The 57,671-nt window shown below is 64.5% G+C and carries 27 protein-coding genes (2 of these 27 only partly in view); 10 read left to right on the top strand and 17 right to left on the bottom strand.

From position 1 onward, the window contains the following. The 4 genes in view from AC6CIA_RS01280 to AC6CIA_RS01265 are tightly spaced (at most 11 nt apart) and all read left to right on the top strand, a layout consistent with a single transcriptional unit that may run on beyond the window. On the top strand, positions 1-4,517 hold the 3' portion of the coding sequence (locus AC6CIA_RS01280) for an amino acid adenylation domain-containing protein (RefSeq protein WP_498310270.1). It extends 4,948 nt beyond the left edge of the window; only the last 4,517 of its 9,465 coding nucleotides appear in the window; the start codon falls outside the window, past its left edge; it ends in the stop codon at positions 4,515-4,517. Between the two features lie 11 nt (positions 4,518-4,528). Then, on the top strand, positions 4,529-13,543 hold the full coding sequence (locus AC6CIA_RS01275) for a non-ribosomal peptide synthetase (protein WP_498310269.1): 9,015 nt from the start codon (positions 4,529-4,531) through the stop codon (positions 13,541-13,543). Continuing rightward, on the top strand, positions 13,540-17,328 hold the full coding sequence (locus AC6CIA_RS01270; protein WP_498310268.1) for a non-ribosomal peptide synthetase: 3,789 nt from the start codon (positions 13,540-13,542) through the stop codon (positions 17,326-17,328). The genes AC6CIA_RS01275 and AC6CIA_RS01270 overlap by 4 nt, the downstream gene beginning before the upstream one ends. After that, positions 17,325-18,968: a cyclic peptide export ABC transporter gene (locus AC6CIA_RS01265; protein WP_498310267.1), complete on the top strand. Its 1,644-nt coding sequence runs from the start codon at positions 17,325-17,327 to the stop codon at positions 18,966-18,968. The genes AC6CIA_RS01270 and AC6CIA_RS01265 overlap by 4 nt, the downstream gene beginning before the upstream one ends. Before the next feature lie 8 nt (positions 18,969-18,976). On the opposite strand, the gene fhuF is transcribed toward AC6CIA_RS01265, so the two are convergent. Beyond that, the gene (gene fhuF / locus AC6CIA_RS01260) at positions 18,977-19,714 is read right to left on the bottom strand and encodes a siderophore-iron reductase FhuF (RefSeq protein ID WP_498310266.1); all 738 of its coding nucleotides are present in this window, start codon (positions 19,712-19,714) and stop codon (positions 18,977-18,979) included. Positions 19,715-19,917: 203 nt separating this feature from the next. On the opposite strand from fhuF, the gene AC6CIA_RS01255 reads away from it, so the two are divergent. Continuing rightward, positions 19,918-20,133, top strand: a complete 216-nt coding sequence (locus tag AC6CIA_RS01255; protein ID WP_498310265.1) for an MbtH family protein — start codon at positions 19,918-19,920, stop codon at positions 20,131-20,133. 36 nt (positions 20,134-20,169) lie between these two features. Then, positions 20,170-21,600: a diaminobutyrate--2-oxoglutarate transaminase gene (locus AC6CIA_RS01250; protein WP_498310264.1), complete on the top strand. Its 1,431-nt coding sequence runs from the start codon at positions 20,170-20,172 to the stop codon at positions 21,598-21,600. 113 nt (positions 21,601-21,713) lie between these two features. Here AC6CIA_RS01250 and AC6CIA_RS01245 read toward each other — a convergent pair whose 3' ends face one another. Beyond that, positions 21,714-22,754 (bottom strand): zinc-dependent alcohol dehydrogenase family protein, encoded by a 1,041-nt coding sequence (locus AC6CIA_RS01245; RefSeq protein WP_498310263.1) that lies wholly within the window; start codon positions 22,752-22,754, stop codon positions 21,714-21,716. A gap of 244 nt (positions 22,755-22,998) precedes the next feature. On the opposite strand from AC6CIA_RS01245, the gene AC6CIA_RS01240 reads away from it, so the two are divergent. Continuing rightward, positions 22,999-23,481: an Lrp/AsnC family transcriptional regulator gene (locus tag AC6CIA_RS01240; protein WP_498310262.1), complete on the top strand. Its 483-nt coding sequence runs from the start codon at positions 22,999-23,001 to the stop codon at positions 23,479-23,481. A gap of 381 nt (positions 23,482-23,862) precedes the next feature. On the opposite strand, the gene AC6CIA_RS01235 is transcribed toward AC6CIA_RS01240, so the two are convergent. The 14 genes from AC6CIA_RS01235 to AC6CIA_RS01170 are packed head-to-tail and all read right to left on the bottom strand — an operon-like array spanning position 23,863 to position 50,113. Continuing rightward, positions 23,863-25,236 carry an isochorismate synthase gene (locus AC6CIA_RS01235; protein ID WP_498310261.1) on the bottom strand — a complete coding sequence of 458 codons (1,374 nt, stop codon included), beginning with the start codon at positions 25,234-25,236 and terminating at the stop codon, positions 23,863-23,865. Then, the gene (locus tag AC6CIA_RS01230) at positions 25,233-25,541 is read right to left on the bottom strand and encodes an isochorismate lyase (RefSeq protein ID WP_498310260.1); all 309 of its coding nucleotides are present in this window, start codon (positions 25,539-25,541) and stop codon (positions 25,233-25,235) included. Before AC6CIA_RS01230 ends, AC6CIA_RS01235 begins: the two co-directional genes overlap by 4 nt. After that, positions 25,538-26,296, bottom strand: a complete 759-nt coding sequence (locus AC6CIA_RS01225; protein WP_498310259.1) for a thioesterase II family protein — start codon at positions 26,294-26,296, stop codon at positions 25,538-25,540. Before AC6CIA_RS01225 ends, AC6CIA_RS01230 begins: the two co-directional genes overlap by 4 nt. Further along, the gene (locus AC6CIA_RS01220; protein WP_498310258.1) at positions 26,293-27,891 is read right to left on the bottom strand and encodes a (2,3-dihydroxybenzoyl)adenylate synthase; all 1,599 of its coding nucleotides are present in this window, start codon (positions 27,889-27,891) and stop codon (positions 26,293-26,295) included. Before AC6CIA_RS01220 ends, AC6CIA_RS01225 begins: the two co-directional genes overlap by 4 nt. Next, entirely contained in the window at positions 27,884-28,603 is a 720-nt protein-coding gene (locus tag AC6CIA_RS01215) for a VOC family protein (protein ID WP_498310257.1), read from the bottom strand. The genes AC6CIA_RS01220 and AC6CIA_RS01215 overlap by 8 nt, the downstream gene beginning before the upstream one ends. Then, the gene (locus AC6CIA_RS01210; RefSeq protein ID WP_498310256.1) at positions 28,600-29,745 is read right to left on the bottom strand and encodes a Gfo/Idh/MocA family oxidoreductase; all 1,146 of its coding nucleotides are present in this window, start codon (positions 29,743-29,745) and stop codon (positions 28,600-28,602) included. Before AC6CIA_RS01210 ends, AC6CIA_RS01215 begins: the two co-directional genes overlap by 4 nt. Next, positions 29,742-30,920 (bottom strand): cytochrome P450, encoded by a 1,179-nt coding sequence (locus AC6CIA_RS01205; protein WP_498310255.1) that lies wholly within the window; start codon positions 30,918-30,920, stop codon positions 29,742-29,744. The genes AC6CIA_RS01210 and AC6CIA_RS01205 overlap by 4 nt, the downstream gene beginning before the upstream one ends. Beyond that, positions 30,917-32,602, bottom strand: a complete 1,686-nt coding sequence (locus AC6CIA_RS01200) for a class I SAM-dependent methyltransferase (protein ID WP_498310254.1) — start codon at positions 32,600-32,602, stop codon at positions 30,917-30,919. Before AC6CIA_RS01200 ends, AC6CIA_RS01205 begins: the two co-directional genes overlap by 4 nt. Then, entirely contained in the window at positions 32,599-33,633 is a 1,035-nt protein-coding gene (locus tag AC6CIA_RS01195; protein WP_498310253.1) for a class I SAM-dependent methyltransferase, read from the bottom strand. The genes AC6CIA_RS01200 and AC6CIA_RS01195 overlap by 4 nt, the downstream gene beginning before the upstream one ends. Continuing rightward, positions 33,630-34,733 carry a saccharopine dehydrogenase NADP-binding domain-containing protein gene (locus AC6CIA_RS01190; RefSeq protein ID WP_498310252.1) on the bottom strand — a complete coding sequence of 368 codons (1,104 nt, stop codon included), beginning with the start codon at positions 34,731-34,733 and terminating at the stop codon, positions 33,630-33,632. Before AC6CIA_RS01190 ends, AC6CIA_RS01195 begins: the two co-directional genes overlap by 4 nt. After that, positions 34,727-36,472, bottom strand: a complete 1,746-nt coding sequence (locus tag AC6CIA_RS01185) for an ABC transporter ATP-binding protein (RefSeq protein WP_498310251.1) — start codon at positions 36,470-36,472, stop codon at positions 34,727-34,729. Before AC6CIA_RS01185 ends, AC6CIA_RS01190 begins: the two co-directional genes overlap by 7 nt. After that, positions 36,469-38,202 carry an ABC transporter ATP-binding protein gene (locus AC6CIA_RS01180; RefSeq protein WP_498310250.1) on the bottom strand — a complete coding sequence of 578 codons (1,734 nt, stop codon included), beginning with the start codon at positions 38,200-38,202 and terminating at the stop codon, positions 36,469-36,471. The genes AC6CIA_RS01185 and AC6CIA_RS01180 overlap by 4 nt, the downstream gene beginning before the upstream one ends. After that, a complete protein-coding gene (locus tag AC6CIA_RS01175) occupies positions 38,199-43,655 on the bottom strand; it encodes a non-ribosomal peptide synthetase (RefSeq protein WP_498310249.1) in 5,457 nt (1,818 codons plus the stop codon). Before AC6CIA_RS01175 ends, AC6CIA_RS01180 begins: the two co-directional genes overlap by 4 nt. A 38-nt stretch (positions 43,656-43,693) precedes the next feature. Then, entirely contained in the window at positions 43,694-50,113 is a 6,420-nt protein-coding gene (locus AC6CIA_RS01170; protein WP_498310248.1) for an amino acid adenylation domain-containing protein, read from the bottom strand. A 295-nt stretch (positions 50,114-50,408) separates the two neighbouring features. On the opposite strand from AC6CIA_RS01170, the gene AC6CIA_RS01165 reads away from it, so the two are divergent. The 3 genes from AC6CIA_RS01165 to AC6CIA_RS01155 are packed head-to-tail and all read left to right on the top strand — an operon-like array spanning position 50,409 to position 56,524. Continuing rightward, positions 50,409-51,293, top strand: a complete 885-nt coding sequence (locus tag AC6CIA_RS01165; protein ID WP_498310247.1) for an ABC transporter ATP-binding protein — start codon at positions 50,409-50,411, stop codon at positions 51,291-51,293. Then, positions 51,290-54,343 carry a hypothetical protein gene (locus tag AC6CIA_RS01160; protein ID WP_498310246.1) on the top strand — a complete coding sequence of 1,018 codons (3,054 nt, stop codon included), beginning with the start codon at positions 51,290-51,292 and terminating at the stop codon, positions 54,341-54,343. The genes AC6CIA_RS01165 and AC6CIA_RS01160 overlap by 4 nt, the downstream gene beginning before the upstream one ends. A 33-nt stretch (positions 54,344-54,376) precedes the next feature. After that, positions 54,377-56,524 (top strand): TonB-dependent receptor, encoded by a 2,148-nt coding sequence (locus tag AC6CIA_RS01155; protein ID WP_498310245.1) that lies wholly within the window; start codon positions 54,377-54,379, stop codon positions 56,522-56,524. A 130-nt stretch (positions 56,525-56,654) separates the two neighbouring features. Here AC6CIA_RS01155 and AC6CIA_RS01150 read toward each other — a convergent pair whose 3' ends face one another. Next, positions 56,655-57,671: the end of a TonB-dependent receptor gene (locus tag AC6CIA_RS01150; protein WP_498310244.1), read on the bottom strand. The gene runs 1,032 nt beyond the window's last position; only the last 1,017 of its 2,049 coding nucleotides appear in the window; its start codon lies beyond the right edge, outside the window; the stop codon is at positions 56,655-56,657.

Raw genomic sequence — 57,671 nt, 5'->3', positions numbered from 1 at the left:
ACATCGAGGCCATGAGTGCAGCCGCCAGCTACAAGGCGGTGCCACCGACGGTGCAGCAGCTCGCCTATGTGTTGTATACCTCCGGTTCCACCGGCCAGCCCAAAGGCGTGGCCATCAGCCGTGGCAACCTGATGAACCTGATGCTGGCGGTGGAGCAGGTGTTGCCCATGACGGCCCGGGATCGGGTGCTGGCATTGACCACTGCGACCTTTGATATTGCCATTGTCGAGTTGCTGCTGCCCCTGGCGCACGGTGCCAGCATTCTTATGGCTGATCGCGAACAGGCGCGCGACCCGCAAGCGATCGATCAACTGTTGATGGCTGGGCAACCGACGATCATGCAGGCCACGCCGGCAACCTGGCGAATGCTGGTGGCGCATACCTCGCGCAGTTGGCAAGGCGTGCGCGCGATTTCCGGTGGGGAGGCCTTGCCCAGTGCACTGGCCGAAGCCATCGAGGAGCGCGGCGCCAGCGTGATCAACGGTTACGGGCCGACGGAAGCGACGGTCTACAGCACCTTTGAAGTGCGCAGCGGTGGTGAGGGTGGGGTGGAGGTGCCGATCGGGCAACCGGTGGCCAATACCGCCGCGTATATCCTCGATGCCGATTTGCAGCCCGTGGCTGCGGGGGTGCCTGGCGAACTGTACCTTGCCGGAGCCAACCTCGGGCGGGGCTACTTCGCAGCGGCGCGGCTGACGGCCGCGGCGTTCCTGCCGGATCCTTTCGTGGCGGGTGCCCGCATGTACCGCACCGGTGACCGGGTCCGGCGCAACAGCAGTGGCAGTCTCGACTACCTGGGGCGTCTGGATTTCCAGGTCAAGCTGCGCGGTTTCCGCATCGAACTCGGTGAAATCGAAGCGCTGCTGGCGCGTGTTCCCGGAGTTCGCGAAGCGGCTGTCGTGCTGTTGGGCAACGGTGAAACAGCGAGCCTGGTGGGTTACTACGCAGGTGACGCGTTGGAAGAAGCGCGCCTGCGTGAGGCGCTCGGCGCGCAATTGCCGGACTACATGCTGCCGAGCCAGTTTGTTCGCCTGGACACCCTGCCGTTGAGCCCGAGCGGTAAGGTTGACCGCAAGGCGTTGCCGGCGCCGCTGCAGCGCGACGGCCAGCGCGGCACGCTTTCGAGCGAATGGGAGCAGCAGATAGCGAAGCTTTGGGAGGAATTGCTGGGGTGCACCGACATTGGTGCACACGACAATTTCTTCGCCCTGGGTGGCCATTCGTTGTTGGCCGCGCGTCTGGTGGCGCGGATTGCCGAACAGCATGGCCGACGCCTGCCATTGCGCACGCTGTTCGAGCAGCCGGTCCTGCGCGATTTTGCGGCGCGGGTGGCGATGAACAGCGTTGAGGCCGAGGGCATTCTGCGTCCGTTCATGGAGCCCTTGGCACCGCTGCACTTCACCCAGCAGCGCTTGTGGTTCCTCGATCGCTTGCAGGGGAATACCCAGGCCTACCACTTGTCTCTCGCCTTGCGTCTGGACGGTATCCTGCAACCCGCGTTGCTGGAGCAGGCACTCACGCAAATGAGCGATCGCCAGTACAGTCTGCGCACGGTGTTCAGCGAAACGTCCGATGGCGCGCGGCAGCGGGTAGAGGCGTTCACCTCGGTACCGTTGAGCTTCGAAACGCTCGAGATAGACGAGCATTCGCCGGTTTTTGCGCAGAAACTGAGTCAAGAGGCACAGCGTGCCTTTGATCTGTCGGCGTCACCGCTGTGGCGGGTGCGGGTGTATCAGGACCGTGACGTGAGTGTGCTGCAGGTCACCTTGCACCACATCATCGCGGATGCCCGTTCGCTGGAAATTTTCTTCACTGAACTGCAGCTGATCTACCAGGCTCTGCTGCACGCGCGCAGCGCTTGTCTGCCGCCACTGCCGCTGCAGTTTTCTGACATCGCGGCCAGTTGGCAAAGCCCGGCGGGACACGCGCGAATCGAAGCGCAGCTTGAGTACTGGCGCCGGACCCTGGAAGGGGAGCCGCCGGTGCTGAACCTGCCGACCGACCTGCCACGCCCCGCGCAACAGAGTTACAACGGCCAGCGCCTGCGCTTCAGCCTGCCGGCAACGCTGGTCAAGCGGCTGCGCGAGACCGCGCAACGGCATGGGCTGACCGCGTTCGCACCGTTGTTGGCGGCCTGGAAAGTTCTCCTGGCCAGACACTCGGGCCAGCGTGACATCTGGATTGGCCTGCCGGTCGCCCATCGCCACCAGGCCCACACCGATAACCTGATCGGCTACTTCGCGACCACCCAGGTACTGCGCAGTCATATCGATGCCCTGCAACCGGTCGAACAGTTCTGGCAACAACTGCAAGCCACGCACCTGGCGGCCCAGCAGCATGGCGACGTGCCTTTCGAGCGACTGGTGGAGGCGCTGCAAGTGCGCCGCGACCTCAGCCACACACCGCTGTTCCAGGCATTGTTCAACCTGATCCAACGCGATGTCGCAGCCCAGGGTGAACAGCGTTTCGCCGACTTGCCGGCGCAGCGCCTGGATGTGGAAAGTGGCAGCGCCCTGGTGGATATCGGCCTGCACATCGAGCAATACGGTGACGATTGGCACTGTGTGCTGGAGTACAACACCGACCTGTTCCTGGCCCGGACGGCGCAACGTTATGCCGACGAATATCTGCACCTGCTCGACGCTATGCTGAAAAATACCACCGCGCGCCTCTGGGACATCGACCTGGCGAATGCCGATCACGCCCTGGCCCAGCGCCCATGGCACCAGCCTGACGAACGCGTGCACCGCGAAGCGGACCTGATTGCCCGTTTCGAGCGCCAAGTGGTGCTGACACCCCACGCGTTGGCGGTTGATTGTCAGGATCAGCAACTGAGCTATGCCCAACTCAACAGCCTCGGCAATCGCCTGGCCCATTGGTTGCGTACACGGGCCGTCGGCACGGATGACCTGATTGCCGTCTGCCTGACTCGAGGCCCGTGGTTGCTGCCAACCCTGTTGGCCATTCACAAAGCCGGCGCGGCGTACCTGCCACTGGATCCACAACAGCCGGCGGAGCGTCTGCGCTTCATCATCGAGCACGCGCGTCCGGTCCTGGTGCTCAGCGAAAGTTCATGCGCTGAGGCCTTGAGCGGTGTCGACAACATCCGGCTCGATCAATTGTCGCTGGAGGCGTGCAGTGCCGATAACCTGGGGCTGGCGATTCACCCACAGCAACGCGCCTATGTGATCTACACGTCGGGCTCGACCGGTACCCCCAAAGGCGTGCAGGTTACCCGCGAAAACCTGAGCAACCTGTTGACCGGGCTTGATCGGCAGTTGCCACTCGGTGCTGCGGATGTCTGGCTGGCCAGTACCACTTACGCGTTCGATATGTGCAAGCCGGAACTGTTTTTGCCGCTGGTCAATGGCGCGGCCATCTTGCTGGCCCGTCGTGAGCAGGTGGTCGATGGGCATCAACTGTTTGCCTTGCTACGCCGCGCCACGGTGTTCCAGGCGACACCCGCTGGCTGGCAGATCCTACTGGAAACCGGGCGGGCCGATTGGCCGCCGGTGCGCGGGCTGATCGGTGGTGAAGCGGTTCCCGGTGAACTGGTGGCTGAGCTGCGGCGCCGGGGGGTGGTCCTGATCAATGCCTATGGCCCCACCGAAACCACCGTGTGGTCGACCACTCAGGTGTTGCAAGACGTGCCGTCCGGCGTGGCCGATATTGGCTCACCGCTGCTCAATACCCGCTGCTATGTGCTCGATGAGATGCTGCGTCCGGTTCCGCTGGGCACTACCGGTGAACTCTATATTGCGGGCGCCGGGGTGACCCGTGGTTATCAGCATGCGGCCGCCACAACGGCAGCGGTCTATCTGCCCGACCCCTATGCCAGCGAACCTGGCAGCCGCATGTATCGCACCGGTGACCTGGTACGCAGGCGTGCAGACGGCCGGCTGGCGTATGTCGGGCGCAGCGACTTCCAGATCAAGGTGCGCGGTTTTCGCATCGAGCCTGGCGAGATCGAATCGTTGTTGCGGCGTTACCCGGGCGTGGAGGAGGCGGTGGTGATGATCGATCCGCGCAGCCAAAGCCTGTTCGCCTGGCTGCAGGCGCCGAGCCCGGTCGATCAAGTGGCCTTGCGGCGGTATCTGGAAGGTGTGTTGCCGGGCTACATGGTCCCGGCCGGTTTTATCGAGCAACCGCGTCTTGCCCTCAATGCCAACGGCAAGATCGACCGCAAAGCCTTGCCGGCACCGCAGCCAGTCACAGCGCAGGGGGTGGCGCCGCGCACTGAACTGGAGCAGCAACTGGCCGAAATCTGGCAGGACCTGCTCGAGTTGCCGCAGGTCGGGGTGCTCAACAGTTTCTTCGAACTGGGCGGGCATTCGTTGTTGGCAATGCGCCTGATGACCCAGGTCGAGAGCCGTTTCGGCGTCAGGATCGAACTGCGCAGCCTGTTCCATAACCCGACAATTGCCGGGCTTGCCGAGCAGATCGAGAAACCCCGGGGGCCTTCGACCGACGAAACCCTGGACGAAATGCAGCGCTTGCTATCAGAGATGGAAGAGTAAGGATGAGTGCGATGACGCAACAAGCTTTCCTGGAGATTGCGCAGCGGCTGGCTTCCTTGCCCGCGGACAAGAAAAAACTCTTTCGCCTGCGCCTGGCCGAAAAGGGCATCGACAGTTGGCGCCTGCCGATCGTCCCCGCCGTGCTCGGCGAAGGCGAGCGCGCGCCGTTGGCGCAGGCGCAGCGACGCTTTCTGTCGGCGGAAGCCCTGAGCGGTCGTGCGCTTTACAATCTGTGCTCGGTGCTGCGTTTCGACGGCCGCCTCGATGGCGAGCGTTTGCAGCAGGCCATGCAGCAATTGACTGACCGTCATCAGATCCTGCGTACCCGCTACACGAGCGATTCGCAAGGCCAGATGCAGGCCCATTGTGAGTCGCAGCAAGTGCCGCTGCCCAGCGTCGAACCGTTGACCTTGGCTGCTTCCGAATACGAACAGTGGTGCGCCGATGAATACGCCCGCCAGCTGGCCGAACCCTTCGATCTCGCTCAATCGGCGCCTTGGCGCTGGCACGCCTTCAGCGACGCGCAAGAGCAATCGACCTGGTTGTTTTTCACCATTCACCACGTGGCCTACGATGCCTGGTCGGCCCAGCAACTGACTCTTGAGTTGGCCGAGGCGTACCGGGCGCTGGCATTGAATGAACCGGCCCGCCAGCCCGAGTTGAGCATCCAGTACGCCGATTACGCCGCGTGGGAACGCGAGTGGCTGGACAGCGAAAGCTGCCGGCAGCACATCGACTTCTGGCGCGGCCAACTGGCGGATGCGCCGGCGCCATTGGCGTTGCCCCTGGATCGCCCACGCCCGGTGCCCGCTCAACGCCGCCATAGCGGCGCGGTGCTTGCGCGGGCGCTTTCACCGCAACTGACGAGCGCGGTCGAGGCGGCTATTCGCACGCATGGGGTAACGCTGTACATCTATGGCCTGACGGCTTTCAGTTGCCTGCTTTCGCGCTACAGCGGCGAACATGACCTGTGCCTGGGCACCTCGGCCGCTCAACGTGATCGTCCGGAGCTGGTGCCCCTGATCGGCCCCTTGCTCAATACCCTGGTGATCCGTCAACGGCTGCACGACAACCCGGACTTCGCCAGCGCGCTGTTGCGCACCCGTGACAGCGTCGCGGCTGCCTTCGATCATCAGTTGCTGCCTTTCGAGAATGTGCTTGAACACCTTGAACGTCCGCGTTCGAGCCCGCTGTTTCAGGTCATGTTCGTCCAGGTGGACTTGCCCGAAAGCCGCACGCTTACCTTGCCTGGCGTCGCGGTTGAAGTCCTCGACCCGCCGCAGCGCCATGCACGTTTCGACCTCACGCTGCGCCTGGTGCGCAGCGCTGACGCGCGCCTGCGCTGCGAGTTGGAATACAGCGATGAAGTGTTCGATGCGGCGACGGTCGAGCAAATGCTGGATGACTTGCTGGCGATTCTTGACCAGGCATCGAGCCATCCCCAACGACGTCTGGCCGAGTTTCAGCTGGTTTCGCCGCCGAGCGAGGTGCGTGGCCCCGCGTTGGGCGCGACGCCCTTGCCGCTGGATCAGCAGGTGCTTCACTGGGCAACGCACACGCCGGCTGCGGCGGCTTTATGCAGCGTTGGGCAAACCTTCGACTATGCCACGCTGGGTGCCGCGAGCCGCGCGCTGGCCACGCGGTTGGCCGGGCAGGGCATCGGGCCGGGCCAGGTGGTTGCGCTGTGCATGCCGCGTTGCGCGGTTCAATTGCTGGCGATGCTGGCTTGCTGGCAACGCGGTGCGGCCTGCCTGTTTCTGGACCCGGCCCAGCCGCCACAGCGACTTGCGCAATTGTTGCAGGACAGTCGCGCGAGTCTCTGGGTGACACTGGCCGAGGCGCCCGAGACGGGGGTTGAACTGGCGCGTCTGATACTCAGTGAGGCTGATTTTTCGGCAGTCGCGGGCGAGAATCAGAGCCTCAGCCAGCCGCACCTGCCTGCTTACCTCATTTACACCTCGGGTTCGACCGGCCAGCCCAAGGGCGTCCTGGTCACCCATGGCAACCTGGCGCATTACGCGAGCGCAGTCGCTCAACGCTTGCAAGCGAGGCCGGGCAGCCGCTGGGCGACGTTGGCGACCGTGGCCGCCGATCTGGGGCTGACGTGTGTGTTCGCCGCACTGAATGCCGGCGATCCGCTGATCCTGCCGTCAGCCTCGTTGGCCTTCGATCCGCCGGGCTGGGCTGACTTTCTCGACGAGCAACCCGTGGACTGCCTGAAGATCGCGCCTTCGCACTTGCGTGGCCTATTGGCGCTGGACGATGCCCGACGCGTGTTGCCCAGGGAGGTGTTGATCCTCGGTGGCGAGGGTTTCGATCACGCGTTGTTCGCACGGGTACGCGAACTGGCGCCGCAACTGCGCATCTTCAATCACTATGGCCCCTCGGAAACCACGGTCGGTGTGGTGTGCGGAGAAATCCTGGCGCGCGACTCGCTTGACTCGGATCGGTATCTGCCTTTGGGCCTGCCGTTATCGGACTGCCAATTGCGTATCGTTGACGGCCATGACGTGTCGGTACCGCTGGGCGTGGCCGGCGAGTTGTTGATCGGTGGCCCTCAGGTTGCCCAGGGTTACCTCGGTCAACCCGGGTTGACCGCCCAGGCATTTGGTTCGACTGCCCAGGGGCAACGTTTTTATCGCAGCGGTGACAGGGTTCGCCTGGATCGCAGCGGACGCCTGGTATTTCTGGGGCGGCAGGACGATCAGGTGAAGATCCGTGGTTTCCGCGTGGAACCCGGCGAAGTCAGCACCTGGCTCAACGCTCAGCCTCAGGTCCGCGAAGGGGTGGTGCTGCCCTGTGAAGTGAAGGGGCGCACGCAACTGGTGGCGTATCTCAGCCCTTCATTGCCAGCCGAAGAGTTGGCGAGCCTGCATGCTGAGGCCAAGCGTCAATTGCCGGAACACATGGTGCCCAGTCATTGGTTGGTGCTGGACGCGCTGCCACTGACGGCCAATGGCAAGCTGGATCGACGGGCATTGCCTGAACCGGCTGACAGTGAAGCGGCCGATGCATCCGTCCGGCCACCGAATGGCGCCACGGAACAGCGTCTGGCGCAGCTGTGGCGCCAGGTTCTCGGTTGCACGGACGTCGGGCGCGAGGATGATTTTTTTGCCCTCGGCGGTGATTCGATTCTGAGTCTGCAACTGATCGGCCTGGCTTCGCGCGAAGGACTCACGTTGCAACCGCGCGATATCCTGCAACATCCCACCTTGGCGGCCATGGCCTTGTGCATCGATGGCCGGCAGGACCCCGTGCTGCTGACTGTCCTCACGGCTTTTCGCGAGTTGCTTGAACAGCCTGGCCTGGGACCGGACGCCGACTTCTTTGCCGAGGGCGGGGACTCGATCCTCAGTCTGCAGCTGATCGCGCGTCTGCGTAAGGCTGAACTGCGGCTGATGCCCCGGCAATTGTTGGAAAACCCCAGCGCCCGACAATTGACCGGGATACTGAGCGCGTCGGCGTCTTCGGCCGTTGCGCCCACGCGCACCGCCGAAGCCCTGGAACAGCCACGCCCGCTGTCCCATGCCCAGCAGCGGGTGTGGTTCATGCAGCAGCTCGAGCCGGCTGCAACGGCGTACAACGTGACACAGTTGCTGGCGTTGCGCGGTGACCTGGACGTGCCTCGACTGCAACGCGCCTGTCAGGCGCTTGTTTCGCGTCATGAGGCATTGCGTTGCAGGTTTTTCGAAGAACAAGGGCAAGTCTGGCAGCGCCTGGATGAGACGGCCGCTGCGATCTTCAAGGTGCATGACCTCCATGACCTGGATCAATCACAACAGGCAGCGGCCATTGCCGGGGCGGCCAAGCGCGTTTTTGACCTTGTGCAGGGACCGTTGCTGGCAATCGATGTGTTTAGTGTGGCGCCGGGTGATTATCGGTTGCTGTTCAATGTGCACCACATTGCCGTGGACGGCTGGTCCATGGGCGTGTTGGTCGAGGATTTTGCGCAGATCTATCAGGACCGGACAACGCCTGCGACCACCGGCTTGCTGGCGTTGATCGAAGCGCAGCGGCGAGAGCTGGAAGGGGGGCAGGGCAGCCAGTTGTTGGGCTACTGGCAACAACGCTTGCAAGGGTTGAGCAACCAACCGCTGGAACTGCCCGACCACTGCGCGCGGCCGGCGCTGCAGGCGTACGCCGGTGCCCGCAGTGAGCTTGCCTTGCCCGGATCGTTGAGCACGGCTGTCGAGGCCCGGGCCAGGGCCCTGGGCGTCACGCCCTTTGTGCTGTATTTCGCCGCCTACCAACTCTTGCTCTGGCGTCATGGCGGGCGCAATGATTTCGCCATTGGCTTGCCAGTAGCAGGGCGCGAATCGGCCGAGAGCCAGGCATTCGTCGGTTTGTTCGTCAACACGCTGGCGCACCGGGTGCAGCTTGATCCCCGGCAAAGCCTGCAATCCTTTATCCAGGCCCTGAACGGGCAGTTGGCCGATGATCTGGCCCATCAGGCGCTGCCATTCGAGCAACTGCTGGACGTGCTCGATATCGAGCGCAGCCTGGAGCGCACGCCGCTGTTCCAGACGATGTTCAACTATCAGGCTGACCACCGCGGTTCGCGCAGCCTCGACCTGCCGGGCGTCAGCGTGGAATCACTGGCGTTGCCGGACGGCGTAGTGAGTGCCAAGTTCGACCTGACGTTCAATCTGTTCACCCAAGGCCGCGGGACGGATGCGCGCACCCGGTTGATTGTCGAATACGCCACGGCGCTGTTGCGTCCCGGCACCCCTGAACGGCTCATGGAGGATTTCCAGGGGTTGCTCGCCAGCCTGGTCAGTCTCGATCTTCAGCAGCGCTTGCTGGACATACCCCTGGGCTCGGTTGCAACCCTGGCCAGCGCAGGCACGTCCATGCCTGTGCATGGCGAAGCGGATTTTGTCACGCGCTTCGAGGTGCAGGCCGCAGCCCATCCTGATCGTATCGCGGTGTACTGCGCCGATCGCCGCTTGAGCTACGCCGCGCTGGATGCCCAAGCCAACCGCCTGGCCCACTGGCTGCTGGGGCAGGGCATCGGGCAGGAATCAACGGTTGCTTTCTGCCTGCCTCGAGACGAAAGACTGTTGGTGTGCCTGTTGGGGATCCAGAAGGCCGGCGCTTGCTACCTGCCACTCGATCCTGCTCATCCAGCGGCACGCCAGGCGCAGATTCTCACCCGGGCGCGCCCGCAATTGCTGCTCTGCGACATGCTGCCCGCCGACGTGCCTGAGTCCCTGCGCTGCTGTCTGTGGCGGGACCTGGCGTGGTCGCCGTTGCCTGCACAAGCCCCGGGATTGGCGACGACGCTTGAGCAGTTGGCTTACACCCTCTACACCTCGGGATCGACCGGGCAACCCAAGGGCGTGCAGATCACGCGAGGCAATTTCGCCAATTTCCTGCTGGCCATGGAACAGGCGCTGCCGCTGGAAAATGTGCAGCGTTATCTGGCCCTGACCACGGTGACCTTTGACATTTGCGGCCTGGAGCTGTGCCTGCCGCTGGTACGCGGTGCCAGCGTGGTGTTGGCCGATGATGCAGAGCGCCAGGATCCGCTGTTGCTTGCGCGACTGATCCAGCACCAGGCCGTGGATCTCATCCAGGCCACACCGGCCACCTGGGCGATGCTGTTGCAAGGTGATCGATCCGTTCTGGCCGGGCGTGTGGCGCTGGCCGGTGGCGAGGCGCTGGCGGCGGAAATGGCCAGCGAACTCAGGCAGTGCGTGGCCCACCTGGTCAATGTCTACGGCCCGACAGAAACCACGGTGTGGTCCACCCAGGCGACGATCAATGCCTTGCAATTGGCGGTTGCCCCGATTGGTCGTCCACTGCTCAACACCCGTTGCCACGTCCTCGATGAGCATTTGTGCGAAGTGCCTCCCGGCTGTGTGGGTGAGCTTTACCTCGCCGGTGACGGCCTGGCTCGCGGTTATGCCGGGCAGGCGGGGTTGACCGCCGAACGCTTCATTGCCGATCCGTTCAGCCAGGACGGTGGTCGTTTGTACCGCACCGGTGACCTGGCACGTTGGCAGCCCGATGGGCAGCTGTATTACCTCGGTCGTACCGATGACCAGATCAAACTGCGCGGTTATCGCATCGAACTGGGGGAGATCGAGGCCGTGCTGCTCAGCCATCCCGATCTGCAGCAGGCGGTCGTGGCCGTGCAAGGCGAGCACCTGGCGGCCTTCTGGGTCAGCCATTCGGATACTCCACCTGACGAGGCTTCGATCCGCAACTATTTGCAGCTGCGCTTACCGGCCTACATGGTGCCGACGCATGGGCAGGCGCTGGAACACCTGCCCCTTAATACCAACGGCAAGGTGGATCGCCAACAATTGCCACGCGTGCGGCAGGACATTTGCGCTACGGGTTTCGTTCAGCGCCCGCTGACGCCCAGCGAGAGGTTACTGGCCGAGGTCTGGAGGGCGGTTTTGAACCTGCACTCGGTACCGGCCGATGGTCATTTCTTCCAGTTGGGCGGGCATTCGCTCATGGCGGCCCAGGTGCGTGCGCGCCTGCGTGAACAGGGCTTTGACGTACCTTTGCGCTGGCTGTTCGAAACCCCGGTACTGGCCGACCTCGCGCAGCGCATCGAGGGCCTCGCGCGTTCCCTGGACCTGGCTTCGCTGCAGATCCCTCACGTCGACCGGCAGCTTGACCAGCCCTTGTCCTCGGCGCAACAACGTGTGTGGCTGATGCAGCAGTTGGATCTGGCTGACAGCAGCTTCAACATGAGCAGCAATGTACGTTTGCGCGGACCACTGGACGGCCATGCCCTGGAACGTGCATTGCATCGGCTGGTGGATCGCCATGCCATCTTGCGTACTACCTATCACCAGCGTGGCGGCGAATTGTTCCAGCGGATTCACGAGCAATTGTCGGTGGCGTTGCAAGTGATCGTGTCGAGCCCGGCGCAGTGGCTAGCCGATGCCCGCGACATTGCGCTGCGACCGTTCGACCTGGCCAGCGAAGCACCGCTACGGGCAATCCTGTACCGCCTGGATGAGCAGGACCACGTGCTGCAACTGGTCATGCACCACATTGCCTCCGACGGCTGGTCCGGCGCAGTGTTGGTCGATGAGCTGATCCAGGGCTACGAAGCCTACAGCGCGGGTATGCTACCGCCACACGGCAAGCTGGCGATCCAGTACGTCGACTATGCCGTATGGCAAGGGTCGCCGGCGGTACAGCTGCGTCAGCGAGAAGGCCTGGATTTCTGGCGGCGCACCCTGGCAGGCATTCCCGCGCAGGTGCCACTGCCGTTCGATTTTCCCCGTCCGGAGCGTGACAGCGGTACCGGAGCGGCCCTGGACTTCCAGTTGTCAGCGGACACGGTGGCGCGGTTGAAGGCGTTCGCGCAGGCCAGTGCAACGTCGCCGTTCATGTTGCTGTTGACGTGCTACGCCGCCGTGCTGCAGCGCGAGACTCAAGGCCGAGACTTGGTTATCGGTACGGATGTGGCCAACCGTGACCATCCGGCCACCGAGTCGCTGATCGGCTTCTTCGTCAACCTGCTGGCCTTGCGTATCCACGTGCAACCCGAGCTGAGTTTCCGTGAGCAAGCGCTGCAGGTCCGGGAGATTTGCCTGCAAGCGTTCGCCTGGCAGGACACGCCGTTTGAACGGGTCGTCGAATGCCTGGAGCTGCCACGGGTGGCGAATGTCCACCCGCTGTTGCAGACGTTGTTCGTGCTCGACAACACACCGCGCCAGCAACGCCAACTCGGCAACTTGCAGGTCGAACCCCTGGCGGGCGAGCAGCATCACTCCAAGTTCGACATGGCCCTGTTCGCCAGCGAAGACGGCGATGCGTTCAACCTGCGTTGGGTGTATCGCACCAGCCTGTTCCGCCCGGCCACGATTGAACGCTTGCGCGATGCCTTCGAATCGCTGCTGGACATGGCCCTCGGCGCGCCGGACAACCCGATCGATAGCCTGATTCCGACTCCAGAAGGAGCTGCTGCAATGTCCACGGACAATCCGCTGCAACGCAAAATGAGCAAATTGGGCAAGATGCGCCAGAGTGGTTCGCCTGTTACCCGCGAGCCCTTCGAAGCCCGACCGCTGCGCGAAGGTTCGAAGTTTCCCTTGTCGATTCAACTGCGTGACCGTGAGTTGGCGCCGGCCATCTGGGCTGAAGCTCACCGGGAACAGGTCGAAAGCTGGCTGCTTGAGCACGGTGGCATTGTCTTCCGTGGCTTTGATTTACCGACACCGGCGGCATTCGAGGCTTTTTGCCAGGCCTTGTGTCCCCAGTTATATGGCCAGTATGGTGACTTGCCGAAGGAGGAGGGCGGCAAGAACATCTACAAGTCCACGCCCTATCCCAAGGATCGGATGATCCTGTTTCACAACGAAAGTGCTCATCAACACCGCTGGCCACGCCGGCAATGGTTCTACTGTCAGACGCCCGCCACGTCCGGTGGCGCCACCCCGATTGTCGACAGCCGCCAGGTATTCCGTGAACTGCCGGCATGGCTGCAAGCGAATCTGCGCAACAAGCAACTGATGTACGTGCGTAATTTCAGTACCAGCCTGGACGTCAGTTGGCAGCACTTCTTCCAGACGCAGGAGCGCACCGAAGTTGAACGGATCTGTCGTGAGAGCAATATCCAATTCCAGTGGCGTGGCGCCAACGACCTGCACACCCGTCAGGTTTGCCCGGCGGTGATCCTGCACCCGCTGACGGGGGAGGAGAGTTTCTTCAATCAGATCCAGCTTTATCACCCGGCTTTTCTCGACGCCGATGTGCGCGAGCAGTTTTTACGCGACGGTGAATCCGCGATGCCCAGGCAGGTGTTCTACGGAGACGGTTCTGAGCTTGAATCGAGTGCTATCGAGGCCATCAACACCGCCTACGAGCGATGTGCCGTGCGCTTCGATTGGCAGCAGGGGGATGTGGTCATGCTCGACAATATGATGGCGGCACACGCGCGGGACCCGTTTGAGGGCGAGCGCAAAATTGTGGTGGCCATGGGCGAGATCTATGCGCGCGACCAGGTCCTGGCCGCCCCGGCGCAGACCGAAGAGAACCCTGCAGAGTTGAAACCATGATGGACCTTGGACTCACGCTTTCACCTCAACAAAAACAATTGGCCCAGGCTAATCCGCAGGCCTGGCGCTGGGCGTGGATGCAGTTGCCGGGCGTGCCCGAAGGCATTCTCGAACAACGCCTGCGCAACTGTGTGCGGCAGCATCAGGCGCTGCGCCTGCGGTACCAGCGCCCGCTCGGCGCCACGGGCTTGCGCCAACGTGTTGTCGAGCCCCACGAGGTGCGCGTGGACTGGCGCCAGGGACGTTCAAGTGACGGGCATGATCCGCAAGGGTGGCTGCGCGAGGCCCAGCAACATTGCCTCGCCGAACAACCCGATGTGTTGGCGTGGTTACTTGACGACCGGCTCCTGCTGGCGGTCCCGACGTACTCGCTGGATCAGCGCAGCCTGATCCAATTGCGGGAGCAGTTGCTCGGACCCGCCACGGCATTGGACGCCGAACCCATGCAGTACGACGAATACGTCGAATGGATCAATGGCTTGCAACTCGACGAGGATGCCGAGCAAGGCACACAGTTCTGGCGCAACCTGGCCTTGCAGGAGGTGCCGGGCATGCGCCTGATTGAGCGCTATGGCATCGCCAGCGGTAAGCATGCCGTTGTACGGCAGGTGCTTGCGCCGACACTGCCAGCGGCGTTGACGGCTGTGGCCGAGCGTGAAGGCGTGGCCATCGAACCCCTGGCCCTGGCCGCCTGGAGTTCATTGCTGGGCAGGCTCAATGGCCAACTGCAGGGACAGTTGGGCTTGCAGCACGATCCTCGCGATGACTATGAAGAGCTGTCGGGCGCCTGCGGGTTGTTCGAGCAAACCCTGCCGATGGTGGTGCGGATATCCGAACACAGCACCTGGATCAACCTGGCGCGACCATTGGCACGGCAACTGGAAAGTGCCGTGGGCTGGCAGGAATATGTGGGCCAGGCCCCACTGTTGCCGGAGTGGCGCGCCAGTTTCCAGGCCGGGATGCGTGTCGTGCATGCACCGTCGCTGTATGGCGTGCAGGCGCTGTCCTTCGACACCCCGGTCGAACTGCAATTGCAGCTGACGCTCGATGCCCAACGCAGTGGGGAGCTGCTGCTGGCCTATGATTGTGGTCTGTACCGTGAACAACAGATGCAGCTGTTGCTCAAGCGCTTTGCCCATTGGCTCGAGCTATTGGTGCAAGCGCCCAACGGCCTCATCGATGGCATCGATCCGCACTTGCCCGAGGATCTGCCGGCGGTGCCGACGCGTCCCGAGTTGGCGCCGGATCTTGATATCGTCGCCACTCTGCGTGAACACGCTCGGACACACCCGGATCGGCCCGCCTTGCGTTATGCGCAGCAAATGTTTTCTTACGCCGAACTCGATGCCCTGAGTGATCGTGTTGCCGGCAGCCTGCAACTGGCCGGCGTTGGCCGGGAGCATGTGGTGGGCCTGTATTTGCCGCGTGGGGCGCAGATGTTGATTGCGATGCTGGCCTGTTTCAAGGTCGGTGCTGCCTACCTGCCGTTGGACCCTCAACAACCACCGCTGCGCGTGGCCGGTATCATCGATGATGCGCAACCGACCTTGTTGCTGTACGTGGAAGGCCTGCAACCCGAGACCTTAGTCGACACGCTGTGCTGGTCGCAGGCGTGCAGCGGGCCGGTGTGCACGTCGCCGGTGCAGGGCGCGGCGCACGACCTGGCCTACGTGCTCTATACCTCGGGCACCAGTGGCAAGCCTAAAGGTGTGCAGATTGAACAAGGTCAATTGCGCCATTACGCCACGCAAGTGACGCGCGCGCTGCAGTTGCCCAAGGCCGGGCACTATGGCCTGGTGTCCTCGCTGCTCGCGGACCTGGGCAATACCGTGTTGTTTCCGGCCTGGTTGCAGGGCGGCTGCGTGCATGTGCTGGAGCAGTCCACCGTGACGGATGCCCTGGCGTTTGCCGACGAACTTCAGCGCTACCCGCTGGACGTGCTCAAAATCGTCCCTTCGCACCTCGAAGCATTGATGGGCGAACACACCGCCGCCAGTGTTTTGCCACGCCAGGTCCTGGTATTGGGCGGAGAGCCGGTCAGTGAGCGTTTGTTGAGTCGTATGGCCCAAGCGAAACCGGCCTGTCGGCTGTACAACCATTACGGTCCGACGGAGACCACCGTGGGGGTGTTGTGGCGGGCGATCGATATCGACCAGGGCGTGAGTGGTTGCGCGTTGAATCAAGTAGTGGGTGATAACCGCATCCTCTTGCTCGACGACCAGCAACGCCCGGTACCGCCCGGCCAGGCCGGGGAGTTGTGCATCAGTGGCGCCAGTGTCGGGCGCGGCTATGTGGGGGGTGTCGGCGCCAGTGCCTTTGGTACCGATCCGCTCAGCGGCGGTCGCCTGTACCGCAGCGGTGATCTCGCCTTGCGCCAGGCCGATGGCGCACTGCGCATTCTTGGGCGCAATGATCAACAGGTGAAAATTCGTGGATTTCGCCTGGAACTGGCGGAAGTCGAACAGGCTTTGCTGGCCCAGCCGGAGGTATTGCAGGCCGCTGTGTTGCTGGACGGTGAAGGCGACCACGGACGCTTGCTGGCTTTTGTGGTCAAGGATGACACCCGCCTGCAGACGACCGAGCACCTGCGTGCCGCCCTGGCTCGGCAGTTGCCGGACTACATGCTGCCCAGCGCGATCCTGGTACTCAAGACACTGCCACTGAACAGCAATGGCAAGCTGGATCGCAAAAACCTGCTCGAACGTGCCCGGCAGCGCTTGCAGAACACCCGTGTGGCGCCTGTCGGCGAACTGGAAATCGCCATCCTGGCGATCTGGTGCGAGGTGCTCGGTGTTGACGACCTGGGGGTGACCGATAATTTCTTCAATGTTGGCGGGCACTCGTTGGCGGCGATCAAAGTGGTGTCGCTGATTCGCGAACGCTTGTCGCTCGAGTTGCCGACCAACCTGCTGTTCGAACGGCATACGGTGCGTGATCTGGTTCATGGCCTGGATAACGGCAACAGCAGTGGTCCGTGGAAAGTCTTGAACGACGCGGATGCACAGTCGCCGGCCTTGCTGCTGGTGCACGGCGCGCAAGGGCACCTGCAGGCGTATCAGCCGCTGGTAGACAATCTGCGGGGTAAAGTCGCGGTCTTTGGCCTGGCCGCCCTGGAAAAGGGGTGGGCTGAGGGCGACGTGGACGCATTGTTACAGCACTATGTGGCGAGCATCCCGGTTCATCTGAAACCGCGCCCATTGGTGCTGTTGGGCTGGAGCCTGGCGTCGCGGCTGGCCTTTTTGCTGGTACCCCACCTGCAAGCCAGCGGCTTTACTGTCGAAGGGCTTGTGGTACTCGACCACGATGCGCAGCGTACCTTGGCGGGCGAGGGCGATGAAGCCGGTCAATTGATCGCGGATTTTGCGTTTTACTGTCGCAGCCACGCCCAGCCCATGGGCGAATCACTGCGCGAGCGTTTGACGGGCCTGTTGGCCGGTCAGGATTACGCCGAGGGGGTTGCCCGGTTGCTCAACGATGCCCAAGTGCGGGAGCATCTGCAATGGGAAGCGGCCGATGCTGATTTGCTCGGGTTATTGGCGCAATATCGCGCGATCAAGACGCGCTTGTATGAGCAATCCTTGCCCATCCTTGATGTACCGCTGTGGCTCTGGCGCGGTAATGCGCATGCCGATTTGCGAGCTCAGTGGCAAGCGCATAGCCGGCAAACCGTTCGCCAGTGGACACTGGACGTCGGGCATCATGAAATGCTCGGGGAGCCGCGACTGGTCGAAAGCCTGTTGCCCTTACTGCTGGAAACCTCTGCCAAGGTGGTGCCTGCCTCATGATGTTATTGAAAGAACTGTTGCACGACGCTCGATGGCGGATTCTGCTGGCGATTCTGAGCAGCGCCCTGAGTGCGGCAACCAGTATCGGCCTGATCGGCTATATCAACCGCAGCCTGGAGCAGGGGCTCGATGATCTCGGCCGGGGGCTGTTGCTGTTCGGCGGCCTGCTGATCCTGTTGTTCATCAGTGGTGTGACCTCGCAATGGTTGCTGGTACAGATCGGGCATCGTTTGGTTTACCAGCTGCGCCTGCGGCTGGTGGCCAAGGTGTTGGGCACGGCCCTCGAGCGTATCGAACGGCTGGGCAGTCCCCGTATCTACAACGCACTGACCAAGGACGTGACCACCGTCGCCACGGCGTTCAAGCAACTTCCGATCTCCTTGTACAACGGTTTACTGCTGTTGGCGGGGCTTGCCTACATGGCCTGGCTGAGCGTGCCGTTCTTTTTCATGACCCTCGCGGTGATTGCCCTGGGGGTGGGGCTTGATGTATTGCTCGGGCGCAAGGTCAAGACCTTGATGCAGGCCGTACGACAGCAGGACGACCAGTTGACCGAGCAGTTCGAGGCCACGATCCAGGGGCGTTGCGAACTGGGCCTGAGCCGCGAACGCCGGCACCTGCTCTATGAACACCGGCTTGAACCTATCGCGCGGGCCTCGCTGGAGGCGTCGGTACGCGCCGACACCCTGTGGGCGGTGAACCTGAACTGGACGACATTGCTGGTGTTCGTGCTCATCGGTACGCTGTTCTTTCTCGGCCAGGGCCTGGGGTTGCTCAGTCAGCAGGTGGTGGTCGGTTACGTGCTGGCAATCATGTTTTTGCGCACGCCGATCTCGATGATCCTGGACGCCATTCCCGCAGTCATTCGCGGCCATGTTGCCTTGCAGGCCATCGATGCGCTGGCGCTGGGTGAGACGGTGCAGTTCAAGGCACCCGTGCAAGCGGCGCAACCCTTCAGCGAGTTGCGTTTGTCCAACCTGCACTATCGCTATCCGGGCCAGCGTGACGAATTTGCGTTCGAGCTGGGGCCGATCGACCTGTCGATTCGTCGCGGGGAGCTGATTTTCATTGTCGGCGGCAATGGCAGCGGTAAATCGACCCTGGCCAAGCTGCTGACGGGGCTCTACGTGCCCACTTCGGGGCAGGTTTCGCTTAACGGTGTGGTGCTCGATGCCAGCACCAGTGAATGGCACCGCGAGCATTTCGCTGCGATTTTTGCCGACTTCTATCTGTTCGCCGATGTGTTGGGTGAGGCTGGCAATCATGAAGGCCTAGAGGCCCGGGTGGATCACTATCTCGACCGTCTGGGCCTGGCCCATAAAGTCGAATTCGCGGCCGGGCGCTTGTCGACAACGGCGCTGTCCCAAGGCCAGCGCAAGCGCCTGGCGCTGTTGTTGCTCATGATGGAGGGCCGGGAAGTGTTTCTGCTGGACGAGTGGGCGGCAGATCAGGATCCCGTGTTCCGCCATGTGTTCTACAACGAACTGCTACCCGAGTTGAAGGCGGCCGGTAAGACGGTGATTGCTATCACCCATGACGACCGTTATTTCGACGTCGCCGACCGGGTCTATCGTCTCGACTACGGACACCTTGTGGACTACGACCGAACGACAGAGAAGCCTTTTCAATTGGCGAAATGAGGTAGCCGTCAAACGGCCTGCTCCTGCTGTTTGCACTCATCGAGGGGGCAACTGCTGCAATAGCCGACGCCGGCAAGGCGGTAGCGAATGCAGCAGATGCGCCTCAGGCGCTGCGGCTCTTGCTCGCCGATATCCTGATAACGCACGGGGGCAAACAAAGGATTGCGTCGGCCGTCGGGGCGCAGGCGAGCGCTCAGGATTTCTCTGGCCGGTGCGGTGCTGCGCGCGTCGGCCAACGGGTGCAGGTCGATACGGCTGGTGACGAACTCGAATGTATTGCCGGCATTGCTCCAGAACAACCGCGGCGACGCCCGGGAGACACTGACCAGGGTTTGGATGACGGGGTCCAGATGCTCCTCGATCAAGGTATGAAATCGCTCGAAAGCCGTGCAGGGTGGCAAGGGACGGCCGGCATCGGCCAAGTGCAATGCCCGTGGCCGGGAGTCATCGCCCAGTTGCACGCCGGTGTCGGCAAGGGCAAGTGGCAGGTCGCAGTGCTGGAGCAGATTGGCGGCCATCACCGGTGCCAGGAACGTGCTGAAGTACCATTTGGACCACAGCGATACCAAGGCCAGGCGCTCATCGGTTTGGTAGCGTACCTGCAGGTCATCGACGAAGGCACTGAAATGCTCGCGCTGGAAGAACCTGTCTGCGGGCACGTCCATGCGCGGATGGCTGCGCAGTTGCAGCTTTTCACCGTGTTCGGCCAGAGGACCGGTGAACAGCGGGGCAAGGCTGGGAATCATCGACTCATCCGTGGACCGCGAATTGAGAGAAGTTATCGTTCAGAGAGGTACGAAGTATAAACAGGGCGCGACTGTCTTGCGACTGTTCATCACGGGCAAGGAAATGTGAGAACCGTGCCTGAATTTTAAAAAATTAATGAGAATCGCTACCATTAGTATTGTATCGTAGGACTTTCCCCGTCATGCCAGTCAAGGAGCAAGCAATGAGTTTGGACAGCCCGGATACGCGCTTTCTGGTGGTCGTCAACGATGAAGAGCAGTACTCAATCTGGCCGGATTATCGAAGCGTGCCCAACGGCTGGCGCACGCTGGACATGACGGGCACCAAGGAAGAGTGCCTGAGCCATATCGAAAAGGTCTGGACTGACATGCGCCCGCTGAGCCTGCGCCAAGCCATGCAGGAACAAGGGCAGGGCTGATTCCCCGCGCCAGACTTTTTACCTCAGGGACTCCCTATGGACAGCGTCGAACCTCGTCTTTCTTCCAGCGCAACCTTTACGCTGGAACACTTCCGTCAGCAAGCCCCGCGGGAACTCAACGCCAACCCGTATCTTCAGCGTCAGGCGGCCCGCGAATCGAATGCCCGGTCTTATCCACGGCGTATTCCCTTAGCGTTGCAAGAGGCCCACGGCCTCTATGTGCGCGATACCCAAGGGCAGTTGTTCATGGATTGCCTGGCGGGGGCGGGGACTCTGGCGCTGGGGCATAACCACCCGGTGGCGATTGCGGCGATGCGTCAGACGCTCGACTCCGGCCTGCCCTTGCACACCCTGGACCTGACCACACCGGTCAAGGATCGCTTCGTCGATGACCTGTTCAATGCGCTCCCGGAACACTTCGCGCGTCACGCGCGTATCCAGTTTTGCGGCCCGACCGGTGCGGATGGCATCGAGGCGGCCTTGAAACTGGCCAGGACGACTACCGGGCGCAAACCGATTCTGTCGTTTTCCGGCGGCTACCATGGCATGACGCTGGGCACCTTGAGCCTGATGGGAAACCTGGGACCGAAAGAAGCGTTGGGTTCGCTGATGGCCGATGTGCAGTTTCTGCCTTACCCCTATGACTATCGCTGTCCGTTCGGCATCGGCGGCGAGGCGGGTATCGACGCGGGCCTGCATTTTATCGAGCAATTACTCAGCGACCCGGAGTCCGGGGTGCTGCCCCCGGCCGCCGTCGTGGTTGAAATCGTGCAAGGCGAGGGTGGCGTGATTCCGGCGCCTATCCGCTGGCTCCAGGGCCTGCGCCAATTGACCCGCAAGTTTGGCGTGGTGCTGATCATTGATGAAGTGCAGACCGGCCTGGGTCGTACTGGAAAACTGTTTGCTTTCGAACACGCAGGTATCGAGCCTGACATCCTCGTGCTCTCCAAAGCCATCGGCGGCGGCCTGCCGTTAGCCGTGATGGTGTACCGCGAAGAACTCGATACCTGGAAGCCAGGCGCCCACGCCGGTACATTCCGCGGCAATCAGATGGCGATGGCGGCGGGGGCCGCGACCCTGTGCCATATCATCAGTGAAGACTTGCCGGGGCATGCCGATGTCATGGGGCAACGACTGATGGGACATCTGCGTGGGTTGCAAAACGATTTCGCGTGCCTGGGCCAGGTCCGCGGGCGGGGGCTGATGGTGGGTGTGGAGATCGTCAGCGACACACCGAGCGATAATCGCGTACCGCTAGCGGATACGGCCCTGGCCCAGGCCATTCAGCGCCAATGCCTGCGCCTTGGGGTCATTCTTGAGCTTGGAGGGCGCCATGGTGCCGTTGTGCGGTTCTTGCCGCCGTTGATCATCCAGCCTGAAGAAGTCGATTTATTGGTTGAGGTCTTCCAGATGGCTTTGGTTGAAGCGCTGGCAGAGGTCAAGCAAGGGACGTTGCACATCGCGTGAAGGGGCGCTCTTTTGCTCTTGATAAACCCAGAAAAACTCCAGAATTAAGTCTTTTCCTACTGTTTCTTAAGCAAAGTCGCGCTCTTCAGCGCGGCTATGGTTCGCGTCATGCGTTAAAACTCGGTTATGACCGTTACCCCGGCCGTCTCGAACCGGTCCATATTCGTCAACGCATCGATGGACTGCTCCAGGCTGATAGTTTTACCCACGAGTTTTTCAGGCGCCAGCTTGCCTGAGGTGATCATCTCGAGCATGGCGTCATAGCGATGCGCTTGCATCCCGTGGCTACCGTAGATCTCAAGTTCGTGCGCGATAACCTTGCTCATGGGGATGGCCGGCGTGGCGTGATCAGCGAGCATCAGCCCGACCTGGACGTGCTTGCCGCGACGGCGCAGGTTATTGATGGAGTTGAAACACGTGGTTGGGTGGCCCAATGCGTCCAGCGATACGTGGGCACCGCCCTGAGTGATTTCCAGCACGGCTTCGGTGACGTCCGCGACGCACTGGGCATTCAGGGTGGCGACAGCGCCGAGCGCGCGTGCCAGTTCGAGCTTTTCCTGGGAGATATCGATGGCGATCACGTTCGCGCCAATGGCTTGGGCGATCATCACGGCAGACAGACCTACTCCTCCGCAACCGTGAACCGCTACCCATTGACCGGCGCTGACTTTGCCTTGGTCAACGACTGCACGGAACGAGGTGGCGAAGCGACAACCCAGGCTCGCAGCGGTAGCGAAGTCCATGCGCTCAGGCAGCGCGACCAGGTTCAGATCGGCCTGATGGATACCGACGTATTCGGCAAAAGACCCCCAATGAGTGAAGCCTGGCTGGAACTGCATGTGGCACACCTGCTGATTGCCGCTGTTGCACTCTGCACAAGCCCCACACCCGCCCACGAACGGCACGGTCACACGGTCGCCGACTTTCCACCGGGTGACGTCGTTGCCCACCTCGGCCACGATGCCCGCCAGCTCATGACCCGGTACATGCGGCAGTTCAATGTCGGGGTCATGACCTTTCCAGCCATGCCAGTCGCTGCGGCACACCCCGGTGCCAAGAACCTGGATAACCACACCATGACGTTCCGGGGACGGATCTGCCACGTTCATCAGGCGCGGCGGCTTGGAAAAGGCTTCGTAGACGACTGCTTTCATTAAAATTACCTATGTTTGGATGGGCGATGCGACCTATCTCCAGCACCCTTCGGTGCAGATCCAGCCGGCGACCCGTGCTGAGTCATTCGGCCTGTTCGTCACCCTCGACTCGCTTCGAAGCGTCACGCGCCAGGCATTTCCATTATGAATGAACGCCTTGAAATTACCCTTCAAGTTGCAATTGACGAACCGCAAGAATTGAAATTAACTTTCGTTTTTCAGCCTGAATATGAGGAATTACTTCATGATTGAGCAGCTTGATAAGGTGGACATTGCAATAACGGAACGCTTGCAGCGCGACGGCAAGTTGTCGAATGTCAAGCTGGCCGAGCAGCTTTCCCTCAGCGAAGCGTCCTGTTGGCGCAAGCAAAGACGGCTTGAAGAATGCGGCGTTATCGAGGGATACCAAGCCATTCTCAATCGAAAGAAACTAGGGCTAGGCCTGAAGGCCTTTGTCCAGATCTCGTGCACTGATCACAGTGAAGAAGCCACGGCAACGTTTGAAAAGATTATTCAGGCGGCTCCACAGGTACTGAGTTGCCATAACACAACGGGCGAGGCGGATTTTTTACTTGAGGTAGTTGCACGGGACTTGGACAGCTATAGCCGCTTTGTCGAAAAAGTACTCAGGAAGCTCCCTGGCGTTTCAAGTATTCGCTCGAACCTTTCCCTGCGAGAGATGAAGACCACCAATCGACTGCCCGTCACCGAGCTCTTGAGTATCTGAATGCTGTCAGGACAGGCGCGAAGATGATTTCCCTCGGGCTGGTGCTGCTAGCCAAAGGAGGAGGCCACTGTTTGACTTGGGCGGGAGTGATTTCGAGAGCGGATGCTTGGGCATGGAGCTGGGGGGCATCCTTTTCAAACCATCCAACGCCTATAGGCTCTCAGGGTCGCCGAAAAACATTTTGACTGGGCTCTAGGACAACATTCTCAGGCAGAAAAATTTCAAATGCGCTCCCAATTTTGCTCCCGGTTGCATCAGATCTGCGAGCGATCGCGAGTGGCGATTTCTGACAGAGACCAAGATGGATTCGGATGGTTTTCAGTGTCACGCCACATTTGATCTGGAAGGAGCAGCAGTCCAAATGAAAGCCAGGCTTCGTTCCTACGTTATTGACTCGCGTGGGAAGAGCAATAATGCATGCTCCATGCTGGCAAGCTTGATCTGGGTTTCCGCATACTCATCGGCAGGCCAAGAGCCATGCACAATCCCGCACCCAGCGAACAAATGACAGTTTTTTGCGGTGATCAGCGCCGAACGTAGAGCTACCAGGAAATCTCCATCGCCCTTTGAGTCCAGCCAGCCCACAGGGGCCGCATACCAGCCCCGGTCGAAGCCTTCGTGGCGACGGATGAAATTCATGGCTGTCCCCCTTGGCAATCCACCCACCGCCGGCGTTGGGTGCAGTGCCTGGATACCGTCCAGCAAACGCTTGTCTGGGTTGAGTTGCGCGGTTATCGGCGTGCTCAGGTGCTGCACGGTGGCCAGCTTCAGCAGGTGGGGGCATGACGCGGCCTGGAGGTCGTTGACCTTGTCGTCGAGGGCTTGGGTGATGGTCTGCACCACCAGTCGATGTTCATGTTGTTCCTTGGGGTCGGCCAGTAACCGTACACCGATAGCGTGATCCTCGTCGGCGGTAATGCCACGTCGCGCGCTGCCTGCCAGGGCATGGGTGGTCAGGCGACCCTCCCGACAACTGAGCAGTCTCTCGGGGGTGGCCCCCATGAAGCAATGCTCGCCACGGTGCAGCGCGAACAGGTGGGACGCGTTGCGACGTGCGTGCAGTCGCTGCATCACTGCACCACTGTCGAGGGGCGCGTCCAACTGATACTCGATATGCCGCGCCAACACCACTTTGTTCAATTCGCCGCCTGAAATGGCCTGCAACGCCGTATCGACCTTACCCTGCCATTGATGGGAAGGCAGCGCGTTGCGTTCGACGACGGCGGGCGCAGTGGCCGTCGAGGCGGGCGGGTTGAGCAGTTGCGCATAGGCGGCCAGGCTGTCGCGGGTCAATGCCGCCGGGTCGCTGTCGGGTTCGACCACCCGCTGGCAGCGCAGCCAGCGGCCATCGGCGTCTTCGCTGAGCAGCCAATGGGCCAAGTGAAAGCTGGCGTCGGCGAAGGCGGCCCACTGCGGCGCGCAAGGCCGCTGTTCATCGAAGCGCATGCCTCCCAGCAGCAAAGGTGCCTTGGGCCCGTCGATCACCGCATCGGCACACAAGGCGAACCATTGGCGGTCCACCTCGAGCATGCGTTGGGGGCCGCTGGCCTCGATCTGCCAAGCGCAGCCCAGACCGAACAGTGTCAGGTCCGGCGAGTGCGCGCACCAGAAGAACCCTTGCCGATGGGCTTCGTAAAGGGCCAGCGCCTCCAGCGTCGGCGCGGTATGCGCGGCGACGGCGATGATCGGCCGTTGATACGCCACCGCACGCTGGTGCGCAGCCTGGAACACCTTGAGCAACTCGGCCGCGTTCATACGACCTTGCTCTTTTTCTGCAGCCAGAAGGCGGTCTGCTCGGCGATGTACCAATGGATGATCTGGTTGAACAATCCCTCGATAAATTCACCGTCCAGCCCAAGCGCCTGTGCCCATTGCCGGCGCTGCGGCAACATCGCCGCGACGCGCTCCGGGGCAGCGATGCTGGCTTGGTCGGGCTTGAACGCGGCGGCGGCCTTGACGTACTGCATGCGCAAGCCGAGGGCGTCGATGATCTGCTGGTCGAGGCTGTCGATGGCATGACGAATGTCCGAAAGGCCAGTGCAGTGTTCCGGGGTTTTCATACCGAGTCTCCCTGAAGGTAGGCGGTGCGTTGCAACAGGTGATGGATCACCGGTCGCGGCTGATGCTTGAGGTAAAAGTGGTCGCCGCCGAACAAGCGGATATCCGGGGTGTGGTCGCTGAGGTCGGCCCAGGCGCGGGCCTGCTCAAGGCTGACTTCCGCGTCATCGCGGGCCAGCAGCACGTCGAGTGGCGCTGCCAAGCGGGCAAGCTGCTTCGGACGCCAGGTTTCGATGGCCTGGTAGTCGCTGCGCAGGGTCGGCAGGAACAGCGCACGCAGTTGCGGGTTGGCCCACAGGCCGGCGGCGTTGGTGTCTTGGCGCAGGATGTCGGCGACCAGCGCGGCGTCGTCCTGGCGGTGCAGGTCACTGGGCGGTTGCCGGTGTGGAGGCGCGTGGCCCGAGACGAACACATGGGCGGCTCCAGAACCTGCCGCTTGCAGGCGCACCCCCACGGCGTAGGCGAGGGCCGCGCCCATGCTGTGGCCAAACAGCAGCAAGGGCCGGACTGGCAGCGTTTGCAGCGCTCCGGCAATGTGCCCGGCCAGGCCGTCCAGGCACGGTATATGCGCTTCGTTGAAACGCTCTTCACGTCCCGGATACTGCACCGCCAGCAGGTCGATATCCCCCGGCAGGTGCGCCAGCCAGGGGCGGAAAAAACTCGCGCTGCCCCCGGCATGGGCCAGGCACACCAGGCGTGCCCGGGCCTGTTCGCTTTCTCGCAGCACGCGCAACCAGGGCGATGCAGCGCCGCTCATAGCGCCAGCACCTGTTCCGCCAGGACCTTGCGGTTGACTTTGCCCAGGCGCGTCAGCGGGAATTCGCGCAGCACCTGCAAGCGATCCGGCAATTTGTAGGCGGCCAGCCCGCGTTTGCGCAGCCAGGCGTTGATCGAGGCCAGGTCGACCTGCTCGCCGTGGGCCAGCACACAGGCACAACTGCGCTCCCCGAGCAACTCGTCGGCCAGGGCCACCAGCGCCACATCGCGAATCAGCGGATGGCCGAGCAGCAGGTTCTCGATCTCTTCCACGGGGATTTTCTCGCCACCGCGATTGATCACATCCTTGCTGCGTCCCTCGACGACCAAATGCCCCTCGGGCAGGCGCCGCACCAGGTCGCCGCTGCGGTAAAAGCCGTCGGCGGTAAACGCGCGCTGGTTCTGCTCGGCGGCGTTGTAATAGCCGCGAATGGTGTAGGGGCCGCGCACCAGCAATTCACCGACGGTGCCGGGCGTCACCGGCAGGTCGTCGGCGTCGACGATGCGGATCTCGTCGTCGATGGTCAGCGGCAACCCCTGGGTGTCGAACACCAGCGGCTGCGGATCATCCAGTGGTGTAAAGCACAGCAAACCCTCGGCCATGCCGTACACCTGTTGCAGATTGCAGCCCAAAACCGGGCGGATGCGCGCGGCGATCTCGGCCTTGAGCCGGGCGCCGCCGACCTGCAGCCATTGCAGGCTGCCCAGGTCGTTATCGGACCATTGCGCGAATTCCAGCCACAGCAATACCAGCGGTGGGATCAGGGCGGTGTGGGTGATGCGTTCGCGCTCGATCAGTTCGAAGGTGGTGTCCGGGCTCGGTTCCGGCGCCAGCACCAGGGTGGCACCGACACTGAACACGCCCAGCGCCCCGGGGGAGGCGAGGGGGAAGTTGTGTGCCACCGGCAGCGCGGCCAGGTAGCGGGTATCGGCATCGAAACCACACGCCTGGGCCGCCAGGCGCGCATTGCACGCGTAGTCGTCATGGGTGCGCGGGATCAGTTTGGGCAGGCCGGTGGTGCCGCCGGACAACAACAGCACCGCCACCTCCCGCGAATCCGGCTCAGGCAGTTCGCGCGGGCTGGCGACACACTGCGCCAGCGGCACGAACTCCTCGGCTGCGCCGACCACCCATACCTGTTGCAGGCTCGGCACTTGCTCACGCAATGTGCGCGCCAACGGGCGATAGTCGAAGCCCAGATGCTGATCAACCACCACATAGGCCACCGCCTGGCTGAGGTGCGCTAGGTGCGCGAGTTCATGTTCGCGATGGGCCGGTAGCGCAAACACCGGGATGACGCCCAGGCGCAGCAGGGCGAAGGTCAGGCTGAAGAACTCGGCGACATTCGGCAGTTGCACGAGCACCCGCTGGCCGGCAACCAGCCCGCGATCGGCGAGGCCGGCGGCCAGGCGGTCGGCCTGTTGGTCGAGTTCGGCGTAGCTCCAGCGCCGGGCGTGGTCCACGAGGGCCTCTTTGTGCGGCGTGCGCCGGGCCTGCTCGCGTAGCAGTTCGCCCAAGGGGGCGCCACGCCAGTAGCCTTGCTCGCGGTAGCGGCGGATAAAGTCGTCGGGCCAGTCAGTGCATCCATCAAGCATGGCAATCTCCTAGGGCAGTCGCGCAGCCCAGGAACTGGGCGCCGTGCAAATTCAACGGGTGCGCAAGGCCGGTGATTTGCACCGCCTGTACGCCGGTGTATGCGGCCGGTTGTAGGCGCAGCAGCGGGTCATCGCCGGCCAGCAGGTTGAGGGCGGTGTGATCGTCGGGGTGTACGCCCAGGTGAATCGCGGCCAACCCGGTGGCGCCATTGGGGTGGACCCTGCGCTCCGGGTGTTGGGAGGGCGAATAGGGCGTGACCAGGAATGGCAGGCGGTCATGGCGCGGGTACACGAAGCGAAAGCGCGTCTGGCTGCCATCGGCGCAGGTGCGCCGCCAGTTCACCGTGCGCCCCATGGGCACGCCACTGGCCGCCAGGCCCTTGAGGCGTGGTGCCAGGGCTGGGTCTTCGCACAGCAGGGCGAGGTCACAGAAGCCTTCGCCCTGGGCCGCCCAACGCAACATGCGCCGTCCGGCACCCCGGCCGGCGAGGCAGTCGATGGGCCACTTGAACAACCAGGCATGGCGCGGCGTGGTCAGCAGCTCGATGATCGGCCCCTGGCTGAACCAGATGTGCGCGTGTTGTGCGTTGGCTTCGGCGGTGGCGTAAGTGACCTCGAAGCCGGCGGCGCGGAAATTCGCCACGGCCTGGTGCAAGTCGCGCACCCACAGCAGCACATGGCTGCAAGCGGAAGGGGATGAGGTAGTGTTCAAAACGGCAGGGCTCCCAGCAGTTGGGCGGTGTCGTCACCGCAAGGGGGTTGCACGACCGTGGCACGGGCGTAGAGGTCGGCCAGTGGCAGCACGCGCGGCACGGACGGTTCAATCAGCGTGGGCATGCCGATCAGGCTGTTCATTTCTCGCCAGGCCATGGACACCTCAGTGGCCCATACACCGCTGCGCAAGCGCCGCGCGGGGTCGTCGATGTCACGACACAGCTCGCCGAGGGCGACAGTGACGGCATCGGGCCAGACCTGGTTGAAGACTTGGTGGTAACTCGCCGGGATCTGCGGATCGAGCACCACCATCGTCGGCCCGGCCAGGTGTTCGCTGCCCGGGCCGGCCATGATCAGACGATCGGTATTGTCCCGTGGGGCATGCAGGCGCGGGTTCCACAGCACCGGGCCGTGGGTGTCGGCGAGGCTCAGCACGCCGGCTTCGCAGCCGACTTCGAGGCGATGCAGCAGGAAGGAATGGTTGTCCGGATCCTGGGGGTGCACCTGGTTCTGGATGCGCAGGCTAATCGGCACACCGTTGAAACTGGCGTTGAACCGCGTGAAGGGTTGCGCCTCGACCCCGGCGGCCGGCGCTGCGAACACCCAGGGCCGCAGGCCTCCCGCCAGGCGCCCGAGAATATCCAGCAGCGGATAGGCCACCTGGCTGTTGCAGGCCGCGTCGATATACGCCAGCCCCTGCTGTTCGCGCAGGTACTCGGCCACCGCGAGAAAACGCCGGATCGCGAGGATATTCGGGTACAGCGTGTTCACCGCATAGGCCGCCTGGCCCTGACGTGCGGCCTGCATACACGCGGCGATTTCGCGGTGGTGCACCGGGTGTTCCTGCAACACGTGGATGCCACGCCGCAGCAGTTGCTGGGCCAGCTCGCTACCGGGGCCACCGGTGGCGCCGGAGCGCACCACCACGCAGGCAATGTCGATGTCATCCGGCATCTGCTCGACCGCCTCGTATAGCGGCACGCGATAGTGAGCGGCGCAAGCGCGTGAGTAGGCATTGCCACGTGACAGGATGCCTGCCAGTTCATAGTCGGCGCGGGCGCGCGCCAGGGCTTGCAGGTAGATACGGCCAAACGCGGTGCCCGCGACGATCACGCGCTTGCGTGCAGGGGCGCGGCTCATGACCAGGTCACCGGCAGGCAGTGGGCGCCGCGAAAGAACGTCGCGGTCTTCCACTGCACCTCGCCGCAGCGTTGCAGGCCGGGCAGGCGCACCACCAGGGCGTGCAGCGCCTCCTGCAACTCCACCCGCGCCAGGGCCGAGCCGATGCAGTGATGCAGGCCGTGACCGAAGCCGAAATGGCCGCTGGCATCCCGTTTCAGGTTCAGCGCCTGCGGGTTTTCAAAGCGTGCCGGGTCATGGTTGGCGGCGCCGATGGAGGCGAATACCGGTTCGCCCTGGCGCACCAAGGTTTCACCCACCTGAATGTCTTCCCGTGCGTAGTGCACAAACATCGCCGCCGAGGCCAGCGGGATGTAGCGCAGCAGCTCTTCGACCGCCTGCGGTATCTGCTCGGGATCGGCCTTGAGCTGTTGCCACTGCGCGGGGTTGTCCAGCAACACCTGGAGGAAGTTGGGGATCTGCGAGGCGCTGCCTTCGTAACCGGCGACCAGGATCGCAATGCACAACAGCAGCAATTGCTCCTCGTTGAGGGACTCGCCTTTTTCATCGGCCTGGGTCAGGGCGGTCATGAAGTCATCCCGCGGTTCGCGTCGACGTTCGGCCACCAGGCCTTTGATGTACGCGGTTAGTTCGCCCAGTTGACGTTGGGTCTGAACCGCGTCCTCGGCGCGGGTCGACAGCAGTGAATCGTTCCACGCCTTGAAGCGATCACGGTCTTGCACCGGCACACCGAGCAGCTCGCAGATCAGCGCCAGGGGCAGTGGCAAGGCGTAGTCGTTGACCAGGTCGGCAGGCGGGCCGGCGGCGAGCATGCGGTCGATCAACTGGTGGGCGTAGTCTCGGGTGTGGGCGCGCAGGGCTTCGACGCGGCGCCGGGTGAAGGCCTGGGCCGCGCGCGAACGGATCCGCGTGAGTTGCGGCGGGTCCATCATCACGATGCCACTGGCGATGCGCGAAAAGGCACGCGGGCTATCGTCACGGCGAAACGCCTCGCTGCGGCTGAAGCGCCGGTCGCCCAGCACCAGGCGCACATCGTCATAGCGGGTGGCGAGCCAGGCAGGGGTGCCGATGGGCATCTGGATGCGCAACAGGCCTGGTGCCTGCAGGGCATGACGGTAGGGCTCGGCCAGCTTCAGGTCGGTGAAGCGGTTGAAGGGGTAGGCCAACGGGTTCATGGCAAGTCCTTGGCGATGCTGAGGTCGGGCAAATGATCGAGCAGTTCAAGCTGCAGGTCGGGGTCGTCGAGGTGGGCCGCCAGTGCGGCGCGGCTCAGGCGTTGGGCCGGCACCTGGGCGACGAACACGCGGTGGCCCAGGCTCGCCAGCGGGTGTGTGGCGGCGGGCAGGCTGCGGTTGCCGTGGAACCCGGCCCGGGCCAATGCGCTTTGCCACTGCGCCAGGTCGAGGAAGGTGGCGCTGCTGAGTTGGCGCTCGTCGCTGGCCTGGTTGAGCATGAAGGCCTGGGAGGCCATTACCCAGAACGCCTCCTGGGTCGGTTCGCTGAACACCAGCCAGCCGCCCGGTTTGAGCAAGGCGAGCAGGGTGGCCAAGGAGCGTTCGGTGTCGCGGGCGGCATTCAGCACGCCACCGGCGACGATCAGGTCCCAAGTCTGGCTTGGATAACCCTGTGCCAGGGCGGGGCGGTCGATATCGAACACGCCGTGGCGCACCCACGGCCAGTCCTTGAGCCGCTCGGCGGCTTGCTCGCTGAAGTAGCGCGACACGTCGGTGCACAGGTAGTCCACGCTGGCATTCGCCAAAGCGGGCAACACCGCCTGGGTGGTGGAACCGGTGCCAGCACCGACTTCCAGCACGTGCAACGGCACACCGGCCGGCTGGCGTGCGGCCCAGGCGCCGAGCCAGTGGGCAACGGCGCGGTGCTGGTATTGCGCCGCCAGGCTCTCGCGGTACAGCGCCGCCGCACGTTCGGTGCGGCCTTCGGGAAACAGCAGGTGCACCGCCGCACACTCGCCGCGCATCAACGACGGCAACTGGCGCGCATTGTCCCGTGCGTAGTCGAGGGTGCCGCTGCCGCCGGTGTTGCGCGCCCAGTCCACGCTCAACTGCGCCCAAATACCTTCGAGGGCGGCATCATTCCAGGCGCTCGCGTCGAGGGTGGGCTGCAACCTATCTGCGACTCGCTGCAACATACCTTGGGATTGCAGCACAGCGAGCCAGCGCGCAATCAAGGGGCGGTGACCGGGGGCAATGCCGGCCAGCGCCAGGCTCCGGGCCACGTCATTGAACGGCGCAGGCAGCAGCCCGCAATGCTCCAGCCCGTTGAGCATTGACAGCAGCGCGGCGTGGCCGAGTCGATCATTGAGGCGTACCGCCTCGGTCAGTTGTGCAGCGTCAAACTGCTGGTCGAGTGCGGCTTCGGTCGCGGCCAGATGATCCTCTACCGACGTGACGGCACAGGCATGCGGCACCGCGAACAGGGTTTGGCCATGCAGCGCGACGGCACTCACTTGGGGGTGGTCGAGGGCGCGCTCGCGCCAGCGCTGATGTGCGCGCTTGACGCTGGCCAGGTCACGCCATTCGTCCTGAACCTGAGTGAAACCCTGCACGCGGCAATTGAGTTGGGCGGCTGCCCGTTCTGCCAGCGGCCAGTCGCCCGGCCGGGTGCTGATAAACACCACCTGCTCCAAGTGGCTGAGGTCGCTCAAGGGCAGGGCGGGGAAATCCAGCAGCCGCTCCAGTTGGTCGGCACCCATCACCACCACGCCGGGGCGCTGGCGTTCGAGTTCGGCCAGCAGGCGTGGTGGGGCCAGGTGATGACTGCCCAGATCGGTCAAGGCCGGCAAACGCCACGGGTGGTGACCGAAGGGCAGATCAATCAGCAGGGTGTCGACGTTCATCGTGAAACTCCTGTGGCATGGAACAGACGTTGCCCGGCGGCGGCCAACGGATCGGTCGCGTCGGGCCATAAGTCGAGCAACTCGAAGCCCGCGACGTGCAACGCCTGGCGCCAGGCGTCGGGCGCCATGAATACCTCGTCGTTGGCCCGCAGTGGGGCGCCGGCAGGCGGAGACAGCAACAGGTGCATAAAGGTGAGCATCGCCGGGTTGTCGGCGATGGATTCGCTGAACAGCAAGGTGCCGCCGTCGCGCAGGCAGGCGCGGATTCGCGCCAGGCTGCGCGGCAGGTCGCGGGCGTTGTGCAGCACGTTGCCGGCGATCACCAGGTCCTGGCTGCGGGGCTCAATGCCCTGTTCGCTGAAGTCGCGATCCAGGTCGAGCAGGCTGAATTGCAAGCCTGGCTCCAGGCGGAACTGGCGACGAGCCGCGCCGGTAAACAAGTAGCTGAGGTCGGTGAAGCGATAGGCCTTTTCGCGGTCTTCCAGGACTCCCAGTACAGCGCGGGTGGTGCAACCGGCGCCGCCGCCGAGTTCCAGCACCTGCAACACCTCGCCGGCCGCACCGGCTTCCCGCGCACGGGCCGCCAGCGCCTGGTTGATCGCGGCGGTGAAGTGGTTGTGCTGGTACGCACCGAGTACCGCCATGGGGTCCCCGGCGAGCACCAGCAAAGGCGCCAGGGCAATATGGTCGCGCAGCAACTCGGGCAGGCACTCGATGACCTGGGCATGCACGTGCGCCATGCTCGGCGGGAAGCCCAGTTCGGCATACAACCCTGGCAAATCGCCGACGGCTGCCTGCGGTGGCGTGCCGTACCAGGCAAACCGTTCAGCGTCTTCACGCATGGCTCCGGAACGCGCCAACGCCGCCAGCCAGCGCCGCACAATCCAGGCATGGCGCGGTGCCGTGCCGAGCGCTTGGTTGAGGTGTTCGGCTGTTCGCCAGACCTGCACAGGCAAGGCTTGGGTTTGCACGAGCACGCGGGCCATGACGCCCAGGCTCAGTTGTTCCAGCGCGTTGAGGGCGGTGTTCATAGGCAACCTTCTTCAGCGTGTTGCAGGTGTTCGAGCGGGTGGTGCAGCAGGTTCAGCGCGCGGATCGCCTTGGTGCGTTGCAGGCGTTCAAGACTGGCGGCGGGCGGCAAAGCGTGCGCGGCGTAATGGCAGCCGGGGAGGATTTCGCCTTCGAGCACACTCACTACCGTGGCCGCCGCCATGGCGCCGGTCAGTGGCGCATTGCCCGCGCCGCTGAATACCAGGCTGCGGGTGCACGCTTGGCCGTCGCAGAGGCCATCGAGTTGCAGCAACAACGTGACGAAAGGTGCCTGGCCACTGAGGTCCAACTGGCTGGCCGTGCATAAGCGTTGCACCGCTTCGGCACGCGGCAGGTTGTGCGCCTGGTCGAGGGCCTTGAGCACATGCCCGTCGGTCATCACGTTGAACCACTGGCCAGTCTCCAGATGCAGGTCCCTGGCCAGGCGTTCGCCTTCGAGGTTCAAGTAGGGCAGCACGTGCACCGGGCCGGGGAAACACGGCAGCAGCACATCGCGACGGCGCCTCAGTCTGCGGCTGCAACGGCCGTTGTGCCAAGCCGCCAGGGGCTCGCTGGAGCCGTCCACCGCACCTTGCAGGAAGTCGTCGGCGGCCACCGCGGTGAAGTGGTCACGCAGGCCGAAATAGCTGGTCAGGCCCTGTACCCGAGTGAATCCCTGTGCAGCCAGCCAGCGCGGCAGCAGGCCGGTGAGTCCCGGTTGCAGGCCCGCGCCAAGCACCGCGCTACGCCCGCGCCATAGGGCCGGGTCGAGGTGTATATCGCCGGCTGCATCGACGTAATGCGCATCGGCTTTCAAGGCGGCCTGCGCGGCACGGTCCGCCACGCGCCAGGACGGGCCGGCGCAGTTGAGCAGCACGTCGCAGCCGCCGGCGAACCTGGCCAGGGCTGGCGTGTCGTTGAAGTCCACGGCCGTCCATTGCAGCCGTGCATCGGGCCATTGCTGCTGGAGCCGCGCCAGGCAGCGCGCGCCGTTGTGCGGATCACGCCCGCCCAGGCGCAGATCGTGCAGGCCCAGGCTCAACATGGCCTGCGCGCTGGCCAGGCCGACGTCGCCACTGGCGCCCAGCAGCCCGATCAGCATGGCTGGGCCTGCGCATTCAGGCGCCAGCCGCCGACGCGCTGACGGTCATGCCAGAACCCGGCGTAGCGGCCATTTAGACCGAGCAAATGCGCATGGGTGCCGGACTCCACCAGGCGACCTGCGTCGAGCACCAGGATCTGGTCGGCGGCCATGATGGTCGGCAAACGATGGGCGATCACCAGCACGGTCGAGCTTTGCATCAGGCTGCGAATTGCCGCTTGTACAAAGGCTTCGTTGTGCGGGTCGAGCGCGGCGGTGGCTTCATCCAGCAGCACGATCGGCGCGCGTTTGAGCAACGCCCTGGCCAGGGACACGCGCTGGCGCTCCCCCCCGGACAACGACGCGCCGCCTTCGCCCACTGGCGTGTTCCAGCCCTGGGGCAGGCGCGCGACGATTTCATCGACGCCCGCCAGCCGTGCCGCTTCGGCGACTTCGCGTGCACTGGCGTCCGGGCTGCCCACGCGAATATTCGCTTCGAGGCTGTCGTCGAACAGGTACACGTCCTGCATCACCAGCGACAGTTGCGCCATCAGCGCCTCGCTGGACAGCTCGCGCACGTCCACGCCGCCGACCTTGACGCTGCCCGCCGTGGTATCGAAAAAGCGCATCAGCAAGCGGGTGACGGTGGTCTTGCCCGAGCCCGAAGCGCCGACAATCGCGGTCATCGAATGGGCCGGTGCGTTGAATGTCAGATCGCGCAACACCGTCGGGCCACTGGGGTAGGCGAAGCTCACGCATTCGAAGGCCAGGCTGCCGGGCGCTGACAAGGGTTGGCTGACGGCGGGTTCGGGCAGCGGCGGCTCACGCAGGATTCCCACCAGATGATCCAGGTCGTTCCCGGCCATGCGCAACAGGCCGCTGCGCGCCGCGGCTTCGGCCAGTGGTCCCACGAACCGCGCTGTCAGGGCGAGCAGGGCGACCAGTTGGATCGCGTCGATTTCACCGTGGGCCGCCAGGGCAATACCCACGCCCACCAGCAGTGCGAAAGCCAGTTGCACGGTCAAGCCGCCGGCGAGCAGCTTGGGAAAGGTCTGCGACAGCATGGAACCGCCCGCCAGCTTCTGCGCGTGGTTGGCCGCCTGCAACGGCGCGTAGCCGTCCTGGGTGCGACCAAACGCGCGCAGCACTTGCTGGTAGCGGGCGAATTCCACCACCCGGTTGCCGGCCAGGGTCGCGGCGGCTTCCACCCGCGCATCGTTGCTGCCGATGGCGGCGGCCGACCAGCGATGGGTGAAATAGATCAGTGGTGCACACAGCACGGCCGTCAGGCCCAGGCGCCAGTCGAACACGAACAGGGTCAGCGCGACCGTGGCCGGCACCACTACCCCGGACACCACCGGCCCCAGGTAATGGGCAAACAAACCGGTGACCATCAGCGTGCCGCTGGTGGCGCTGCGCGACAGGCGCCCGACCTTTTCCGGGTTGAACCAGCCAAGCGGCAGGCTGACCAGGTGCCGGCCGAGGCGATCATGCAAGGTCGTCAGCACCAGCAGGGCCAGGGTAAAGCCCTTCATGGCCTGCTGGTAATGGGCGAGGCAGGCCAGCACCGCCATCGCCGCCAGGCCCGCCAGCCAGGCCAAGGCCGTGGGCAGATCGCCGGCGAACAGCGCGTGCAGGATCGGCACCAGCAGCGCCACGGCCAGGCCTTGCAGCACGGCACTGGTCACCAGCCACGCAAGGTAATGGTAGAGGCGCGGGGCATGGGCCGGGCCCAGTAAGGTCACAAGGCTGCGGATCACAAGGACACCTCCAAGGCCGGGATTTCGGTGCCCGCTCGCCACAGTCGGGCATAGGCGCCGTTGGCTTTCAGCAATTGCTCATGACGGCCGCTTTCCAGCACGCGGCCCTGGTCGAGGACAACGATCTGGTCGACCCCGCTGATGCTCGCCAGGCGATGGGCAATCACCAGTACCGTGCGGCCACACGCCAGGGCCGAGAGGGCATCCTGGATCAGCGCTTCGGATTCGGGATCGGCGTGGGAGGTGGCTTCATCGAGGATCAGCACTGGCGTGTCGGCCAGCAGGGTACGGGCGATGGACACACGTTGCGCCTCGCCACCGGAGAAGATCGCGTCTTCGCCGATCACCGACTGATAACCCCGGGGCAGGGCCTGGATACGCGCATGGATCTGCGCCGAGCGCGCCGCCGCCTCGACCTCTGCATCGCTGGCGTCGGGGCGGCCCAGGCGCAGGTTGTCGGCGACCGTGCCGTGCACCAGTTGCGCGTCCTGCAACACGAAGCCCACGTGTTGATACAACTGGCGCGGGTCGATCTCGCGCACATCGGCGCCGCCCACACAGATGCGGCCGGCGTTGACGTCATGAAAGCGCGGCACCAGCTTGGCCAGGGTCGACTTGCCGGCACCGGACGCGCCGACCAATGCGGTCACGCTGCCGGCCGGGCAGTGCAGGTCGACGCCCTTGAGGATCAGGTGCTCGGCGTCGTAGCCGAACTGCACCTGGTCAAAACGGATGTCGCTGCCCTGGGGCTGTACGCAGGCCTTGGGCGCGGGCAGTTCCTCGACGTCCAGCAGCGCTTCGATGCGGTCGGCCGCCGCCAGGGCGGTGCGCTGGGCGGTGAGGCTCTGATTGATCACCAGCAGCGATTGTGGGATGACCACCGCCACCAGGGTTTCGGCGAACAGCTCCAGCGGCGTGATCCAGCCGTGCGCCAGCAACAGGCTGCCCACCCCCAGGCTCACCAGCAGGATCACCGGCACACTCAAGGCCATCGAGGAAAAGGCTTCCAGGCGCAGCAGCGGCTTGACCCAGCTGGCGTACTGCTCGCTGAACTGGTTGACCGCTTGCTGATAGCAGCGATGAGCCTGGCCGACCTGACCGAACGCCTTGATCACGGCAATGCCGTGCACGAACTCGACAATCGCCGCGCTGACCCGGGTCATGCTCTTGTCCAGCAACTGCATCTTGGCGCCGAAGCCGCGCATCATCAGGGTATAGGCCACCGCGTAGATGGGCAGCGTCAGCACCGCCAGCAGCGCCAGTCGCCAGTTCAACGTGACCAGCCACAGCAAGCCCGCCAGCGGTGTAACGATGGCCGCGGTGAGTTCCACCGCATGATGGGCGATCAGGTGGTGCAGGTCTTCGAGGTCGTCCTGCACCACCTTGCGTACGGCGCCGGAGGTGGTGTCGGTGTACCAGCCCAACGGCAAGCGCCCGAGTTTGCGCACCATGGCTTCGCGCAAGCTCGATTGCAGGCGATGGTCGGCCACATGGGTCAGCCACAGCGCCACGCCACTGGCCATCCACCCCAGGCTGAGGGCGATCACCACCAGCGACGCCCACAGCCAGAGGGTGTGGCTGTCGGCGCTACCGGCCAGCAACAAGCGGCCCAGTTCGGTGAGGCCGATAAAGGGCACCAGGTTGACCAATGCGCCGAGGGCGGCGAACACCACCCCGAGACGGATCAGGCGTTTGACCGGGCGTTTCAGGGTATCCAGGGCAGTGGTCATGAGTCTTTCCGAAGGGCCTCGAGCAGGTGCGTGGTGACCGTGTGGACGTGGGGCGGTTCGATCACGCTGAAGTGGTTGCCGGGTACGTCTATCAGCTCGAAGCGGCCCAGGCAGGCGTCTTCCCAGAACGGCGCCGCCAAGTGGCCGACGCCGCCGGTGATGCCGAACGATTGCTGCTCCAGGCAGCGCAGGTAGGTCATGTTGCCGAGGAACGGCGGCGGGTCGAACCGCGCCGCACGCATGCTGTGGCGGCACACGCGGAACAGGGTGGGCACCAGCTCGGGGCCGATCGGCACCCCGGCCTGGCCCGAGGCCAGGCGCGCGTACTCGGCCAGGCGTTCTTCCTGGCTGCGCGCCGATTGCTGCCGTACCGCCAGCGCCAGCGCTTCCAGCCCCGGATCGCCACTCAACGCGGCCATGGCCCCGGCGGGCACGCGGCGATTGTCGCGGGCCATCAGCAGGTCGATGGCGCGGTACACGTCGTAGTCTTCGATGTGCGCGCCGAACACGGTTTTCACCGGGTCCAGGTTCAGGTTGGGCACGAAGATCGCCTCATAGGCCAGCTCTTCGTCGGTGTCGATGAACATCGGAATGCTGTCGATCAAGCTCAGGTTGACCACTTCCATACCGCGTTCGAGCAAGCGCCGGGCAACCTCGGTGGCCAGCAGCCCGCCGAGGCAGTAACCGATCAGTTGGAAGCGTTGATGGCCGTCGGCGATCAAGCGCTCGGCGTAATCCTGGGCCACGCTCTCGATCAGGCGCTTGGGCTCCAGCGCCAAGTACTGCGCGGTGTCGGCCACGGCAAAGCCGATCACCGGGCCGGCCTGCTGGTTCGCGAGCGCGCGGCCCAGGTGCTGGAAATAATCCAGGGTACCGAGGGCGGCATGGAACATCACCCGCACCGGGCCGACCTCACCACCGCCAAACGGCACTACCAGCGCGTTGCTGCTGGACGAGCGCTGCACCTTACCGCTGGGAGCAATCACGCCCGGCTTGATCTCGCCTTGATTGAGCAGGCGCGCGAGGGCAGCGACATTCGGCTCGTTGAGCATCTGGCGCAGCAGGGTGTCGTAGCTCAGGCTTTGGGCCTGGGGCAGTTGCTCGCGCAATTGGCCGGCGACGCGGGCGAGGATCAGCGAGTCGGCGCCTTTTTCGTAGAAACTGTCGTCGACGCCGATCTGCGCCAGCCCCAAGGCATCGGCCCACAGGCGGCACAACTCGGCGGTGAGCGGATCGCTCGGCGCTTCCTGGCTGCTGGAGGCCTGGGCATCGACGGCGGGGCGCCAACCGCCCAGCATCTTGCGGTCGACCTTGCCGTTGGCGGTCAGCGGCAAGCGGTCGAGCACTTGCAGGTGCGCCGGCAGCATGTACTCCGGCAGGCGCTGGGCCAATGCCCGACGCAGGCTGTCGACACTCAGGCGCTGCACACCGGCCTTGAAGCGGGCGGCGAATACCTGCATGCCGAGGGCAGCCAGCGGGTGGTCGGCATGGGGCAGGGCGGGCAGGCATTCGCCCCCGAAGGCCTTGACCCGCGCCTGCCAGATCTCGGCACCGCGCAGGCCACTGCGGCCCTGGTCGTGGTCGCCATTCACCGGCGTCATCATGAAACCCTGGGTCAGCAGGATCGGTGGCCATTCGCCGGTGGGTTCGCTGAACACCAGCCAACCGCCGGGACTGAGCAATTCGGTGATCTGGCCAAGGGCATTGTCGATGTCCTTGACGCTGTTGAGCATGCCCGCGCACAGCACGATATCCACGCTGTTGCTGGCCAGCCCTTGTGGCCGGATGTCCTGGTCGATGTCCAGCACGCCGTAGCGCACCCAGGCGTGTTCGGCAAAGCGCTGCTTGGCCGCCGGCAGGAAAAACGCGGTCATGTCGGTAAACAGGTAATCGACTTCCAGGCCGTCGAGCAGGCCGATGACCGGCGCGCTGGTGGCGCCGGTGCCGGCGCCGATTTCGAGGATACGCAGCGGGCCGTCGCCTTCATGGTGGGTGGCCAGGCGGTTGATCAGCGCGCCGATGCTGTGGTTGTTGTAGCGCGATACCGCATCCCCGCCGTACAGCTGCAATGCCAGGTCCAACTGACCTTGGGGGAACAGCAGGTCGAACGGGTTGACCTCGCCCTTGAGCAGTTGCGGCAATTGCCACACATGGTTGAATTGGTAGTCGAGCAGCGCCTGGCTGCACAGGCCCGAGGCGACTGCCTGTTCCACCCGGTCCCAGGCCAGCGTCGGGTTGGGCGCGGCCTGCGCCAGGCGATAGCGCGCGTGTGTGTGGTGCAGCAGACCGGCTTCGCACAACGCGCCCAACCAACGGCGCACCAGCCAGTGGTGACGCGGCGCGGCCTGCAAGGCGTGCAGGATTGCAGCGGCGTCCGGTTCGGCCAGTTCGCCGCTGAACAGCCCGGCCTTGAGCAGCACCTCCAGCATCGAACTCAATGCAGCGGCACTCAGTTCAGCCTGATACTCGCGTACCTGCTGCGTATCGAAGCTGCCGACCTGGCTGTCGGCATAGCGTTTGACCGCCGTGAGCAGCGACGGGCCTGGCAGGGGCTCGGGTTCGACGCGTGCGGCGGTGACGAACGCCAGCAGGTCTCCACTGACCAGACTGACCGCGCTGTCCACACCCGGGATGGCGAGCAGTGCGGCCTCGACCTCACCCAGTTCCACCCGATGCCCGCGAATCTTCACCTGGCCGTCTTCACGGCCGAGGAGTTCCAATTCACCCCCCGGCAGGTAGCGGCCACGGTCACCGGTACGGTACAGACGCTGGCCGTCGAGCGGGTGAGGAAAGAAGCGTGCGTCGCTCAAGGCCGGATCGCCCAGGTAGCCCTGGGCCAGGCCGACACCGGTGATATACAGGTCGCCCGGCACCCAGGTCGGCGCATCGCGCCAGTGGCTGTCGAGTACCCGAAAGCCTTGGTTGGCCAACGGCAGTCCGTAGGGAATGCTGCGCCAAGCCGGGTCAATGGCGCCGATAGAGTGCAGGTTCGACCAGATCGAGGCTTCGGTGGCGCCGCCCAGGCCCACCAGCTTCAGGTCGGGCAACAGCGCCTGGAGTTGCGGCGGCAGGTTCAGCGGGATCCAGTCACCGGACAACAAGGCCAAGCGCAGGCTGTCCAGTGGGCGGGGGGCGGCGTGCAGGTAATCGGCGAGCATGTGCAACTGTGCTGGCACCGAGTTCCACAGCGTGACCTGATGGCGCTGCACCAGCTCGGCCCAGTGCGACGGGTCGGCACCGCGTGCCGGGTCGGGCAGCACCAGGGTTCCACCCACGGCGAGGGGGCCGAACAGGTCATACACCGACAGGTCGAAACTCAGCTGCGCCAGGCCCAGTACACGGTCATCGGCGTTGACCTCGAAGCGCCGGTTGATGTCTTGCACGGTATTGAGCGCGGCGCGATGGCTGATCATCACACCCTTGGGTTCGCCGGTGGAGCCGGAGGTGTAGATCACGTAGGCGAGGTCATCGGGGCTGCCCTCGAACCGCGCGAAATCCGCACCTGCCGGGGGTAGCCGGTCCACTGCATGCCACTGCAATGCCTCGGGCAACGGCGTGTGTGGCTGTGCCAGGGAGTGGCCCAGCACATGCCGCACCTTGGCATTACGCAGCACGCGGTCGCGGCGTGCGGCCGGGGCATTGCTGTCCAGGGGCAGGTAGGCCGCTCCGGCCAGCAACACGCCGTAGGCCGCTACCACCTGGTCGAGGCCCTTGGGCATCAGGATCGCCACCGGTTCCTGCGCGTCGCACCCTGCCTCACGCAGGGTTGCGGCCACGGCCAGTGCGCGTTTGGCAAGGGCGGCGTAGGTCAGGCTGCCACTGGCGTCGATTACCGCCAGGGCGTGGGGATGTTCCCGGGCCATGGCCAGCAGGCCGTCGTGCAGGCGGCCGGCGGGCAAGGGGCCGGCAGTGGCATTCGCCGCCAGGCGCTCGCGTTGTTGCCAGGTCGGCAGCGGCACTTGCACCGGATGGTCCCAGGCTGCCGGGTCCAGGGCCAGCAACTGCAATTGGGCGACGAAGGTCTGATGCATGTCGTCCACCAGGCCGTTGGGGAACACGCCCTGACGCACGTCCCAGTGAATGTGCAGGCCGTTGGCGTCATCCAGCACCTGGCAGTCGAGGATGACTTGCGGAGTCTGGGTGATGCCGTGGCCAACCCGGCGTTGACTGGCCGGCGGTGCCTCAATCCCCAGGCCGATGGCGCTGGTGAATACCACCGGCATGGCGGCAGCTTCACGCCCGCGGCGGCGACCGATTTCGCGCATCACCTGGATGCCCGAGAACAAACGATGTTCCAGGTCGGCAAACAATTGGCTGCCCAACTGGCGGGCCTGGGCGGTGAAGTCCTGGCCCTCGGGATCGTTGACCTGCAACAGGCTGACCGAGGTGAAATCGCCCACCAGGCGATCCACCTGCGGGTGCAGCGGCAGGCGGTTGAGCAACGTCAGGTTGAGGCTGAAAGCGGGCTGTTGGCTCCAGCGCTGCAAGGTGGCGGCATAGGCCGCCAGCACCACGATCGATGGGGTGAGGCCGCGTTCGCTGGCAGCGGTTTTCAGGGCAGCCCATGGCTGTGGGCCGAGCTGCGCCGAGTGCCGTTGAAAACGTGGCACGCGGGTGTCCTCGCCATTCAGGGGGGCCGGCAGTTGTGGGGCGGCGGGCAAGGTATCGATGCGTGCCAGCCAGTAGTCACGGTCGCGTTGGTGGCGGCTGCCTTCGAGCAAACTGCGTTCGGCCAACAGATAGTCGCGGAAGGTGATGTCCAAGGCCGGCAAGGTTGCCAGGGGATCCTGCAGCAACTGCTCCAGTTCATTGAACAGCAGCTGCGCGCTGGCCCAATCGGCGATCAGTGAGTCCATGGAAAAGTGCAGCGTGTCGCCGTTGTCGCTGCGGCTCAGGCGCAGCTCGAACAGCGGCCAGACCTCGGTAGGGTAGAGCTGCTGCTCCATGGCCTGGCGAATCTGTTGCACCGCGTGCTGGTGCTGCTCGGGAGTGACGCCACGCAGGTCGGTGATGGCCAGCGAATAGTGGGCGACGTCGGCCAGCACGCGCTGCGAGCCTTCACTGGCGATCACTGCGCGCAGCATGTCGTGGCGGGCGATCAGGCGGTTCCAGGCCTGTTCCACCTGTTGCGGGGCCAGTGTCGGCCAGCTCAATTCCAGGTAGCCATGGCAGGCGACATTGCCGTAGCCGAAGGACGATTGGCGGCCCAGCAGGTAGGCGTTCTGCACATCGGTGAGGGGGAAGGGGGCGTGACGCTGCGCCGGGTCGGCCTCCACGAGCGGGCGTTCCTGTGTCTCAAGCAGGTGCAGGATCTGTTGCTTGTGTTCGCGTAGTTGCGCCAGGCGCTCGGTGTCGAGCAACCCCTGGGGCGCGCGGAATTTCAGTTGTCCATCCTGGGGCCAGAGTTCGACACCCAGGGACTTGAGTTCGCTTAGCAGTTTGGCGGCTGGCATGGGTACAGCTCCTGGGAAAAAAGGAGATTGCGCGGGCATCAGATAACGCCTTCTTCAACGGTGTGCGGGGCGGGCAGGCGTTCGAGGGTCTGCGCCACTTCCAGCAGGCTGGCGGCACCGAACAACTGGCCCATGGGCAGTTCCACACCAAGGCGGCTGCGCAGCATTTCGAGAAAACGCGTGGCCAGCAGGCTGTCGCCGCCCAGGCGGAAAAAGTTGTCGTGGCGCGAGACGCTCGGCACCTTGAGCAAGTGCTGCCAGAGCTCGGCGATCACTTGCTCGCCGGCGCTCAGTGGTTGTTCATCCACCGCCACCCTTGGCTGAGCAGCGGCGGTCAAGGGCGCAAGCAGTGCACGGCGATCGACCTTGCCGTTGCTGCTCAATGGCAGGCGTTCCAGAACCAGAATCCGTTCCGGGCGCATGTAGGCCGGCAGGCATTGCTCCAGGTGTTGCGCCAGCACATCGGCGCAGGTGCTGGCAGTAACGGCGGCCATCAGTCGATTTTCGGCGACCAGCGCCACAGCGCTGCACACGCAGGGGTGGCGGACCAGTGCGGCTTCGATTTCGCCCAGTTCGATGCGATGACCACGGATCTTCACCTGGCTGTCGGCGCGCCCGAGAAACTCCAGCAGGCCATCGGGGCGGTAGCGGCCGAGATCACCGGTGCGGTACCAACCGTCGACAAAACGTTCGGCATTCAACTGCGGCGCGTTGCGATAACCGCGCGCGACGCCGGCGCCACCGATCCACAATTCCCCCGTGACCCAGTCCGGGCAGTCACGGCCCAGAGCATCGACCACCCGGTAGGCCTGGTTGGCCAACGGCACGCCGTAAGGGATCGAACGCCAGCCCCGCAGCGGCTGTTGCACCTCGAAGTGGTTCGACCAGATCGCCGCTTCAGTCGCGCCGCCGAGGGCGATAAAGCGGCAACCGGGGGCCTGGCGTTGCAGGCGTTGCGGCAGGTCGAGGCCGATCCAGTCGCCGGACAGCAGCGCGACCTTCAGATCCAGGGGCTGGCGGTCTTGGGCGTTGGCTTCCAATAGCATGTCGAGCAGCGCCGGCACGCTGTTCCACAGGGTCACGCGGTGCTGTTGCAATGCCTTGAGCCAGGCGCGTGCATCGCGGCGCTGGTCTTCGTCGATCAGCACCAGGGCGCCGCCCACCGAGAGCAGGCCGAACAGGTCATACACCGACAAGTCAAAGTCCAGCGCCGACAGGGCTAGGCCCCGGTCGGTGGCCTGGATGCCATAACAACGGTTGATCTCGGCCACAGTATTCATCGCGGCGCGGTGGGTGATTTCCACGCCCTTGGGCTGGCCGGTGGAGCCTGAGGTGTAGATCACATACGCCAGTTCATCCGCCGCGAGGGGCCGTGGTGCCGCCAGCGGATCGGCCTTCAGCGCGGTGGACGGCTTGAGGTGTTTGACGCCGGGCAGTTGCGGGTCGTGCTCGGCGAGCATCAGGGTCACGCCTGCCTGTTGCAAGATGCGCTGGCAGCGTTGCAACGGCTGCTCGACACCCACCGGCAGGTACGCGGCGCCAGCCGCCAGAATGCCCAGCACACTGGCGACCTGCTGCGGCCCCTTGGCCAGGGACACGGCCACCAGGTCGCCGGGTGCGACACCTGCGTCCATCAGGCTGCGGGCAATACGCAGCGCACGGTCGGCCAGTTCGCCATACTTCAGCGTGCCGTGTTCACCCCATAACAGCGCCGTGCGCTGCGGAGTATGGCGCGCCTGTTCGAAGAAGCCTTTGTGCAGCGTCGGGTCGCCCGGCACGCGGTCGACCGGGGCATTGAGCTGGGCACGCCGACGCACCTGGACCTGGGGCAGCAGGTCAGGTGGAGCGCTGTCCCAGACGTGCTCGGCCAGCCAGTTGAGGCTATGCAGGTAAGTGTCGAACATCGCTTCGACCAGGCCTTCGGGAAACAGGCCGACCACATGGTCCCAGTTCAGGGCGATGCCGCCATTGGCTTCGACGACCTGATGATCGAGCCATACTTGCGGGGTCTGTGTCAGGCCGAACACCTGGTGGGCAAACGGGCCGTCTACCGGCGCCGCCGTGCCATCCGGCACGCCCAGGGCACTGGTGAACACCACCGGCATGCTCACCTGTTGTTCGCCATTGCCCCGGGCCAGTTGGCGCAGCAGACTCACCGAACCCAGGCAACGGTGCTCCAGCGCCTCGCCCAGGGAGTGCTGGGTACGCCGTGCGCGGTCGACCCAACGTTCACCCGCCACCGGCACATAACCGAGCAGGGTCAGCGACGTGAAGTCACCCATCACCTGGTCGATCTGTGGGTGCAGGGGACGGCGATCGAACAGCGTGAGGTTGAGGCTCAGGTCCGGGCGTGCGCTCCAGCGGCCGAGGGTTTCGGCGAAGGCGCAGAGCAGCACCGCCGAGGCGGTCAGCCCATGTTGCTGGGCCTTGGCCAGAATGGCCTGCCAGGCGCTGGCGTCGATCTGCCCTTGCAGGCGTTCAAAGCGTGGCCGGCCCAGGCTGGCGGGGTCGGCGGCCAGCGGCAATTGCGGGTGGGGCGGCAATTCGGGCAGGCGTTCCTGCCAGAAGCGCTGCGCGGCGTGCAGCTCGGCAGGTGCTGCGACGCACTGCACTTGGTAATCGCGGAACGACAGATCCAACGGTGCCAGCGCCAGGTCGGGCTCACGGTACAGGGCATCGAGTTCGGCGTAGAAGCGCAGGATGCTCAGGGCATCGAGGATCAGGTTGTCCAGGCTGATCGCCAGGCGTGTATGCTGGCCGTGACTCACCGCTTGCACATCGAACAGCGGCCATTGGTCTGGGGCGAACACGCGATGGGCACAGTGCTCGCGCAGGTCGTCGAGACTGGCGTGGTCCTGGCCGATCACGAAGGCGGGTACCTGTTGCAGGATGCGCGCCTGGCCGGTGTGATCGAACACAGCGCGTAGCATTTCGTGGCGCTCGATCAGGCGCTGCACTGCGCGTTGCAGGCGCGGCAGGTCGAGGTCCTCGACATCATATTCACGGTAGAAGTGGCAGCTCACGCCCCCCAGCACCAAGCTGGGGTCGCGGCCCAGCCAGTACGCCTGTTGTACCTCGGTCATGGGGAAAGGCGCGTGGCGTTGCGCCAGGTCTGGAACAAGGGTGCGCCGTGGTTCGGCCTGGGCCTGGTGATGCAAGACGGCACAAAACTGCGCCAGCACCGGTTTGGCAAATACCTGGGCGATGCGTGCGCCGCCCAGCCCCTGCTCGGCGAGCAGGCGCGCCAAGCGGGTGGCACTCAGGGAGTCACCGCCCAAGGCAAAGAAGTTGTGCTCGCGGTAGACCTCGCCACAGCCGAGCAACTGCTGCCAGGCGCGGGCCACCTGCTGTTCGATGACTCCGCAGGGCGGCGTCAGGTTGGCCTGCTGCGCGGGGCCGTGCTGGGCGAGCCAGGCGTGCAGGGCCTTGCGGTCAACCTTGCCATTGCCGGTCAAGGGCAGCTGCGCGCAGCCGAGGATGAACGAGGGAATCATGTACGCCGGCAAGCGTTCGGCCAGGCCCGGCAGGTCGATTGGCGCGGGCTGCGCGCCGCCGTGCGCCAGGCGTACCACTGCCGCCAATTGCTGACCGCTCAGCAACGCCACGGCGTGCTCCACGCCTGGGCAGGCCAGCAGTGCCTGTTCGACTTCGCCGGCTTCGATGCGGTAGCCGTGCAGCTTGAGCTGGAAGTCGGTACGCCCGAGGAATTCCACATTGCCGTCAGGGTGGTAGCGCGCACGGTCGCCGGTGCGGTACCAGCGTAGGCCTTGATAGTCGACAAAACGCTCGGCGCTGCGTACGCGGTCGCCGCGATAACCCTCGGCAACCCCGGCGCCGCCGATCCACAGTTCACCGGCCACCCAGTCCGGGCAGTCATGGCCCTGGTGGTCGACAATGCGCAGGCTGACATTGTCCAGCGGCCTACCGTAGGGCAGGCAGTGCCAATGCAACGGCTGGCCGGGGAGGGCTTCGAACAGCGTCGAGTGGATCGCCGCTTCGGTGGCGCCGCCTAAGGCCATGAAGCGACAGCCCGGCGCCTGGGCCCACAACCGTGGTGCCAGGTCCGGGGCGACTTTGTCACCGCCCAACAACACCGCACGCAGCGGCAGACGGGCGTCGACCGGTGCGCACCCGAGCAACATGTCGAGCAGCGCCGGCACGCAGTTGAGCACGCTGGCGCGGTGCTGCAAGGCCAGTTCACGCCAGCGCTGGGCATCCCGCTGCGCTTCGGGCTCGATGCCAATCACCGCCGCGCCGGTGGACAGCGCGGCAAACAGGTCGAACACCGACAGGTCGAACTCCAGTGCGGAGAGCGCGAGGATGCGATCATCGGGGGTCAACTGAAGGCGCCGTTGCAGGTCTTCCACGGTGTTGGCGGAGGACAGATGGCTGATTTCCACGCCCTTGGGTTCGCCGGTGGAGCCGGAGGTATAGAGGATGTAGGCCAGGTCGCTGACCGCGCCGGGTCGCGGGAAGTCCAGCGCGGGACCGGCCGGCGGCAGGGCTCTTAGCAGCAACCGCGCGCCCGACCCGTCACAGATTTTATGACAACGCGCTTCGGGCTGGTCGATGCCGATCGGCAGGTACGTGGCGCTGCACGCGAGAATGCCCAGCACCGCGACGACCTGTTCGGGCCCCTTGGGCAGTTGCAGCGCCACCACATCGCCGCGCTGAATGCCTTGGTCTTCCAGGTACGCCGCCAGTTGCAGGGCACGCTCGGCCAGCTCGCCATAGCCGATGACTTGATGATTGCCATGCAGCAGCGCGGGCAAAGTGGGCCTCAGGCGTGCCTGGGCAAAAAACGCTTCATGCAGGCGCTTGACGGGCAGGGCGGCACGCTGGCCTTGCACGGTTCGGCGCACTGCCAGTTGCTCGGCGGGAATCAGCGCAGGGGGGGCCTGATGCCAGGCCTCGGGGTCAAAACACAGGCGTTGCAGCAGGCCGGTATAGGCTTCGAACAAACCATCCAGCGCACCGCGGGCGAACAGCCCTTCACGCGCATCGAGGTTGACCAGGATGCCGCCGTCCAGCTCGGTAACTTGCGCATCGAGCCACACCTGCGGGCCTTGGGAAATGATCCATGCCGGCTGGCCGAAACTGGCCTGTACGCCCTCGGCGAACAGCTCTCCCAGTCCTAGCGCGCTGGTGTACACCACCGGTGCCAGCACCTGTTCACCGCGTTGGCGGGACAGTTCGCGCAATACTTCCAGGCCGGAAAACGCACTGTGCGCTACATCGCTGTGGAAGCGGCGTTGGAGGGCCGTGGCGCGTGCGGCAAACGTGCCGGCGACCCGGCCGTCCCAGGCCAGCAGGATGGATGAAGTGAAGTCCCCGACCAGGCGATCGACGTCGGCATGCAGCGGGGTGCGGTTGAACAATGGCAGGTTGAGCAACAACTCAGGTGTGTCGCACCAGGCACCAAGGGCTTCACTGAACACTGCCGCCAACGCCATGGCCGGTGTGAGCCCGTGCTCCCGTGCCTGGCGTTCGAATGCCTGGCGTTCGGACGGAGGCAGCCAATGGTGACGACGGCGGACCTGGCGGTCATCGCCCTGGGGCTTGATCGGCAGGCTCGGAGCGCCGGGTAATTGATCGAGGCGCCGTAACCAGTAGTCGCGCGCCTGTTGGCGGCGATCACGCTGTTCGGCGCTGGCCTGGTCCTGGCGCAGGTCGGCCAGGTAGCGGACAAAACTGTAATCCAGCGCGGGCAGGGGTTGTTGGCGGTACAACTGCACCAGGTCGCCGAGCAGGGTACGCAGGCTCAGGGCATCGGCGGCGAGCATGTCGAGGTTCAGGTGCAGGCGGGTGCCGTCGGGCAACAGCGAGAGCTGGATATCCAGCACCTGACCTTGTTCCACGGCCAACTGACGGTGGGACAGTTCGGCACGCAAGGCCGCCAACCGTTGCTGCACCTGTTCGGCGCTGGCCTGGCGCAGGTCATGCACCGTCAGCCCCGGCCAAGGGCTGTGCGCGAGGATCTGCTGGCGGCCGTCATCGAGAAACTGCGCACGCAACATCGGGTGCCGCGCGAACAGGGCCCGCACGGCCGCTTCCAACCGTCGCGGGTCAACGTCGTGGCCATCAAACTCGTTATAAAAGTGCGCGGCCACGCCACCCAACTGTTGGCCGGGGGCGCGACCGATCCAGTAGGCATGCTGCATCGGCGCCAGTTCGAACGGCAGGCTGTCATCGGTAAAGGTGCTGACGGGCGCAGGGGCTGCGGACGCCGTATCAAGCAGGGCCAGCCAGGCACACAGGCGCGGGTCCGCCACCAGGTCGGCGAAACGCGCGGCCAGGCCCTGGCGTCGCCATTGGCCGGCGAGGCGGATCAGGGTGACGGAATCCAGCCCCCATTCGATCAGGTTGGCCTCCAGGGGCACCTGGTCGGCGGGCAGTCCAAGAACGTCGGACAGGGATTGGCGCAGCAGTGTTGCGGTTGAGGTGCTGGGAGTGGCCATGGCTCAACGTCTTCTCATCGCTAGGGCCCGGGCCGGGGTTGGCCCAGGCGCTGAGGGCAGGCAAAAGCATGGAAGAAGATGCTAGTCATTCTCATTTTTGCGACTACCCGGATCGAATCGTTTTTGCCTCGTATCCGTTTGCCCAGTGCGGAGTGCACGGGCGCCGCCGCGGGGCATGACGCCGATACGCCGCGCGATACGGTTGGAAAATGACTTGAATCGGGTAGAGCCCGGCCCGCGGCCTTGACTACCGTCGCTCGCCGCCCTTTTGCAGGGCCTCTTCATGGAGTTGCGGATGTCAGTCGATTCGGGTTTACAAGTGCGCGGCCTGCGCAAGCGCTACAACAACGGCGTCGAAGCGCTGCGCGGCGTGGACCTGAGTGTTGGCCCCGGCATGTATGGCTTGCTCGGCCCCAACGGCGCCGGCAAAAGCAGCCTGATGCGCACCCTGGCGACCCTGCAGCAGCCGGACGCCGGCAGCATTCACCTGGACGGTGTGGATGTACTGCGAGGCCCCGACCATCTGCGTCGCCGCCTGGGCTACCTGCCGCAGCAACTGGGCGCGTACCCGGGCGTGAGTGCGCGGGATTTACTCGACCGTTTCGCCTGGCTCAAGGGCCGCACCGACAACCGTCAGCGTCGCGAGGAAGTCGAGGCCCTGCTGGACAAGGTCAACCTGCAGCAGGCCGCCCACCGTGCGTTGGCGAGCTATTCGGGCGGGATGTTGCGCCGGTTCGGTATCGCCATGGCGCTGGTCGGCTCGCCGCGCTTGCTGATTGTCGACGAGCCCACGGCGGGCCTCGACCCGGCCGAACGCAACCGTTTTCATCGGGTGCTGGCGGACGTCGCCGCCGAGTCCATCGTGCTGCTCTCGACCCATATCGTCGAAGACGTCGAGAACCTGTGCAGCCGCCTGGCGGTGTTGGCCGGCGGGCAGATTATTGTCGAAGGTCGCCCGGCCGACTTGCTCGGTGCCGAGCAGGGCCGCTTGTGGGAAGCACCGTTCAGCCGTGGCGAAACGTTGCCCGCGGCCTTGCATGTGGCAGCCAGCCCCGAAGGCAGTCGCGTCATCGTGCACGGCGAGCGGCCCGCAAACCCGCGCTTCATCCCCCATGCGCCGCGCCTGGAAGATATCTATTACCTGGCGCTGGCCCAGGCCGGCGAGGTGGTGGACGCATGAATACCTTCGCGTTGCTGATGCGTGAAGCCTGGGTGGAAGTCCGCGCCGGGCTGCGCAGCGGCATTCCCTTGCTGGTGTTTCTGGGTCTCACCGCCTACCTGCTGATGTCCCTGACGAATGCCGACTACGTGCAGAAAATGGGCGCCAGCGACATCGCCCGCAATGCGCCGAGCCTGATTTACCTGATGTCGTGCGGTTGCATGTTCTTCCTGTTTTTTGCCTGGGCTTGGGTGTTTGCGCAGCCGGCCCTGCGTGATCGCAAGGCGCAGTTGGAAGAGGTCCTGCTGGCCTTGCCGCTGTCGCTGCCGACCCTGCTGTGGGGGCGTTTTATCGGCGCGGCGCTGGTGGGCGGGTTGCTCGCCAGTGCGTTGATTGTCGGGTTCCTGATCAGCCCGGTATTGGGCTGGCTCGGTTGGGTGCCGGCGGTCAGTATCGGGGCGCCAGTGTGGTCGGCGCTGGCATTTGCCTGGGTCGCCTTGCTGTTGCCGGTGAGCACCGGGATCGGCGCGTTGTATTACCTGCTGGCGTTGCGCAGCCGTGGCCTGGCTGCACCATTCGGCCTGGCGACGGTATTGATGCTGCTGTGGATGTTTGCGGTGGTGGTGCTCAAGGGCGGGCATATCAACCCGTTGTTGGCGGCCAGCCTGGACCCGTCACTGTTTACCTTTGCCCAGGCCCAAGTCGAAACCTGGAGCGCGGCGCAGAAGTCGCAGTCGCTGCTGGCGCTGACACCGGGGTTTTGGCTCAACCGCGCAGTGTGGTGTGTGTTGCCGTTGCTGGTGCTGGCCGTTGTATTGGCGCGCACCACCCGCCAGGGCTTGATGGGCCGGCGCAGCGGTGCGGTGCTGGCGGAACCACCGCTGCTGCGTAGCCGCGACATGCAATTGCCGGGCCCGTTGGCGGCCAGTCGTTGGGCGCACGCGTTGTGGCATGAAGTGCGCTGGCAGGTACGCCAGTTGTTTGCGCGGCGGATCTGGTGGGTGGCGCTCGGCTTGCTGCTGGTGATGGGCGTGCTCAGCGGTTTTGTCCACGGCGTGTGGCATGCGCGTGGGCCGATGGTGCCACGGGCGGATCTGACCCTGCCGTTGTTGTCGAGCGCGTTGTTCCTGGTGATCGCGTTTATCGTCGCGGCGCTGGTGGGCATGGTGTGTCGTCGCGATGACGTCGATGGCCTGGGTGCCATGTTGCAGGCGACCCCCGCGCCGACCTGGCTGCGGCTGTTCGGCCGCACGGCCTGTGTGCTGTTGGCCACCTTGACGTTGGCGCTGGTGCCGGGCATTGCCAGCCTGCTGATCAGCGCCATCGCTGCGCCCGAAAGCCTGGCGCCGGGGTTTGTGCTTGTCTACCAGGCGCTGGTGTTCGCGCCGCCGCTGTTAGAACTGGCGACGCTGACGGTGCTGGTGCACGCGTTGATACGTCGCTCGGGGCTGGCGTACGCCACGTCGATGCTGCTGACGTTTTTCCTGGTGCTCAACCACGAACTGGGGCTGGTCAGCTACCCCGCCTATGCGATGGCGATACCGGCCCATGTGGCGTTGTCCCAGCTCACCGGCTGGGCGCCCTGGTTGCCGTATCTCGGCACCCTGGCGGGCTGGAAACTCGCGAGTTGCGTGGTGATGGTCGGCGTGGCGGCACTGGTGTTGCCACGCGGTCCGGAGCGACGCCGTTTCGCCGACTTGCGCCAGCCTTTGCCGGGGGCCGTGGTGGCCTTGGGCGCCGTGGGTTTGCTGGGCAGTGGCGTGGCCTTGCATCATTACCTGGTGGAGCAGGGCGATTACCAGTCGGTGGCCGAGGGCCGTGCCGAACGCGCCGCCTGGGAACAGCGCTGGCTGGCCGGCGCCGCTGCCTGGCGGGTGGCGGGCGGGCGCTTGCAGTTACGCGTCAATACCCGCGCGCGTCAGGTCGAGGGCCAGTGGACGCTGGACGCCGTGGTCGCCAGCCAACTGGATGCCGAATTGCCGTCAGGCTTGCAGGTGACGGCGGTCAGCGTGATGGGGCAACCCGTCACATTCGAACAGGCCAACGAGCACCTGCGCGTGCCCCTGGGCCAGTGCGTGGCGAACGCTTGCAGTGTGGAATTGAACTGGAGCGTCAGCGCCCGCGGCTGGCCGGCGGAAGGCGAAGCGTTCTGGCTGGGGCCACATGGTGTGTGGCTGGAAGCACGCCGCGTGATGCCGCGCCTGGGGCTCGACAGCGAGCGGCTGCTGCGTGCGCCGGTGCAGCGCAGCGAAGCCGGTCTGGCGCTTGAAGTGCCCACCTTGGCGGCGGGTTCTGCAGTCGCCGTGGAGGCCATCGCGCCGGCGGGTGATTGGCAATGGCACGTCGCGATCGATGGGCAGTCCTTTAGCGGTAACAGCTCGACGCCCTTGGATTTTGCCTACGGCCCGCAGGCACAGGCGGATGCCAGTCGCCAGCAAACTGCCGTTGACGTGCGCGAAGACCTGGACGTGATGAGCGCCTGCGTGGCGCGACGCCTGGGCAGTCGCCCGGTGGTGGATGGCGTGAGCCAGTGGCCGACCGGTATGGGCGCCAGTCGCTTGAGCCACGGCCACCTGTTGCTCGGCCAATCGCCGGATTGGGACGTGGCCGCGGTCGGTGTCGGGCGCTCGGCACGCCGTGCGCATATCGCCGAACTGCTGGCGCGGCGAGTGTTGATTGACGCCAGCGACCTGCGTCAGGTCCCGGGTTATCTATGGCTGAGCCAGGGCGTGGCGGGGGCGATCGGTTTGCTGTGTGTCGCGGATGTGGATGGCCCTGAGGCTCGCGCGGCACTGGTGAAACTCATGGCCGATGACCTGACCCGCGCCTTGGGCAATGACGGCGAACCCGTCGGCACCCTGGCCGATGCTCGCGAACACGGCTGGGCCGCTCCTTATGCAGCGCTGGCGAGCCTGGCGTGGACCACCGAACAAAGCCCCGAACAACTGACGGCAATGACCGCCGCCATCCGAAACGGCCAGGGATGGCCCGCCGCGATCCAGCCCCTGATGGGTGCGCCTGATCTGCAAACGATCGCCGTCGCGCTCACGCGCTGGGGGCCTGCGCCATGAATTCGAACCATCCTTGCCTTTTGGAGTTTCCCCATGTCATCTGCACTGTTTATCCAGCCGCTGCGCCGTCCCCTCGGCTGGCGGACCAACGTCTTGACCCAAGCCATGGCGCTGGGCTTGTCCAGCCAGATGTGCACGGCCTATGCCGCTGACTATGAACCGGAGAGCCTCGCGGAGGCCATCGAACTGGCACCGCTGACGGTCAGCGCGCGGTTGAACCAGGAGAGTGCCAAGGACATTCCCTTTGGCCTCTCGGTGATCGATGGGAAAACCCTGGAGACCCGGCGCCTGCGGACCCTGGAGGACGCGCTGCGCACCACGCCGGGGGTTGATGTGAACTCATGGGGCGGCGCCAATGACGCCAATGTGCGTATCCGCGGCGTTGGGTCGCTGAACCAGATGAGCATGGATGACGGCTCGGTGGTGCTGAATGTGGACGGGGTGCCGATGTCGGTGCGCAATGCAGCGCTGGCGACCCTCGATGTGCAGCAGGTGGAGGTGCTCAAAGGCCCCCAGGGCACGTTGCTGGGGCGCAACAGCGAGGCGGGGGCGATCAATGTTACTACCCGCAAGCCGACGCGGGAGTTGGAGGGTTATGTGCGTGGTGAAGTGGGCAACCAGGGCCAGTTCATGACCGAGGGCGCCGTGGGCGGGCCGTTGACCGACTCGCTGGCCGGGCGTATCGCGGTGCGTCGCAGCGGCTTTGATAACTGGGTCGATGACCAACAGGACGGCGACCCGTTGACCAAACCCCGGGACCTGGCCCTGCGCGGCAGCCTGCTGTGGGACAACGACCAGGGCACCACCGGACTTTTGACTGCCGAGCGCCAGCGCGCCGAGCACTATGCCGGCCTGGAACTGCTGCGCCCGTTTGGCAATCGCCCGAGCCTGGACTACACGCCAGGCACATTCGATGGCAACCAGAAGACCAATGAGCGTTACTCTTTCGAACTCAACCACGACCTGGCACAGTCGCGGATCACCTCGATCAGCGCCTACACCAGCACCGACTTCAATGCGGTCAAGGGCTACGATCGCAACATCACCCGGGCGTTGTACGGTTCCCCGTTCGAATACCTGATCGAAGACTCGGCCCATGAACGGGTGTGGAGCCAAGACCTGCGTCTGGGATCGCTGGTGGATGCCGATGTGTTTTGGGTGACGGGGGTCAACCTGTCGCGCTCCGAGCGCAGTTTTGATTCCAATGACTTCACCAACGGCGCGCAGCAGATGCGAGACTTCAGCACCAACAGTTACGCGGCCTATGGCGAAGTGACGTACCCGATTGCCGAAGACTGGAAACTCACCACCGGCCTGCGCCACACCTGGGACCGCAAGACCTATGGTGGTGATTATTCCAGGGGCGGCGCGCAGGTCAGCGACAGCCGGCGCTTGCAGGACAACTACAGCACCGGGCGCGTGGCGCTGAGCTACGCGCTGACGCCGCAGACCAATGTGTATGCGGTGCTATCACGGGGCTACAAGTCCGCGGGGTTCAACGATTACGCCACGTCGATCAAGGACAGCGAGCCCTACAAGGCAGCCAAGGTCAGCTCCGCCGAACTGGGTTTCAAGCATGAAAGTGCCGGGGGCGACCTGAGCCTGGAAGGGGCGTTGTTCATTACCCGGGTGCAGGACGACCATTTGCTGGGCTACGACTTCAACACCCTGGCGGTCAGCGCCGTGAACGCCGACACCCGCAGCAAGGGCGCCGAGCTGTCGAGTACCTGGTACGTCACCGATGAGCTGACCTTGGGCAGTGCCGTAAGCTACACCAATGCGGTGGTGACGTCGGATGCGCCGGGTGTGTCCGGTGGCGACGTGGCGGCGGGCAGTCGGGTACCGGATGTGCCGCTGTGGAGCGGCAATTTCAGCATTGCCTGGCAAAAGAACCTGGGGGCCTTGCTCGGGTTGCCGGCGCCACGCCTGAATACCTTGCTCAATTACCGCGTACAGAAAAACCGCCCGGCCGACCCGCAGAACCACTATGACCTCAAGGGCTACGCCAAGCTCGACTTGCACCTGGGCCTGGAGAGCGGTGGTTCAGAGGTATACCTGTGGGGCGACAACCTGCTGGATGCGCGCTACGACCTGTACGGCTCGTACTCCACCGACCAAGTGCTGACCGGCATGCCGGGTCGCGGGCGTTCGGCGGGTGTGGGGTATAGCTACCAGTTCTGATCCACATCACCCCACTGTAGGAGCGAGCTTGCTCGCGAAAGAAGCTCCAGGCACCGCGATAAATCAGCCCCCGCGTTATCGTTGAGGTTCTTCGCGAGCAAGCTCGCTCCTACAGGAGGGGCGCGTCAGGTCAGAACTGATAGGTGTAGCCCACGCCCAAGGTACGGCGGCGTGCCGGTGCACCGTAGGCCACCGGGTCACTGTAGAAACCGTAGGTGTCGTAGGTCTGGTTCAGCAGGTTGTCGGCGAAGGCATAGACTTCGCCGAACTGGCTTTCCAGGCCCGCGCGCAGGTCGAGTTTTTCGTAGTTGTCCAAGTTGAAGTGGTTTTGCGGGTCGGCCGCGCGCTCGCCCACCAAGTGGTAGTTGAGGTGGGTGTTGAGGGTGGTTTCGCCGAGGTTGGCGACCGTACCCAGTGGGTGTTTCCAGCTGGCGTTGAAGTTGCCGCTCCAGCGCGGGACATCCGGGGTGCGACTGTCGGCGGCGACGTCACCGGCCTGGATGCCTTGCACGCCGCTGGTGATCTTGGCATCGAGGTAGGTGGCACTGGCGGCCAGGGTCAGACCGTGGTCGAAGCGCCAACTGCCTTCCAGTTCGGCGCCTCGGGTGCGGGTGTCGGCATTGAAGGCATTGGTGGCGAAGGTCGCCGCATCGTAGCCGAGCAGGTGGTCGTCGTGCACGCGGGTGAAGAACAGCGCACCGTTGAGGCTGCCGCGGCGGTCTTCGGTTTCACTCTTGAACCCCAGTTCCACGGCTTTGCTGACGGCGGCCTTGTAGGGTTCGCTGTCGGTGACTTGCGATGCATAGTCATTGAACCCACCGGATTTATAACCTCGCGCCAGTTGCACGTAGACGTTGGTTTGCGGGGTGAGGACGTAGCTCAGCGCCACGCGGCCGGTGCCGTAGTCGACGCTCAGCTTGCGCGAGTCTTCCACCGCACTGCTGCCGGAGAAGTACTCGCCGTCGTAGGTCTTGCGGTCCCAGGAATGGCGGTAACCGGTGGTGAGCTTCAGGCGCTCGGTGAGGGGGAAGGTGACCTCGCCGTAGCCGGCGTAGGTGGTCGTGGTGAAGTCGCGGTACTTGGCGCCGGAGGTGCCGTAGGTATTGCGTGGCGTGTCGTAGCTGCGCTCGTTGCGACTGGCGGCGAG

This window comes from Pseudomonas sp. GQ91 (assembly GCF_059758795.1).
Note: the sequence above shows the minus strand (reverse complement) of the source record. Positions and strands in the feature narration are given on the sequence as shown.

Bases quoted from the DNA above. Each gene is read 5' to 3' on its own strand.
- AC6CIA_RS01275 (WP_498310269.1), top strand. From the start codon at position 4,529: ATGACGCAACAAGCTTTCCTGGAGATTGCGCAGCGGCTGGCTTCCTTG.
- AC6CIA_RS01270 (WP_498310268.1), top strand. From the start codon at position 13,540: ATGATGGACCTTGGACTCACGCTTTCACCTCAACAAAAACAATTGGCC.
- AC6CIA_RS01265 (WP_498310267.1), top strand. From the start codon at position 17,325: ATGATGTTATTGAAAGAACTGTTGCACGACGCTCGATGGCGGATTCTG.
- fhuF (WP_498310266.1), bottom strand. From the start codon at position 19,714: ATGATTCCCAGCCTTGCCCCGCTGTTCACCGGTCCTCTGGCCGAACAC.
- AC6CIA_RS01255 (WP_498310265.1), top strand. From the start codon at position 19,918: ATGAGTTTGGACAGCCCGGATACGCGCTTTCTGGTGGTCGTCAACGAT.
- AC6CIA_RS01250 (WP_498310264.1), top strand. From the start codon at position 20,170: ATGGACAGCGTCGAACCTCGTCTTTCTTCCAGCGCAACCTTTACGCTG.
- AC6CIA_RS01245 (WP_498310263.1), bottom strand. From the start codon at position 22,754: ATGAAAGCAGTCGTCTACGAAGCCTTTTCCAAGCCGCCGCGCCTGATG.
- AC6CIA_RS01240 (WP_498310262.1), top strand. From the start codon at position 22,999: ATGATTGAGCAGCTTGATAAGGTGGACATTGCAATAACGGAACGCTTG.
- AC6CIA_RS01235 (WP_498310261.1), bottom strand. From the start codon at position 25,236: ATGAACGCGGCCGAGTTGCTCAAGGTGTTCCAGGCTGCGCACCAGCGT.
- AC6CIA_RS01230 (WP_498310260.1), bottom strand. From the start codon at position 25,541: ATGAAAACCCCGGAACACTGCACTGGCCTTTCGGACATTCGTCATGCC.
- AC6CIA_RS01225 (WP_498310259.1), bottom strand. From the start codon at position 26,296: ATGAGCGGCGCTGCATCGCCCTGGTTGCGCGTGCTGCGAGAAAGCGAA.
- AC6CIA_RS01220 (WP_498310258.1), bottom strand. From the start codon at position 27,891: ATGCTTGATGGATGCACTGACTGGCCCGACGACTTTATCCGCCGCTAC.
- AC6CIA_RS01210 (WP_498310256.1), bottom strand. From the start codon at position 29,745: ATGAGCCGCGCCCCTGCACGCAAGCGCGTGATCGTCGCGGGCACCGCG.
- AC6CIA_RS01205 (WP_498310255.1), bottom strand. From the start codon at position 30,920: ATGAACCCGTTGGCCTACCCCTTCAACCGCTTCACCGACCTGAAGCTG.
- AC6CIA_RS01200 (WP_498310254.1), bottom strand. From the start codon at position 32,602: ATGAACGTCGACACCCTGCTGATTGATCTGCCCTTCGGTCACCACCCG.
- AC6CIA_RS01195 (WP_498310253.1), bottom strand. From the start codon at position 33,633: ATGAACACCGCCCTCAACGCGCTGGAACAACTGAGCCTGGGCGTCATG.
- AC6CIA_RS01190 (WP_498310252.1), bottom strand. From the start codon at position 34,733: ATGCTGATCGGGCTGCTGGGCGCCAGTGGCGACGTCGGCCTGGCCAGC.
- AC6CIA_RS01180 (WP_498310250.1), bottom strand. From the start codon at position 38,202: ATGACCACTGCCCTGGATACCCTGAAACGCCCGGTCAAACGCCTGATC.
- AC6CIA_RS01175 (WP_498310249.1), bottom strand. From the start codon at position 43,655: ATGCCAGCCGCCAAACTGCTAAGCGAACTCAAGTCCCTGGGTGTCGAA.
- AC6CIA_RS01170 (WP_498310248.1), bottom strand. From the start codon at position 50,113: ATGGCCACTCCCAGCACCTCAACCGCAACACTGCTGCGCCAATCCCTG.
- AC6CIA_RS01165 (WP_498310247.1), top strand. From the start codon at position 50,409: ATGTCAGTCGATTCGGGTTTACAAGTGCGCGGCCTGCGCAAGCGCTAC.
- AC6CIA_RS01160 (WP_498310246.1), top strand. From the start codon at position 51,290: ATGAATACCTTCGCGTTGCTGATGCGTGAAGCCTGGGTGGAAGTCCGC.
- AC6CIA_RS01155 (WP_498310245.1), top strand. From the start codon at position 54,377: ATGTCATCTGCACTGTTTATCCAGCCGCTGCGCCGTCCCCTCGGCTGG.